This is a genomic window from Ancylomarina salipaludis, assembly GCF_004122035.1.
In the GTDB taxonomy this organism is placed as follows: domain Bacteria; phylum Bacteroidota; class Bacteroidia; order Bacteroidales; family Marinifilaceae; genus Ancylomarina; species Ancylomarina salipaludis.
In genome coordinates this window covers 115,343-173,013 of record NZ_SAXA01000009.1, presented here as the reverse complement: position 1 = coordinate 173,013, position 57,671 = coordinate 115,343, and the positions used below count along the sequence as shown (strand labels likewise).

The 57,671-nt window shown below is 36.3% G+C and carries 50 protein-coding genes (2 of these 50 running past the window's edge); 20 read left to right on the top strand and 30 right to left on the bottom strand.

Annotated features, from left to right (window positions below; genetic code table 11):
• The 8 genes from pdxA to EO244_RS11210 all read right to left on the bottom strand — a co-directional run.
• Positions 1–887, bottom strand: partial view of a 4-hydroxythreonine-4-phosphate dehydrogenase PdxA gene (pdxA, locus tag EO244_RS11245; RefSeq protein ID WP_129254770.1) — the 5' portion only. It extends 193 nt beyond the left edge of the window; the window shows 887 of its 1,080 coding nt (coding positions 1–887); the start codon lies at positions 885–887; its stop codon lies beyond the left edge, outside the window.
• A gap of 203 nt (positions 888–1,090) precedes the next feature.
• The gene (locus EO244_RS11240) at positions 1,091–1,480 is read right to left on the bottom strand and encodes a hypothetical protein (RefSeq protein ID WP_129254769.1); all 390 of its coding nucleotides are present in this window, start codon (positions 1,478–1,480) and stop codon (positions 1,091–1,093) included.
• Between the two features lie 44 nt (positions 1,481–1,524).
• Entirely contained in the window at positions 1,525–2,535 is a 1,011-nt protein-coding gene (locus EO244_RS11235) for a DUF4837 family protein (RefSeq protein WP_129254768.1), read from the bottom strand.
• Positions 2,536–2,594: 59 nt separating this feature from the next.
• Entirely contained in the window at positions 2,595–3,953 is a 1,359-nt protein-coding gene (locus EO244_RS11230; RefSeq protein ID WP_129254767.1) for a lytic transglycosylase domain-containing protein, read from the bottom strand.
• A gap of 190 nt (positions 3,954–4,143) precedes the next feature.
• On the bottom strand, positions 4,144–4,344 hold the full coding sequence (gene tatA, locus EO244_RS11225; protein WP_129254766.1) for a twin-arginine translocase TatA/TatE family subunit: 201 nt from the start codon (positions 4,342–4,344) through the stop codon (positions 4,144–4,146).
• Positions 4,345–4,430: 86 nt separating this feature from the next.
• Entirely contained in the window at positions 4,431–5,774 is a 1,344-nt protein-coding gene (gene rseP / locus EO244_RS11220; protein ID WP_129254765.1) for an RIP metalloprotease RseP, read from the bottom strand.
• A gap of 114 nt (positions 5,775–5,888) precedes the next feature.
• Positions 5,889–7,037, bottom strand: coding sequence for a 1-deoxy-D-xylulose-5-phosphate reductoisomerase (locus EO244_RS11215; RefSeq protein ID WP_129254764.1), 1,149 nt, complete (start codon positions 7,035–7,037; stop codon positions 5,889–5,891).
• Positions 7,038–7,090: 53 nt separating this feature from the next.
• A complete protein-coding gene (locus tag EO244_RS11210) occupies positions 7,091–7,963 on the bottom strand; it encodes a M23 family metallopeptidase (RefSeq protein WP_129254763.1) in 873 nt (290 codons plus the stop codon).
• An 875-nt stretch (positions 7,964–8,838) separates the two neighbouring features.
• Here EO244_RS11210 and EO244_RS11205 point away from each other — a divergent pair.
• Entirely contained in the window at positions 8,839–11,277 is a 2,439-nt protein-coding gene (locus EO244_RS11205; RefSeq protein ID WP_129254762.1) for a TonB-dependent receptor, read from the top strand.
• 154 nt (positions 11,278–11,431) lie between these two features.
• Positions 11,432–12,184, top strand: coding sequence for a DUF4197 domain-containing protein (locus EO244_RS11200; protein ID WP_129254761.1), 753 nt, complete (start codon positions 11,432–11,434; stop codon positions 12,182–12,184).
• 57 nt (positions 12,185–12,241) lie between these two features.
• Here EO244_RS11200 and EO244_RS17020 read toward each other — a convergent pair whose 3' ends face one another.
• Together EO244_RS17020 and EO244_RS11190 are read right to left on the bottom strand one after the other, a co-directional pair.
• Positions 12,242–14,488 carry a hypothetical protein gene (locus EO244_RS17020; protein ID WP_206734544.1) on the bottom strand — a complete coding sequence of 749 codons (2,247 nt, stop codon included), beginning with the start codon at positions 14,486–14,488 and terminating at the stop codon, positions 12,242–12,244.
• 69 nt (positions 14,489–14,557) lie between these two features.
• Complete coding sequence (locus EO244_RS11190) at positions 14,558–17,284, bottom strand: TonB-dependent receptor (protein WP_129254760.1); 2,727 nt, start codon at positions 17,282–17,284, stop codon at positions 14,558–14,560.
• A gap of 594 nt (positions 17,285–17,878) precedes the next feature.
• Between EO244_RS11190 and EO244_RS11185 the strand changes: the two genes are divergently transcribed.
• From EO244_RS11185 to EO244_RS11175, 3 genes are all read left to right on the top strand, one after another.
• On the top strand, positions 17,879–18,250 hold the full coding sequence (locus tag EO244_RS11185) for a carboxypeptidase-like regulatory domain-containing protein (protein ID WP_129254759.1): 372 nt from the start codon (positions 17,879–17,881) through the stop codon (positions 18,248–18,250).
• Between the two features lie 8 nt (positions 18,251–18,258).
• A complete protein-coding gene (locus EO244_RS11180) occupies positions 18,259–18,726 on the top strand; it encodes a toxin-antitoxin system YwqK family antitoxin (RefSeq protein WP_241687974.1) in 468 nt (155 codons plus the stop codon).
• 149 nt (positions 18,727–18,875) lie between these two features.
• A complete protein-coding gene (locus tag EO244_RS11175; RefSeq protein ID WP_129254758.1) occupies positions 18,876–19,763 on the top strand; it encodes a hypothetical protein in 888 nt (295 codons plus the stop codon).
• Positions 19,764–19,852: 89 nt separating this feature from the next.
• On the opposite strand, the gene EO244_RS11170 is transcribed toward EO244_RS11175, so the two are convergent.
• The 5 genes from EO244_RS11170 to EO244_RS11150 form a co-directional block, all read right to left on the bottom strand.
• Positions 19,853–20,557 carry an LrgB family protein gene (locus tag EO244_RS11170; RefSeq protein WP_129254757.1) on the bottom strand — a complete coding sequence of 235 codons (705 nt, stop codon included), beginning with the start codon at positions 20,555–20,557 and terminating at the stop codon, positions 19,853–19,855.
• The gene (locus EO244_RS11165) at positions 20,554–20,892 is read right to left on the bottom strand and encodes a CidA/LrgA family protein (protein ID WP_129254756.1); all 339 of its coding nucleotides are present in this window, start codon (positions 20,890–20,892) and stop codon (positions 20,554–20,556) included. Before EO244_RS11165 ends, EO244_RS11170 begins: the two co-directional genes overlap by 4 nt.
• A gap of 112 nt (positions 20,893–21,004) precedes the next feature.
• On the bottom strand, positions 21,005–21,463 hold the full coding sequence (locus tag EO244_RS11160; RefSeq protein WP_129254755.1) for a hypothetical protein: 459 nt from the start codon (positions 21,461–21,463) through the stop codon (positions 21,005–21,007).
• A gap of 41 nt (positions 21,464–21,504) precedes the next feature.
• Positions 21,505–22,401 (bottom strand): hypothetical protein, encoded by an 897-nt coding sequence (locus tag EO244_RS11155; protein WP_129254754.1) that lies wholly within the window; start codon positions 22,399–22,401, stop codon positions 21,505–21,507.
• Between the two features lie 131 nt (positions 22,402–22,532).
• On the bottom strand, positions 22,533–23,309 hold the full coding sequence (locus tag EO244_RS11150; protein ID WP_129254753.1) for a radical SAM protein: 777 nt from the start codon (positions 23,307–23,309) through the stop codon (positions 22,533–22,535).
• Between the two features lie 335 nt (positions 23,310–23,644).
• On the opposite strand from EO244_RS11150, the gene EO244_RS11145 reads away from it, so the two are divergent.
• Both EO244_RS11145 and gltX read left to right on the top strand, forming a co-directional pair.
• The gene (locus EO244_RS11145; RefSeq protein WP_129254752.1) at positions 23,645–24,601 is read left to right on the top strand and encodes an HU domain-containing protein; all 957 of its coding nucleotides are present in this window, start codon (positions 23,645–23,647) and stop codon (positions 24,599–24,601) included.
• 207 nt (positions 24,602–24,808) lie between these two features.
• Positions 24,809–26,335, top strand: coding sequence for a glutamate--tRNA ligase (gene gltX, locus EO244_RS11140; protein ID WP_129254751.1), 1,527 nt, complete (start codon positions 24,809–24,811; stop codon positions 26,333–26,335).
• A gap of 114 nt (positions 26,336–26,449) precedes the next feature.
• Here the strand turns inward: gltX and EO244_RS11135 are convergent, their stop codons facing one another.
• From EO244_RS11135 to ileS, 4 genes are all read right to left on the bottom strand, one after another.
• Positions 26,450–26,776, bottom strand: a complete 327-nt coding sequence (locus EO244_RS11135) for a BAR domain-containing protein (RefSeq protein ID WP_129254750.1) — start codon at positions 26,774–26,776, stop codon at positions 26,450–26,452.
• Positions 26,777–27,110: 334 nt separating this feature from the next.
• Positions 27,111–27,728, bottom strand: a complete 618-nt coding sequence (locus EO244_RS11130) for a lipoprotein signal peptidase (protein WP_129254749.1) — start codon at positions 27,726–27,728, stop codon at positions 27,111–27,113.
• Positions 27,729–27,915: 187 nt separating this feature from the next.
• On the bottom strand, positions 27,916–28,293 hold the full coding sequence (locus tag EO244_RS11125) for a TraR/DksA family transcriptional regulator (RefSeq protein ID WP_129254748.1): 378 nt from the start codon (positions 28,291–28,293) through the stop codon (positions 27,916–27,918).
• Between the two features lie 37 nt (positions 28,294–28,330).
• A complete protein-coding gene (gene ileS, locus EO244_RS11120) occupies positions 28,331–31,771 on the bottom strand; it encodes an isoleucine--tRNA ligase (RefSeq protein ID WP_129254747.1) in 3,441 nt (1,146 codons plus the stop codon).
• Between the two features lie 360 nt (positions 31,772–32,131).
• On the opposite strand from ileS, the gene EO244_RS11115 reads away from it, so the two are divergent.
• The 3 genes from EO244_RS11115 to EO244_RS11105 all read left to right on the top strand — a co-directional run bounded on the left by EO244_RS11115 (position 32,132) and on the right by EO244_RS11105 (position 34,185).
• Positions 32,132–32,515, top strand: coding sequence for a GxxExxY protein (locus tag EO244_RS11115; protein WP_129254746.1), 384 nt, complete (start codon positions 32,132–32,134; stop codon positions 32,513–32,515).
• A gap of 181 nt (positions 32,516–32,696) precedes the next feature.
• Positions 32,697–33,107, top strand: a complete 411-nt coding sequence (locus EO244_RS11110) for an OsmC family protein (RefSeq protein ID WP_129254745.1) — start codon at positions 32,697–32,699, stop codon at positions 33,105–33,107.
• A 73-nt stretch (positions 33,108–33,180) separates the two neighbouring features.
• The gene (locus EO244_RS11105) at positions 33,181–34,185 is read left to right on the top strand and encodes an NAD-dependent epimerase/dehydratase family protein (RefSeq protein ID WP_129254744.1); all 1,005 of its coding nucleotides are present in this window, start codon (positions 33,181–33,183) and stop codon (positions 34,183–34,185) included.
• A gap of 25 nt (positions 34,186–34,210) precedes the next feature.
• Here EO244_RS11105 and EO244_RS11100 read toward each other — a convergent pair whose 3' ends face one another.
• Positions 34,211–34,525: a helix-turn-helix domain-containing protein gene (locus EO244_RS11100; RefSeq protein ID WP_129254743.1), complete on the bottom strand. Its 315-nt coding sequence runs from the start codon at positions 34,523–34,525 to the stop codon at positions 34,211–34,213.
• A 456-nt stretch (positions 34,526–34,981) separates the two neighbouring features.
• Here EO244_RS11100 and EO244_RS11095 point away from each other — a divergent pair, with 456 nt between their 5' ends.
• From EO244_RS11095 to EO244_RS11085, 3 genes are all read left to right on the top strand, one after another.
• Positions 34,982–36,556 carry a YjjI family glycine radical enzyme gene (locus EO244_RS11095; protein WP_206734543.1) on the top strand — a complete coding sequence of 525 codons (1,575 nt, stop codon included), beginning with the start codon at positions 34,982–34,984 and terminating at the stop codon, positions 36,554–36,556.
• Positions 36,531–37,388 (top strand): YjjW family glycine radical enzyme activase, encoded by an 858-nt coding sequence (locus tag EO244_RS11090; protein WP_164977475.1) that lies wholly within the window; start codon positions 36,531–36,533, stop codon positions 37,386–37,388. The genes EO244_RS11095 and EO244_RS11090 overlap by 26 nt, the downstream gene beginning before the upstream one ends.
• 63 nt (positions 37,389–37,451) lie before the next feature.
• Positions 37,452–37,877, top strand: coding sequence for a hypothetical protein (locus EO244_RS11085; protein ID WP_129254741.1), 426 nt, complete (start codon positions 37,452–37,454; stop codon positions 37,875–37,877).
• 3 nt (positions 37,878–37,880) lie between these two features.
• Here the strand turns inward: EO244_RS11085 and rnhA are convergent, their stop codons facing one another.
• The 6 genes from rnhA to EO244_RS11055 all read right to left on the bottom strand — a co-directional run bounded on the left by rnhA (position 37,881) and on the right by EO244_RS11055 (position 44,583).
• Positions 37,881–38,336 (bottom strand): ribonuclease HI, encoded by a 456-nt coding sequence (gene rnhA, locus EO244_RS11080; RefSeq protein ID WP_129254740.1) that lies wholly within the window; start codon positions 38,334–38,336, stop codon positions 37,881–37,883.
• Positions 38,337–38,480: 144 nt separating this feature from the next.
• Positions 38,481–40,661 carry a S46 family peptidase gene (locus EO244_RS11075; protein WP_129254739.1) on the bottom strand — a complete coding sequence of 727 codons (2,181 nt, stop codon included), beginning with the start codon at positions 40,659–40,661 and terminating at the stop codon, positions 38,481–38,483.
• A 319-nt stretch (positions 40,662–40,980) separates the two neighbouring features.
• The gene (locus EO244_RS11070) at positions 40,981–41,583 is read right to left on the bottom strand and encodes a ribonuclease HII (protein ID WP_129254738.1); all 603 of its coding nucleotides are present in this window, start codon (positions 41,581–41,583) and stop codon (positions 40,981–40,983) included.
• A gap of 90 nt (positions 41,584–41,673) precedes the next feature.
• On the bottom strand, positions 41,674–42,741 hold the full coding sequence (locus EO244_RS11065; RefSeq protein WP_129254737.1) for a hypothetical protein: 1,068 nt from the start codon (positions 42,739–42,741) through the stop codon (positions 41,674–41,676).
• 80 nt (positions 42,742–42,821) lie between these two features.
• Complete coding sequence (locus EO244_RS11060; RefSeq protein WP_129254736.1) at positions 42,822–43,490, bottom strand: DUF4956 domain-containing protein; 669 nt, start codon at positions 43,488–43,490, stop codon at positions 42,822–42,824.
• A 7-nt stretch (positions 43,491–43,497) separates the two neighbouring features.
• Positions 43,498–44,583 carry a metallophosphoesterase gene (locus EO244_RS11055; RefSeq protein ID WP_164977474.1) on the bottom strand — a complete coding sequence of 362 codons (1,086 nt, stop codon included), beginning with the start codon at positions 44,581–44,583 and terminating at the stop codon, positions 43,498–43,500.
• Positions 44,584–44,799: 216 nt separating this feature from the next.
• Between EO244_RS11055 and EO244_RS11050 the strand changes: the two genes are divergently transcribed.
• Entirely contained in the window at positions 44,800–45,252 is a 453-nt protein-coding gene (locus EO244_RS11050; RefSeq protein WP_129254734.1) for a DUF4268 domain-containing protein, read from the top strand.
• Position 45,253: 1 nt separating this feature from the next.
• On the opposite strand, the gene EO244_RS11045 is transcribed toward EO244_RS11050, so the two are convergent.
• Complete coding sequence (locus EO244_RS11045) at positions 45,254–47,029, bottom strand: chloride channel protein (protein WP_129254733.1); 1,776 nt, start codon at positions 47,027–47,029, stop codon at positions 45,254–45,256.
• Between the two features lie 48 nt (positions 47,030–47,077).
• Here EO244_RS11045 and EO244_RS11040 point away from each other — a divergent pair, with 48 nt between their 5' ends.
• The 6 genes from EO244_RS11040 (at position 47,078) to EO244_RS11015 (ending at position 55,777) form a co-directional block, all read left to right on the top strand.
• Positions 47,078–47,719, top strand: coding sequence for a HutD/Ves family protein (locus tag EO244_RS11040; protein WP_129254732.1), 642 nt, complete (start codon positions 47,078–47,080; stop codon positions 47,717–47,719).
• Between the two features lie 230 nt (positions 47,720–47,949).
• Positions 47,950–49,068, top strand: a complete 1,119-nt coding sequence (locus EO244_RS11035) for a DUF4249 domain-containing protein (RefSeq protein ID WP_164977473.1) — start codon at positions 47,950–47,952, stop codon at positions 49,066–49,068.
• Positions 49,069–49,099: 31 nt separating this feature from the next.
• Positions 49,100–50,230 carry a DUF4249 domain-containing protein gene (locus EO244_RS11030; protein WP_129254730.1) on the top strand — a complete coding sequence of 377 codons (1,131 nt, stop codon included), beginning with the start codon at positions 49,100–49,102 and terminating at the stop codon, positions 50,228–50,230.
• An 11-nt stretch (positions 50,231–50,241) separates the two neighbouring features.
• Entirely contained in the window at positions 50,242–50,928 is a 687-nt protein-coding gene (locus tag EO244_RS11025; protein WP_129254729.1) for a hypothetical protein, read from the top strand.
• 5 nt (positions 50,929–50,933) lie between these two features.
• On the top strand, positions 50,934–53,657 hold the full coding sequence (locus EO244_RS11020) for a TonB-dependent receptor (protein WP_129254728.1): 2,724 nt from the start codon (positions 50,934–50,936) through the stop codon (positions 53,655–53,657).
• Between the two features lie 5 nt (positions 53,658–53,662).
• Complete coding sequence (locus EO244_RS11015) at positions 53,663–55,777, top strand: hypothetical protein (protein ID WP_129254727.1); 2,115 nt, start codon at positions 53,663–53,665, stop codon at positions 55,775–55,777.
• Positions 55,778–55,859: 82 nt separating this feature from the next.
• Here the strand turns inward: EO244_RS11015 and EO244_RS11010 are convergent, their stop codons facing one another.
• The 3 genes from EO244_RS11010 to ahr all read right to left on the bottom strand — a co-directional run.
• Positions 55,860–56,252: a carboxymuconolactone decarboxylase family protein gene (locus EO244_RS11010; RefSeq protein WP_164977472.1), complete on the bottom strand. Its 393-nt coding sequence runs from the start codon at positions 56,250–56,252 to the stop codon at positions 55,860–55,862.
• A 312-nt stretch (positions 56,253–56,564) separates the two neighbouring features.
• Positions 56,565–56,897 carry a rhodanese-like domain-containing protein gene (locus EO244_RS11005; protein ID WP_129254725.1) on the bottom strand — a complete coding sequence of 111 codons (333 nt, stop codon included), beginning with the start codon at positions 56,895–56,897 and terminating at the stop codon, positions 56,565–56,567.
• A gap of 222 nt (positions 56,898–57,119) precedes the next feature.
• Positions 57,120–57,671 carry the 3' portion of an NADPH-dependent aldehyde reductase Ahr gene (gene ahr / locus EO244_RS11000; RefSeq protein ID WP_129254724.1) on the bottom strand. Its footprint extends 456 nt past the window's final position, so 552 of the gene's 1,008 nt are visible here — the last part of the coding sequence; the start codon falls outside the window, past its right edge; it ends in the stop codon at positions 57,120–57,122.

Sequence of the window (57,671 nt, the reverse complement as noted above, 5' to 3'; positions counted from 1 at the left end):
GTTCTCACCTTAGATAAACCAGCTGTGAAATTAACCCCGGAATCAAAAGATAAAGCTTTAAAAGCCGTTAGTCCCTGATCATGATACATAGACAGAATGGCATCAAACTTTGAATAATCATTCGACCCAAAAAAACCGTCAGCAGGATATGGCCCCAAAGCCATAATACCACTCTTTCTCGCTTTCTCGATTGCCGGAATAATCACATCTTTTTCCTCAGATCCAATTAAGCCATCGTCACCAGCATGAGGATTCAAACTAAGAACAGCCACCTTAGGTTTACGAATACCAAAGTCCTGAATTAAAGATTTGTTCAGAATATTTAACTTCTCAATAATTTTCTCTTCTGTAATACTTTCTGAAACTTTTGAGATTGGAATATGGCCTGTAACAACACCCACTCTCAGTTTTTCACTAATCAGCAACATTAATGATTTGCCTGAATTAATTCTGGATTCCAAATACTCGGTATGGCCTGGAAAAACAAAATCCTTAGACTGAATATTCTTTTTATTGATTGGTGCAGTTAGTAAAACATCAATATTACCTTCATTTAAATCCTTTACTGCTGCCTCCAAAGAAGCTAAAGCGGCAATTCCGGCACTAGTTGTAGATTTCCCCAGCTCAACTTTAATATTCTCATCCGTGCAGTTAATAATATTTATTCTTTTTGCATGAGCATCCTGAGCTGTTTTAATATTATTCAAACTGAAATCCTCAATATCAAGGGCTTTTTTGTGATAGGCAGCAACCTTAGGCGAACCATAAATAATAGGTGTACATATTTCCAAAATTCGCGCATCCATCAAGGTCTTAATTATCACCTCGTAACCAATCCCATTAATATCACCTTGAGTTATTCCGACTTTTATTTTAGTATCTTTCATTGGTCTGTATATTTATATATATCAATTGGATTGTCAGCCATTATAAAAATGTAAGTTTCTCATCAACGAAACCTCTTCCATACAATCTCTTAATCCAGAATGTAAAAAGCAATCCAAACATGTTTTCACAAAAGTAATAAGATTAAAGAAAAGATCTATTATAATCATCTCGCTCTATTTCATAGCTTAACAAGTTCAGACAATTATAATTTATCCGGATTCTCCTTAAAATAATTTCGGATAAGTACTTTTTTAAGCTCACGCTGAATAATCAATTCGGACAAAAGCTGCTGCTTATCCACATTCGGGTATTTCAACTCATTCTTCAAAATCTCTTTTTCGCTCAAATCAATCTGATACAAAAGCAAAATCAAACGATGATAATCCTGACTAAGCATATAAGCCACGTGCTCAATGATCTGAGAAAAAAGTTCATCATAAGCCTCATCCGGATTTCCTGAAAACCGAACTTCAAACCCAAACTGATAAAAATCTTTTTCAATCTGAGCTGCAACTTGTTTTATGATCCCGACTTTATCGCGATACTTAGAAACCTTAATTTGATTATAATCAGGTAAATTCACTTGATCCATTTTTAGTTATCCCACACAATTCCAACTTCACTGACTCTTAATCCCTACTTAGATTTAGCCTCAGCTTTAATCGATGTGTATGTGTACATAATCGCCTCAAGCTCTCTCAGCAACTCGCGCTTATCATGGTTTGGGCGATACACGTAAGCATCCATACAAATCACACGATTATTAACTGAATCAAGGAATGAGAGATTTACAAAAGGACCGCCCATAAAGTCATTCTCAACTTTCCACAAACCTCTCATTTCAACAGCATAATTCCCCTGAAACTCGAAATGATTAAATGAAATAGGGAAATTGTTCTCGGTTGTCATATAACTTCCTTTTGAAGGTCCGGGAACCAAATCTCTAAGCTTCTGATTTCTCAACATCAAAATTGCATCCTTATCAAAAGCATCTTCAGTAAGGTAATCGTAAGTATAAATAAACATCCCCTGGCTTGTTTCAGGTGTTTCCTTACTTACCCAAAAAAAGTCCGGTTCTGTTTTTCTAATCTTATAACCCGATGGAAATGCTAAAGTAAAATGCTTTTCCTTTTTTAAATAATCAAAAATATCCTGCACAGGAGCTTTTGAGATAATACCAATTTTTCGATTACGCTCACCACGTATAAAGTAAGCCAAAATCTTTGTTCTGTTTTTATCCAAAATCTCCAACATATCGTTAACAGAGGCTGCTTCAACACGCATATAAGCCTGTGTGCGAGCATACATATTATCTTTCACAACCAATCTGGGTTTCTTAACCGATGACGCAACCTTTATTTCTAAAATACTTCTATGTGTTTTAAACATACTGGTAAAAGCCTGCTGATTCAAATGGAACAAATCCATCACAGCCTCATCCTGTGGCATTCCCACCTGAATATCATTAAAAATTGCTTTTATCGAATCGCCAACGACACCTTCCCATAATGCCATACTACTCAAAATTACAATCTCACCCGATTGACCAGTAACTGTTGGCATTAATCCCTTTGTTGTTTTCTTACAAGAACTGATACTTGTAACAAGAACCAAACAAATGATACCAAATTTTATTATCGATTTCATAACTGATATTTTAAATAAATATTCTTGTTTTATTATAATTTACCCCCCTTTAAAACAACTTAATTGGAGAGCATACTGATATGTTTATTCGCCGATTTCAAATCACTGTTATTCTGAATCAATACATTAGGCAGATCAAACATACCTACATCTTTCATCGCATTCGAACTGGTTTCAGATACAGGAACCCACACCTTAAGTCTCTGCCCAATATGAAGGATATCTCCTCTTAAATTGTTCCATGTTTTGATATTATCACTTGTGCATGAGTACTTCATCGCTATTTTATGAAAAAATTCGCCAGCTTGCACCACATGAACAATACACTTTTTCCCTCGGGTAGACGACATGTTTCTTTCTATATCGTGATACAACACTTTTGTTTGGGGTGCGGCATACAATTCTGATTCGTTTTCAACAAATGCCGGCACTTTATCTACAGGTAAAGTCAAACTTGCAGGCAATTCACTTTGAGGGATAAAATCGAGCTTGTAAATTGGATTTAAGCGTCTTAAATCATCAATCGAAATGTCCAATGCTTTTGAAACATTCAACAAGGACAAGGACTTTTTAACTTCAACATCTGAGAGTTTCAGATAAGAAAATTTCAAATGCTCAGGTATAATATTGTGCTCCTGATTGTAATTCATCACGTAGTTAACAGCGATAAAAGCAGGTAAGTATTTTCGGGTTTGTTCGGGCAGGAAGGCTGCGATATCCCAAAAGTTCGTTTTCCCACCTGATGCTTTAATCGCATCACGAACAACTCCCGGTCCTCCGTTATACGCTGCAATTGTCAATTGCCAGTCCCCAAATATGCGATACAAATACTGCAGGTATTTACAAGCCGCATCTGTTGATTTTACCGGATCCATTCTTTCATCAACATAAGAGTTGATTTTCAAATCGAACATGCGGCTGGCATGAAACATGAATTGCCACAAGCCCGTCGCACCTGAACGAGATTTAGCTTTTGGATTCAAAGCTGACTCAATAACGGCAATGTATTTTAATTCGAGGGGTAAACCATATTTATCGAGGTATTCCTCAAAAATCGGAAAGTAAATTTCGCTCAAACCTAAAATCCGGGCTGTTTTATCACGATGACGAACTGAATAGACATCAATATATCGCTTTACGATATCATTAAAATCAAGTTGAATAGGACTCGCTTCATTCAACTTATCAATACGCCAGGCATAATCTTCATTGGAAAAAACAGGGACAAGATTATTGTTACTCGTTTTTCCATTCGGATTTTCCCTATTGGTTTCTTCTGGCTTATAAATAAATTCTACACCATCGGTCTTTGCCAGGCAAGAAGAATTCCCCTTATCTGCAGCCAAACCCGTATAAAAAGAACTTAGTATAACTCCAGTAACTAATAAGGCTTTAAAAGCTGGTATTGTATATCTCATAGGGACTAATCACTTCAATTTTAAGTATGTATTTTTGCGGAATTAAGATAAGCATTTTATCCTTGCATCAAATCAAAAAACATGTAATATTGTGGTAATTATATCTATTCTTAAAAGCCCGTAAAAAGTGACGATTTATACTTTAAAGTCAATGATATAAAAAAGGCAGGTTCTTAAACCTGCCTCTCTATTATTTATCTTTTTTCTCCTTTTCGTCCTTGTCTTTTTCCTTGTCTTCGGATTCGGTAGCCTTCTTAAACTCTTTCATTCCCTGACCAATACCCTTCATTAGCTCCGGGATTTTTCTTCCGCCAAACAAAAGTAATACAACAACAATAATTAATATTATTTGAGGAGCTCCAATCATTCCGGCTATTACAAAAAGATTCATAAGTTTTTTTTTAAGTATTTATGTCACAAATATAACATTTTCGCATAAAGTATCAAGACAGATGTCTGAAATTCATCCCTCTAAAGCTAATTAAATGCCTTCATAATATCATTGGCATTGGCGAAAATAAGCAAACCAAACAAGATAATCATACCCCCAATTTGAGCATACTCCATAAACTTATCCCCGGGCTTACGTCGGGTAATAATTTCGTACAACAAAAACATCACATGCCCTCCATCCAAAGCTGGAATCGGTAAAATATTCATTATTGCCAAAATAATTGATAAGAAGGCTGTCAGGTTCCAAAAGGCATGCCAATCCCAAACACCCGGGAAAATACTCGCAATGGTTCCAAATCCACCAATAGACTTATAACCTTTGGTTTCGGACGAAAAAATCAGCTTGAACTGTTTCAAATATGATTGTAACTTATCAACCCCTTTGTTAATTCCAGCAGGAATTGCTTCCAAAAAGCTATACTCAATTGCTGCAAATTCAAAATGATTGTAAGGTTTCAGTGAGATACCCAACTTGGCCTCGTCGCTTAATTTTGTTGAAATTTCATGAACTTCACCATCGCGCTTAACAGTAAGAACTACTGTTTGACCCTTTAGAGTTTGTAGATATGCCAGATATTCATCAAAAAACTCGATATCCTTTCCATTTACTAAGAGTATTTGATCCCCCTTTTTAATTCCTGCTTCTTTCGCCGCTGATTCCTTGGAAAATCCACCAATCACAAAAGGTTGTAAAGGGAAACGAGGCTCAATCACCGGAGACATTGAAAACCCTTTGCTACTTTGGGAAAGCAGATCCGCCACAAAAGTCTGAGGAATAGCAATATCAATCATCTCACCATCACGTTCAACTTGCATGGTTTTAGGATTATTCAACAGAATATTGGTTAGAATATCCGAATATTTCACCTGTTTTTGATGATCCAATTCAAGAATCTTATCACCATTCTGCAAACCAATACTCTGAGCCAAAGAGTCACATACGTAACCATATTTCACATTCTCAGCAGGAAGATATGCATCTCCCCAGGCAAATAGTACCGAAATATAAATGAAGAAGGCAAGAATAAAATTCACTAAAACGCCACCAACCATAATCAAAAGTCTTTGGTAGGCTGGTTTCGAACGAAATTCGTATGGCTCTGGTGGCAAAGCCATTTGCTCCTTATCCATCGACTCATCAATCATACCTGATATCTTCACATAGCCCCCCAAAGGAATCCATCCAATACCATATTCAGTTTCACCTTTCTTATATTTAAAAAGAGAAAAACCCGGATTAAAAAACATATAGAATTTCTCAACACGTGTTTTAAACATTTTGGCAAATATAAAGTGCCCCATTTCATGGAGAACCACCAAAATAGACAAACTCAGAAGAAACTGAGAAACTTTAATTAATATTTCCATTTAATTACATTTATCAAATTAAGTATCCTGACTAAGAACAGGATCATATCCAAAAATTGAACCTCCTCAATCATTCTTGAGTGTTCAATTAAAAATCACGACAAGGTACGAATTTTATAGCAAAGAGGTAGCTAATTCTCTAACTTCAGCATCACTAGCAACATAATCTTCGTAAACTGGTTGAGCGATAAAACTCGCTTTTTGCATGCAGGTTTCAATAATATCACTCATCTGAAGGAAGCCAACCTGATCTCTCAAAAATGCTTCAACCATGATTTCATTTGCTGCGTTGATAATACAAGGCATATTCCCCCCCTTATTCATCGCTTCATAAGCCAAAGCTAAATTTCGAAATACATGCGTATCAACAGGCTCAAAACTCAAATTGGGATAGTCGAGAAAATTAAAACGTTCAAAGCTTGTTTCCAAACGCTTAGGGTAAGTCAGGGCAAACTGAATCGGGAGTTTCATATCGGGTAATCCCATTTGAGCTTTCATCGATGAATCCTTGAATTGCACCAAAGAATGAACGATGGATTGAGGGTGAACGATCACATCAATTTGCTCAGGTTTCAGATCAAAAAGCCACTTCGCCTCAATCACCTCAAAGCCCTTATTCATCATACTGGCTGAATCAATTGTGATCTTTGCTCCCATATCCCAATTGGGGTGTTTAAGGGCTTGTTTAGACGTAACGCTTTCAAGGAATTTTCGATCCTTTCCACGGAAAGGACCTCCTGAAGCTGTGAGGTATATTTTTTCAACGGGATTCTCGAATTCGCCGATCAAACACTGAAAAATAGCTGAATGTTCCGAATCAACAGGATAAATACTCACTCCGTTTTCCAAAGCCAACTTCTGGATAATTTCACCTGCTACAACAAGCGTTTCCTTATTAGCAAGAGCAATATTCTTTTTTGCCTCAATAGCTTTTATAGTCGGTAGCAAGCCTGAATAGCCCACCATAGCCGTTACCACAATATTCACCGACGACATACCTACAACCTGACAAATTGCATCAATACCAGCATAAACCTTAATGTCCTCATCCTTTAAGGCATCAGACAAATACGAATACTTATCCTCATTGGCAATAACAACAACATCAGGCTGAAATTTCTTTGCTTGGGCAATCAACAAGTCCACATTATTATTGGCTGTTAAAACATCAACAACAAATAAATCCGGATTAGATTCTACTACCTCAAGTGTTTGCGTTCCGATAGAACCTGTCGATCCTAAGATTGCAATATGTTTACTCATTTAGTCCCTTGCTTTTTTTTTGATTTCCCAACAACGAATATCTGTTGTAGAATTTAAAATTTGATATAACTTTCAGGATTCAGTGCCTTCCCATTGTGCCACAATTCGAAATGCAAATGCGGTCCGGAAGTCAATTCGCCAGAATTTCCTAGTATGGCTATTGCTTCACCTGCCCTGACAAATTCACCTGCTTTTTTTAATAATTCCTGATTGTGTTTATAAATAGATACCAGATCCTTACCATGCTGAATTTGTATCACATAACCCGTATTCAATGTCCACTCGGCAAAAATAACGGTACCATCCATAACTGCTGAAATTCTTTCGTTAAGCGGCCCCACCACATCAACACCATAATGGCTTTTTTGTCCATCATAAGGATTGGATACCAATCCTTTCATAGGTGTGAAAAAATGAATGCTTGATATTCCTCGAGCTTTATTTTCACCTGAAAGAGTTAAATTATATTTCTCTTCAGCTTCGTGTTCTTTTCTAAATATTGAGTCGTTCTCCGATTGGGTAAACTGCAAGCCTTTATACTTAGGATCAACAATAGAGTCAGCTTTATCCTGCATTACATTATCAAAATCGTTACCCGAAATCACATTCCGGATACCATTAAAAAAGCGATCTCTTTTCTCAAGTTCTAAACTCAGGGAATCAACCAAGATGGCATTTTGCTCAATATTTCGACGCATTTTTCCATCAGGATAACCGGGAATATATTCTCGTAAAGGTGTAAAAGCAATCAAAACAGTTATAAACGCAATTAAGAATATTGAAAAAACTCCTGCCACAGTAAACACATTCAATCGAGACAATCGAAAAGACAATGCCTCCTCAAAAGTGCTTTCGTTTGAAATGGTTAAACGGTACTTATTTCGGAGTTTCTCTATTATGGCTTTCTTCTCTTTTACTTCACTCATACTTGCGTTATTTAGATCGATTGAAACATCAATAGCATCAGCTAAAACTCGAAAGGCAAAGTTATAAAATTAAACAAATTATAAGGTTTGCTTTATCGAATTTAAAATCATCAAGCAATAAACCCATTAAGCAATCAACAAAACAGAAAATTCAACATTCAAACAAACCCGGAATTCTATGCATATGTTTTTAAACAATTTCAATCAATATCACATGATATAGGTATTGTAGGAAATTTGAAAAGACAATATGTTTGCAATGTCGAAAGATTTAAGAAATATAATGTTTGATGGAATTCTTTAGGAAAATAAAATTTGCTGTGTTGATAGCAGTTATTCCGGCAGTGCTCGCACTGACAGGAAATGCTATATTCAACCTTCATATCCACAAACAAACCGATGGTAAAATCTTTGTGCATGCCCACCCTTTTAATACAAATAACGGTGGTAATTCACACTCCCATACATGTCATGACTGTACCTCGATACAACAATTAACAAATTTCTTTTTTGTTTTTGCGTCGGTCTTTGCGCTCAGTAACATTTTTAGCCGGGTTTATAATCGAATCGAACCTAAATTTGTCGAATCTAATTTTGGATTCACAGCCAATCCCCTTAACAACAGGCCTCCACCTGCTTTCATCTAAATCTCCCGGATTTTGGATGATCTCATCCTTTAAATACGTAATTATTTCTGTCAGACACTCATCATAATGTCAGACAGCTTCATAATTATCAAACTCAGGTATGCGCGTATCTGAGTTCATGACACCAACAAGCCAAAATAAATAATACCAAGACTCTTCTAATTCTGTTAATTGGAATTGTATACAGGTATTCAAACATCAATATTTCACATTCAACACATATAAAAAATGAGAATTATCACAAAACTCTGTCTCAGCTTAATATTAATTGCATCCGTTTCACCCTACTCAATTGCAGAAAATAATACCACAACCATCAAAGGAAAAGTTATTGATATTGCAAGCAATGAACCTGTATCCTTTGCCAATGTTGCTCTTGAAGGCACATCGATTGGAGCAGTCACTAATTTTGAGGGAGAATTCGAAATAATAAATGTGCCCGCCGGAAATTATCAAGTCATCGCAAGTTGCGTGGGATACCGTGCCGACAAACAAGAATTCAATGTCAAATTAGGTCAAGCCAATACGCTTACATTCAAAATGAGTGAAGATTTTATTGGTCTGGATCAGGTTGTTGTTACAGCAGACCGTAATCAAATATCACGTAAAGATGCTCCCGTTGTAGTTAACTCGATTGGAACCAAATTACTTGAAAACACTGCCGCTTCAACCATGGCTGATGGTCTGATGTTTTCACCTGGTTTGCGTGTCGAAAATGATTGTAACAACTGTGGTTTCTCACAGGTTAGAATGAACGGCCTAGAAGGTCCCTATACGCAAATCCTGATTAATTCACGTCCTATATTTAGCGGTCTGGCAGGAGTTTATGGCCTTGAGCACATTCCACCTAGCATGATTCAACGTATTGAGGTTGTACGTGGCGGTGGTTCAGCCCTTTTTGGAGGAAATGCCATAGCGGGAACCATCAATGTCATCACCAAAGATCCTGTTAGCAATTCATTTAAAGTCGGTGCCAAATACAGCAGTGTAGGCACAGGCGTAAAAGCCAGTGATAAACCTGCCGGCGATGTCCTTGTCGATTTTAATGGTTCCATCGTTTCGGAAGATAAACAATCAGGTATTTTTCTATTTGGGATGAAACGCAACAAAGATGCATGGGATGCCAATCAGGATGGATTCTCCGACATTGTAGAACTTAAAAACTTAAGTGCCGGTTTCAATGCCTTCCATCGTTTAAACGACTTGTCAAAATTAAATTTGGAATACCATCTTGTTGATGAATTCCGTAGAGGAGGTGACCAACTGGACTTACCTGCACACATGTCTCTTATTGCCGAACAAGTTGAGCACAATATCAACTCAGGTAGTATCACTCTCGATCAGTATTTCTCAGAAGAGAGAGTGAATAAACTTTCAGTTTATGCATCGGCTCAACATATTGACCGATCATCATATTATGGCGCTGCTCAATTGAAAGATGATGCCGGAGTTGATCTTCCTCAACCCATTTTCGATAACAGTGCCTATGGTGCGACTCAGGATCTGGCCATATCTGCAGGTGTACAATTCTTCAGCCATTCTGACAATTTACTTTTCGCTCCTGCCGATATCACCCTGGGATTTGAGAATGTATATAATAAGCTTAAAGATAAAAAGCTTTCGTATATGGATTACGCCACAAAAACCATTGAACCAACAACCATTATTGCCAACCAAAGTTCTAATACCATAGGTGCTTACGCTCAATCGAAATGGGATTTAGGTTTTGCAAGCTTCCTTTTAGGAGCCCGAATGGATGCATACAAAATCAAAAATAGTGTTGATCATTCTGAAATCAACAACACGGTGATCAGCCCAAGAGCTAATATTCTTTTCAAATTGGATGAGGATATGCAATTGCGTTTGAGCTATGCAAGAGGATTTCGTGCCCCTCAGATTTTTGATGAGGATTTACATATTGAAGCCTCAGCTGCACGTCGTGTGATTCACAAGTTATCAGAAAACTTAAAAGCGGAATCATCAAACTCTTACACCTTATCGTATGATATCGATAAAAGTTTTGGGAAAGTACAAACCTATTTCCTGGCTGAAGGTTTCTATACTGACTTGAACGATTCTTTTGTAAATGAATACAGCACAAATGATGAAAATGGGAATCTGGTTGCGTATCGTAAAAATTCAAAAGGAGCAATCGTAAAAGGAGTTAATTTCGAATTTAAAGTAGCCCCCTCATACAAACTCGATTTCCAAATGGGGATGACTTTGCAATCAAGCGAATATAAAGAAAAGGTTGAACAAGGCGATTTAACCGAAATCAAAACCGATAAAATGATGAGAACGCCCAATCATTACGGCTACTTTGCTATGAATTGGAAACCGCTACACGAATTCACAACGACAATTTCAGGGAACTATTCCGGATCGATGGATCTGATTCACTTCGGGGTAGAAAAAAATGCCAATGGAGTAGCCATAGGTGATCAACTTGTCAAGAGTAGTGAATTTATGGATATAGGTATCAACTTTGCTTACCATTTCGACTTAGGAGGCGATGTAAAACTGGAATTTGATTTAGGTGTAAAAAATATTTTCAATTCGTTCCAGGACGATTTCGACAAAGGCGCTTATCGCGATGCCAGTTGGGTTTATGGGCCGCTTAACCCACGTACCATTCATTTTGGAATAAAGATAGGTAACCTGCTATAAACAACTAGTGATTCTATCGGTTAGAGTCCGGCGGAGTAAAAATGTAAAAGTTTTGCTCCGCTTTTTTTATTCTCCACATCCATCTCTATTTAAAATTAAAAGCCACATATCTTTTATAAATTGCGAGCCATAACAAATCAACTAAATCTAAAAAATGTTAAAAAAATCTATACTCCTTCTATCGGCTCTATACCTTACATCATGTGCCGAATTGCAAACCATCGTTAACGAATATGCCATCGAACAAAACCAACCACTAACTTCATTTGATGTATCGCAAGGCTTAAAAGAAGCCTTGATATTAGGAAGCAAACAGGCATCAAAAGTCCTGTCAACACAAGATGGATTCTATAAGGATGAACTTGTAAAAATCCTATTACCACCAGAAGCTGCAAACATCACCAAACACGTTAAAATGATTCCCGGAGGACAGGATATGATTGATAAAGTTGTCCTCAGACTCAACCGTGCAGCTGAAGATGCCGTCGTTGAAGCCGCTCCAATTTTTGTCTCTGCAATTTCTGAAATGACCATTCAGGATGCTTTTGGTATATTAAAGGGTGATAAAGATGCTGCAACCGTATATTTAAAGAATAAAAGCTACTCAAAACTGAAAGCTCTCTTTAAGCCAAAAATTAAAAATTCACTTGATAAGAAATTAATCGCTAATCTTTCAACCAACGAATCGTGGGAAATGCTAACAGGTACCTACAATCAAGTTGCCGGAAGTTTTGCTGGTAAAATTGCAAACTTTAAAACGGTCAATTCAAAACTGGACGACTATGTAACCACTAAGGCGCTTGATGCCCTCTTCTTAAAAGTTGCAGATGAAGAATTACAAATCAGAAAAGATCCAATGAAGCGTGTGAGCTCTATTTTAAAAAGAGTATTTAGTGAACAAAACTAAAAAACAAAAGGCAGATCTCAAACGGATCTGCCTTTCTCAACTAAACCTAAACCAACCTTAATTTACAATCACTACTCCATTGTAGGCCTTATTCAAAGCATCAGATAACCAGCTTGGTTTTCCAAAACCATTACCAGCTCCCGTTGCATTTGCGTTTTCAGTAAATGATAAACCAGCAACAGCTTTCTCTGTATTCCCTATTCCCATCTGATCAAATTTCACATTAGTGATCACGATATCACCCGCTGCAATTCGATCTGCTGCATCAGTATCACTTGAAGAAACATAGAAATAAGCCTGTGCTTTATTATCAGCTAAACCACCTATCACAATATTATCAATATTCATTTTCCCGGCACCTTCTTTCAAATAAAATGGCTTCTCACCCATTCCAAAAACCGATAAATTTTTCAAAGTTGCATGGGTCATTGGACTTGCTGCCCCGTTATCGCCATTATTAGAACCTTCGATTCCTGATTTGGCAGAGTTAACTGACATCCAATTCGTTCCTGTACCCGACCAGCCGTCAGCAAAATCGATTCCATCATCACCACTTTCGTATGAAAGCAGGTAAGATGCATTCACAGAGCCTCCAAAAAACTCCATGCCATCATCACCTCCTTTATAAGATACCACATATTCAACAACTGTTCCCGAACCTACTCCGAATAAAGAAAGGCCGTTGAACTCTTTTTCATTGGTATATTTATAACCGGTATATTCTAAACGCAGGTAAGAGATTTTTCCGGAATTATCATCTGACACATCACCGCCATAAGATAAACCTGACACTTCAGCACCAGCACTTCCTGCATTCGCTTTATTTGTTGGTGCTTTTCCACACACAACCAAACCGCCCCAGGCTTCAGCTTCAGTTTTTTCACAGGTCATAACAACCGGAGCATCGGCTGTTCCGTTTACAAAAATCTTAGCTCCTTGCTCAACAGCTATATATCGAACCTCAGTATCGTTCGCGCTAACTTCTGAAGCAATAATCACAGTTCCTGCAGGAATCGTTAAACTAGCACCTTCTTTAACAACAACCGCACCATTCAACATATAAATAGTGTTGGCATCAAGTGTCATGTCGCTAGTGATATCACCTTTAAAAGCAACTCGGGCCACAACAGCATCACCAAAAACAGTTTTGTTGGCATCTACCATATTTAAAGCATCCGAAACCCAATCCGGTTTATTAATCCCATTACCAGCTCCTTTAGCCTCAATATTTTCTCCTACAGTTAAAATACTCACGGCTTTAGTCTGCCCCTCTTTCATGTCAACAAAATTGGCGTTGCTTACAACAACATCACCCGCAGCAATTCGCGCTGCAGCATCTGCATCATCTGAGGAAGCATAAAAAATAGCTTGTGTTTTATCTGCGTTCAAACCACCAATTACAATGTTGTCAATATTCATCATTCCTGCACCTTCTTTCAAAAAGAAAGGCTTTTCACCCATACCATAAACAGTAATGTTTCTAAGTGTTGCATCAGTCATAGGTGTTGCTGCACCGTTGTCACCATTATTCGAGCCTTCGATACCTGATTTTGCCGAGTTTAAAGAGAACCAATATTCGCCCACTCCTGACCAACCATCAGCAAAGTCAATTCCATCATCACCACTATCAACTGATACCAGGTGAGACGCATTTACAGTTCCTCCGAAAAACTCCATTCCATCATCGCCCCCTTTGTATGAAACCACATAGTCAACAACTGTGCCCGAGCCTACTCCAAACATAGAAAGACCATTAAATTCCTTTTCATTAGTATACTTATAACCGGTGTATTCCAATCGCAAATATTCAATAGAACCTGAGCTATCATTAGGTTGATCGCCCCCATAAGCCAAACCCGATACTTCGGCGCCAGCACTACCGGCATCGGCTTTATTGGTTGGCGCATAACCGCAAACAACCAAACCTCCCCAGGCTTCAGCTTCTTTCACTTCCGCAGTCATAACAACCGGAGCTGATGCTGTTCCTTTGATATAAATTTTTGCTCCCTGCTCAACAGCAATATAACGCACATCAACATCGTTTGCCGATGTCGCACTAGCTACAATTCGGGTTCCTGCAGGAATCGTCAAACTCCCACCTTTTTTCACGATTAAAGCTCCCGATAACATATAGGTTTTTGAAGCATCTAATGTGATTGCTTCGCCATCCATGACTTCGCCTTTAAAATTTTCCACATCAAATTTCACCTCAGGATTTGGTGTTGGCTGAGGATCATCATCGTCTGAACAACTTGAAAAACCAAGTACAGAAACTGCCAATAAGGCTAAAAATAATTTTTTCATTTTCTTTTTAATTAGATTATAAAATGGATATAATATTTACAATTGATTAAGCTCTGAAGCTTCTTTTATTTAAAATGTATAGGATAAACCCACACTTAATTTCACTCCTTTATTATATGATTTCACGATCCAGTCACGGCTCGCATTTTCTTGTTTTCTCTCTATATCCTGATTCAGAATATTCTTTGCTGACAGGCTCAATGCCCATTGTTTAATTTTCGATCTCATCACAAAATCAAGAGTCTGTCTGGCCTTGTCAACCTGATTTCCCAAACTGGAATACCCTATCAAACTCAATCGATCAGATACATAGGTATAGATCAAACTGGATGTCACTGATTTTTTACCCCCAGCCCAGGAATATTTATAGGTCATATTAGCATTGCCAATCAGCGGTGCTGCACCTTGCAGTTTTTCCTCATTTTTATTGAAATTGGCATTAAACTGCCCTTTGGTCTGTTCTATAATTTTATCCTGATCCAATTCCTGCTTGCTGTCCATCAATGTCAGGTTCGCTGACAGATACAACTTCTTGGTCGAATGATCAGAGCTTAAGGTTAGGATATCCTTTTTTGCTTCGAGCTCCACCCCGTAGATATAAGCCCAATCGCCTGTGTTAGCGTAAGTAAATTCATTACCAGCCGATGCACGTACAAATTTGTTGATCGGATCGACAATGTATTTTCCGAATGCTGCGACTGAAATCAACTCGCTTGGTTTGGGAAAAAATTCCCATTTAATCTCACCATTATAATTCGTTGAAGGCGTGAGATAGGGATTCCCCACTATCACATCCGTAATCCCTTCGAAAAGGAATAAAGCTGACTCTTTAAACTGCGGAAGGGTATAAGTGATCCCCGAAGCAAATCTTAAATTCGATTTTTCATTCAAGGCGTACTTTAAAGACAGACTGGGCAACACGTTCAATTCATTAAAATCTTCTTTACCCTCGCCCAACGCTGTTTTATATTCAATTTTCTGAAACACATGCTCAATGCGAACACCAATTAAAGCCAGTAAACGTGGACTCAGATTATATTCCAGGCTAGCAAATCCAGCATTTATCACCTGTTCGCCATCATAAGTCGAAAGAATCACAAAATCGCTTGATAAAACCTTAAGATCGAATAGCCCTTTTTGCAAATTATCGTTATTGAAATACGAATCTATATCACCCACATTCACCAAACGATTTTCCTTAATTTTATGATTGAATTGTGTGGCTTCAAAAGCTCGCGTTTTATATTTACCAGAGTAAGCTAAAGTCAATTTCCCTTTGTAATCTTCATCTGCAAACCCTTCACCAAACTGATAATCGACACTTAAATTTGCGGCGAATTCATCTTCAGTTAAGTCATGGAAATAACGATTGTTGTTAGCCTGGTCATTGGTTGCAAAATATTTTTCGGAATCAGTCCCATTTTCCATGGTATTGTGTTTCCTGTCCGGAACAATATTATTCACCTTATTAAAAGCGATTCCCCAATTCAAATCCATCTTTTCTTTCAACTCATGCTTCCCTAAAAGCTGATTCACCCAAACCGTGTTTCTTTCATATTCTGAACGACGAACCAAGGCACCTACTTCTGCCAAATCAAAAAGAGTTCCTCTCACTTCTCTCAGCATCTGATCGGAAGTGTTTAGCAAAATCGTATTGAAAAAGAATTTATTCTTTTTCCAATTGTAGTTCAGATTCAACATGCCTGTTGACTGAGTTGTGTAATTATATTTCTCACCTCTCACATCAGCTCTCACATAATCACTACCATTTACCTTACGCTCAAGGTAATCGCTATAACTGTATTCATTATCGAAGGATAAACTTGCAAACGCATTTAGTTCTGAATTCTCAAATTTATAAGTCTTACCCCCCGACAGTTTTAATTCTATATTGGGATAAACCGTTTTTTCTTCAGGATTCCAATTGGTCTCAAAATCGTAAGTACTCAAATCCTGAGGGTAATCGAAATTGTCAAAACCCAAAGCTCCCGGACCATCACCTAAATAGAATTTATCGGCATCTGCCAAATTGAGATTATATCCGGTTTTTAAACCCAGTTTCAAATAACTTTTCCCGGAATGTACCTTTGAAACAATATTGATATTTGCACCCGCAAAGTCGCCATACAAATTGGCCGTTGGGACTTTTTCAACATCGATAAATTCGATGATATCAGTTGAGAACAAACCCAGTTCGATGTTTTTATACTCGGCATTATTCGAAGGTAATGGCAAACCATTTAAGCTACTTGTATTGTAACGGTCGCCCAAGCCACGAACACTTAAACCCTTATTCCCTTCCTGTTTGGAAACACCTGTTATCTTACTTGCTGCTGATGCGGCATCAGAAATTCCCTGAGTGGCTAATTGTTGTGCGCCAATAGATTGTTTCATCACAGCTGATTTCTTCTGATCCATCAATAAAACAAGTGCCGATTCTCGCTTAGCTTTTGCTATCACCACCACATCATTCAGTTCGACTGAAGAAGTTCCCATCTCGAAATTTATAACCGGAATATCCCCTTCACTTAGTGTGATGTTTTTCTTTGTAACAGTTTCGTATGAAATAAATGAGCATTTTAAATTAATTGTGCCAACCGGAATGTTTTTTAAAGTGTAATTCCCATCAAAATCAGTAACGGTTCCAATTGTTGTCCCCTCCACATAAATCGAAGCGCCAATTAAGGTCTCTCCAATCTTTACATCTTTCACATTTCCGGTAATACTTGTCTGTTGTGCAAACAGCCCTAAAAAAGATATATTCAATAATAAAACTAAGAATACTTGCTTTGTCATTTCTTTAATAATAAGTCTATACGTGCTTTCTATTTTTCATTCACTATGCGATTTTAGACAAGAAAGGCGACAAGCATGTTAAATATGTTTTAAACGAAAATCAACAAAACTGAAATATCATGTTAAGTAAATATTAGGGAAAGATGGTTTGTTAAGTAAAGCTAAAATTCAGATTAACTGACGAAATCAAAAACTGAATCTAAAACGCTCTTGACGATCAGATAACCCGCGACTTACAGAAATTTTCTGAATGTAAATTCATCCTATCATCATTTAATTGATGAAAAAATTAAACTTTGATTTTTGAGCTTATTAAATCATAAATCTCAAAAAAACAAAGCTACCACAACCTCACACAAATCCTGTAAACAAAGGCCATTCGTTTATTCCAACTCCAATTAGAAGACCTAAAAACAGCGACTTAATTATTCCTTAACCTATTGGTAAGTTTCTTTTAATCGTTCCAAATAAAGCATCCTTTATTTTTGGTCATGAAAACAAAGTGCAGTAATACTAAAGCAATTAAAGCATCGTAAAAATCAACCATGCCCGAACAAAACCGGCATTATATACAAAACTTTAAATACACAAATCATGAAAAAAATTGTATTTCTAATCGCAGCATTCCTTATTACAGGACTAAGCAGCCAAGCTGTAAATGTGATAACACCTAAGGGAGACAAGAACATTGAAACGACTGAAATCTCAACACTAACAACAACCAGCCTTTCAGGCATTGTTTTAGATAACGAAACCGGCGAAGCTCTAGCTGGTGTTGCGATTCGTTTCGAAGGCTCAAACGAAACTTTTTACACCGACTTTGATGGCAATTTTAAGATTAACAATGTAGTTCCCGGTAAATACAATATTTTATCGAACTACATCTCGTACTCAGATAACAAATTGAAAAATGTGAATGTGAGTGGTCCTAAAAATGTTATTCGTTTGGTACTTAAAAAAGACTAAGACTGAAGATGAAAAATAGATTAGGCTTAATTCTGTGTTTCTGTATTTGTATGCTTTGCATGCAATCATTCTCACAGTCGATAAAAGAAATTGAAGGCTTGTATTACAGCGTTGAGGGCGATCTTTATACGGGAACCTATACCGAATTTTACGAAAATGGGAACAAGCGAATAGAAATGAATCTGACTGAAGGGAAACGAGATGGAAAAATCACTCTCTTCTTTCAGGATGAACAAATTCAGGAAGTTCGTTCCTACGTAAAAGGTCTGATGGATGGCACATGGGTAACCTGGAATAATCAATCCGTAAAAATTGCCGAAGCACGATACAAAAAAAACAAGAAACATGGCAAATGGTACATCTGGGATGCCAATGGCGTGAAAAGATATGAAATGGAATATAATGAAGGAGAAAAATCAGGCACATGGCTAATTTGGGATGAAGAAGGAAAGCTCATAAAAGAACGCACATTTTAATTTCATTATATAGTTGGGGTTTTAGTAGTACTCCAAAGTCGCTTGATCAAAGATTGGGCGGCTTTTTCTGTTTTTAAAACACTTCCTTTGCATTAAAAGAGTAAAAACCATTAAATTTGATGCCATCATAAACGATTAAAATAATTTAGATGAGCACAGATTTGCAGACAGCCAAGAAAGACAAGATTTATAAAATCGTTCTAATCTCATTGGGAGTTATCCTACTGACCGTTTCTATCTTATTCTTGAAAACATATAGAGAGAATAGACAATACATAGCTGAAATTAAAATTGAAAAAATCGATTTAGAGAATGAATTAAAGACACTTTCTCAAAATTACGACTCTTTGCAAACCTCCAATGATACCTTAAATCAATTATTGGTAACCGAAAAGGGGAAAATTGATGAATTATTGGAAAGAATGCGTGTATTCAGAAATAATTCATACTTCGAAATCAACAAATACAAAAAAGAAATTGGTACGCTTAAGGGTGTGCTTCGTAGCTATGTGATTCAGATTGATTCTTTGAATAGTAAAAATAAGGAACTCAATGCTGAGAATATTCGTGTCAAAAAACAAATTTCGTGGGTAAAAGAACGCAACGAAAAATTGGAAAGTACAACGAAAAATATGAAAGAGCTTATTTCTAAAGCTTCAGCTCTCGATGCGACTCAAATTACATGTGAACCAATCAATAAAAAAGGTAGATCAATTAAAAAGATATCTAAGACTGACAAACTTAAAACAAGCTTTACCTTAAGAAAAAACATCACGATAACACCAGGGTTAAAAACAATTTACCTTAGAATCTCTCGTCCTGATGAGGTGATCCTAAGTAATCCTGAAAACCTATTGTTTGAATATGAGAATACACAAATGGCCTATTCTGCTAAACGTGATATCGAATATGAAGGCAACGAACTTGAAGTCTCGATTTTCTGGGATAATGATGGCAGCTTGGTTAAAGGTGAATATACATTAGATCTCTTTTCGGAAGGTGTTCATATTGGAAATGCATCCTTCAGTTTAAAATAAACAAAAGACAGAAGCAAACTAAGTAAAAATGCCATACCTCCGGACTCAGAATCCGGAGATATGGCATTCTTATTTCTACATGTTTCCGATCAATAAAGTACGAGCAGTAATAATTTAATAGCCCAGGGTGCTAATATAGCTGTCAATACCCCATTCAGAGCCATACCTAAACCGCCAAAAGCACTAAAATCGGGTCCTTGTTCACTAATACTGGCTGTTCCCAAAGCATGAGCCGTAGCACCTAAACTTAAACCAACTGACTTTGGATCCTTAACACCCAATAGCTTCAGATACATTTGACCAAATATGGCTCCAAATATACCGACTGCAATTACAAATGCAACGGTTAATGAAGGGATACCTCCCATTTGTTTCGAAACCTCAATTGCAATTGGAGTCGTTACTGATTTTGGCGCTAAAGAAATGAGTGTTGCCTTTGAGGCGCCTAAAAAATAAGCCATCATACATACTGACACTATGCCCGTCAAACTCCCTGCTAACATTGAAGCAATTATCTTCTTAAAATCAGCCTTTATTTCTTCCAGATAACTATATAAAGCATAGCCTAAAGCAATAACAGAAGGAGCCAGCCAAAAACTGATCACTTGCGTATTCCTCTCATAATCCTGATAGTCAACCTCAGTAAAAAGAAGGAAAGCAATCACCACCGCAATAGTGAGTAAAATTGGATTCAATAGCGGAGATTTGTATCTCAACTGCATCTTTTTAGAAAAGATATAAACCGCAAGCGTCAAGCTCACATGCACGAGAGGAGAATTCAATAGCTCTTTCATCGGATTCGTTTTTTCATGATTAACCCGACAACTGTAAGAACCAGTAGAGCACTTATAACTATGGCCCCTGAAATAGACAGCCACTCCTGTTTCAAAATCTGATAATGGCACATAATGCCTACACCCGCAGGAATAAAAAACATGGCCATATTATTGAGTAGAAAATTGGCCACAACTTTAATATCCTCAGTTTTAATCAGCTTTAATTCCATGCCAATCACAAGTAATAACATGCCAATTATACTCCCCGAAAGAGGCAAATGACCATAGTAGGATATCAATTCGCCTAAAAGCCATAAGCCTAAAAATATTGCAATCTGTTTTATTAAAATCATTCACAAAAGTAGTCATATCTATATTTACAAAGTTCTTTAAATAGAAAAATCCACCCCTAAAAGGTGGATTCTTCAAATGTAAAAAACCGCTTAATTTACTATAGTTTCATTCTTATTTAAAAAGCGTTCGGGAACCAAAAGCCCTAAATCCGATTAACATGGAAACACAACCGCTTTCAGTATCTTCAGGGTTCATATTCTGATCAACCATAACCCTAACTATAAAATCATCAGTACTCTCTACTGAAAAATCCCATAGCTTAGTAAAGTCTTCATCTTTATTGTCATATAAAACATTGTATTCCACATCCAATAATTGAAATCTGATCTGACCTAACTGATCTTCACCCGCTACCAGAATCCGATATTCCTGATCAGCATAAAAGGTAAGTTGCAGTTCTGCTGTTTCTCCTTCTGACAAAACTGTATTATTAAGTTGTCCGTTAAAAGTGTACGGACTTAACAAAGGAATACAATCTTTCTTGGTAAATTCATTGCACTGCGAGAAGGCAAAACTCGAAACACAAGTTAATGCTATTATTAAAATTATATATCTGTAAATTTTACTCATCCTTAAGAATATTATTTATCATTAAGACTCATTAAACAACACTACAATTCTGTAATTCGAGTTCGAATTCTATCATTAATAGTCTTCACATCTTTCAATATATGGGGAGGCAGGTTAAGTTTCACCTTATTACCTATTACAGCCTTTCCCTTTTTTGAAACCAATTTCGCTTTACCAGACTTGACCTGACCAATTTCCTTGAATTTTTCATTCAATAATATCAAATCAGGTAGAAAATCCTGAACGCGCTTTTCGTCCGAAAACTGCTTCATAAGAGCCAGTAAATTTTTAACGGAATAACGTTGTTCAACGATCAATTTCGTCATTTCATCCTGAGGCGAATTCATATCAATAATATTAGTGGCCAGATATAAGGTTTCAATCCAACCACCAAAAATGATAAGGGCTGCAGTACTTCCTCTACGATTTTCTTTCAGATAACTATCCGAATCGGTGAAAGTCTCAGTAATAATATTCAATAAAGAATCCTGATTCTGTATATTTTTCTCCAGACGTTTAGCAATAACTCGTTCACCTTCTTCCGGGATGCCCAGTTGACGGGTAAACTTTTTAACAACCACCAAAAATCTTGCTGCATCCTGGTATTGTTCGTAAATACGAATATAACTTAAGTCCGCACCATAAACCCCCATATTCAAAGCTTTATTAGCCTGAGTTAAATAGTTTTCTGAATTTGTACTGGGATTCAATAAATCGGGATAGTAAGGAAGATTCATTTTCTGTATAATGTTGGTTACCTCAACTGGTGATGGTACATTATAGAAAATATTCTTGACCTTCTTTAAACTTTGGGTATTTACTACTAATTCCTGTACGTTAGGAGTACCCGTTTTCGTTTTATTTTGACTAGCCGTCGAAACAAAATTAAAACTTAAAAATATTAGTAAATACGACAATCGAATGCTTAATCTGAGCATAGTAGAATAATTTATTGGCTTCGTAATTTCAATCCAATAAAACTAAGCCATTTATATCAATTTTTCAATTCCTTATCTGTATTTTTTAGCGATTGGTAAAAAATACAGAATGATTCTAATCGTTAAACAACTTAGCCACTGATTTGTGTAGGAAATCCGGCCTGTTCAACCAAGTTTGCAATTCTCTCTAATTCTGCAAGATCAACCTTCTGAAGTGTTTCAACAGGTGTATCTCGGGATATGGTATAGATCATGACTTCACGGGGCCGAATTTTTTTCAAATGCTGCAACCATAAATCAATCTCTTCCTGCGAAGTATTATCAATCGACTTACCATTATATTCACCTTTTATAAATAAAGTCTGAATTGTAAGATTACCTCTAAATTTTGATAACAGATCAACTGTTTTCTCCAAGTTAAAAGTTCCTACTGGTTGGTCTAAATTGATAATGGTTTGTTCTTTTCCTCCATCTAATTTTAAAATATTATCCTCAACCTTATTCAATGCTGCAAAAACATCAGGTTTATGAATCATTGTGGAATTGGATAGAACGGCAATTCTTGCCTTAGGAAATATTGCATTTCGAAGCTCAATGGTATCATCAATAATTCCGGCAAATTCAGGATGCATGCAGGGTTCTCCGTTTCCGGCAAACGTGATTACATCCGGCGTTTCGCCTTGCTTTATCATTTCATTAAGCTTTTGTTCAAGCTTTTCTTTTACAAGATGCCGGGGGTGAAAATCAACCTTATGTGTTTTCTTCGGATTCCAACCACACTCGCAATAAATGCAATTGAAACTGCACAACTTACAATCGGTAGGCAATAGGTTTATTCCCAAAGAAACACCCAAACGCCTGCTCTTTACCGGCCCAAAAACGATTTTGTCAAAAAGAAAAGTTGCCATATACCTTGAATTTTAGAGAGACAAAGCTATAGAAATATTACTATATGACAAGTCTCATAACAGATTTTAAACAATAACTTTTCCTATTAATTCTATTCTTATATCAACTAAGTGTCTGTAAGGTATACTCCAATAAGATCTCTAAACAAAAATAAACACGCCACTTCTCTGAAAATGAAATGATCAGAACCACCAACAGAAAATTCGAATTAAACTTATGTATCAAACTATCCGAAAAAAAACTTTCATTTTTTTACTTTTGATTACTAAGCTTTTAGTATATTTCTGTTGGCATTCAATTTTAATTAGAGTCTAGAATTTTTATCTTTGTTTTTATGCTAGAAATATCAAGATATATAAAGGATTTATTATTCATCCATGACTGTGTGATTCTTCCAGGTTTAGGCGGCTTTGTAGCTAACTATTGTCCGGCTCAGGAAAACCGACTCACCAATGAAATGCTTCCTCCATCAAAGGCTGTTAGTTTTAATCGAAATCTAAAACAGAATGATGGATTACTTATAAATTGTTTAGCTGAAGAAGAAAGATTAACATATTCTGAAGCTAAAAAATCTGTTGAGCTTTATATCGAAGATATTAGCGTCCGTTTACGCAGAAACGAAAGAGTCAACTTTAGTGAATTAGGCGAATTGTTTTACAACAAACGTCATAAATTACAATTCGAACCGGCTAAGAACATCAACTTTCTTGCTGATTTGTTCGGTATGGAAAGCTTTGAACTTCCTGATCAAATCATTCAGGAAAACCCTCAGGTCCGCTCCCTTATTATTAAAGAAAATTTCTGGGGACGAGTTAGTCTAAAACGTAAGGTTTATGCTGCCGTTACAATTCCTTTCTTTTTAGGTTTGGCACTTATTCCTGTTAATCTGAATAACAGTCAACACCAGGCTTCAGCTTCCTTCAGTATGATGGAGAGTACGCCAGACGTTCAGAAAACAACATTAGTTAAGCAGAGTGATAGAATCTCACCCGAAAATGAGTTGGTTAGTTTTGAGCCCCGAATCATTTATGCAAAACCTAAGGCTGCCATCAAAAACAAATCGATTAAGGGTAAATATTACTTAATCGCAGGCAGTTTCTCTAATATCGAGAATGCTAAAATTCTGAAAACAGTGATTGAAGCCAACTCGTATCCTGCAACTATCATTAAGAATAAAAACCTTTACGCCGTTGCTCTAGACAAGTTCAACTCAAAAAAAGAAGCCGATCGATTCCGTAGAAAAGTCTTACAAAAGAATCCCAATGCATCGTGTTGGGTTCTACAAAAATAACGCCGATCGATTTTAAAATATTTCTAAGGAGTTTCCATAAAAGGGAGCTCCTTTTTTATTTCCACAAAACCGAAGTCAAATATTTCTTTAGTAGAACATTCAAGCCCTATATTAGCGAACACAGATGATACAATAATTGTTATCTTTGTCGAAATTTGAATTATCAAACCTGGTCGTCAGGAATTAAAATATTTTAAGGATAAAATCATGAGCGATAATAAAGTCAGAGTTCGATTTGCCCCTAGCCCAACAGGACCATTGCATATGGGAGGTGTGAGAACAGCCCTTTTCAACTATCTGTTTGCCCGTAAACATGGTGGCAAATTCCTATTACGAATTGAAGATACCGATCAAACCCGTTATGTTCCTGGTGCTGAAGATTATATTGTTGAAGCCCTAAAATGGTGTGGCATTACAATTGATGAAGGTGCTACTGTAGGAGGAGAATATGGTCCATACCGTCAGTCTGAGAGAAAACCCATGTATCGCGAGTATGCTGAAAAATTGATCGCTTCAGGGGATGCCTATTACGCTTTCGATACAGCTGAAGAATTGGACGCTATTCGTAATGAATATGAAGCCGAAAAGAAAACATTCACCTACAATTCTGAAACCCGTGATCAGTTGAACAACTCTTTAGCCTTAAGTGCTGAAGAAGTTCAGGCAAAACTTGAATCGGGAGAGGCTTATGTGGTTCGTTTTAAAATGCCGGTAAACGAAGAGCTTCATCTTGAAGATGAAATCAGAAAACAAGTTGTATTCAACACGTCTGCTCTTGATGATAAGGTTCTTTTTAAATCGGATGGCATGCCGACTTATCATTTGGCTAATGTGGTTGATGATTATTTGATGAAGATTTCTCACGTGATTCGTGGCGAAGAGTGGTTACCCTCTATGCCTCTTCACGTTTTATTATACAAAAAATTGGGTTGGGAAGCTGCGATGCCAAAATTTGCTCACCTGCCACTAATTCTAAAACCTGTAGGTAAAGGAAAGCTTAGCAAACGCGATGGCGACAAATTAGGCTTCCCTGTTTTTCCGTTGCTTTGGAAAGACCCCAAAACACAGGATATTTCATCGGGTTACCGTGAAGATGGTTATTTCCCTGAAGCCTTTATTAATATGCTTGCCTTTTTAGGTTGGAATCCGGGAACAGAGAAAGAAATCTTCTCTATGGAAGAATTATCACAGGTATTCTCATTGGAACGTGTGGGTAAATCAGGCTCAAAATTCGATCCTGAGAAAACAAAATGGTTCAATCGCCAATACTTAATGGCTAAATCGGACAATGAAATTGGTCAGCTTTTCACTCAGGAAGTCCTTGCAAAAAAAGGAATTGAAGCCGACCAGGACAAAGTAAACCGTATATGTGCTATGGTAAAAGATCGTGTTGACTTCATCGCTGAGCTTTGGGATCATGTGAATTTCTTTTTCGAAGCACCGCAGGAATTCGATGCTAAAACTGCTAAGAAATCGTGGAAAGATGATGCTCCCGAATTAATGCAGGAACTTAAAACAGTGCTTAATGGTATTTCTGATTTCACATCAGCTAATACCGAGGCCATCGTTAAAGAATGGATCACAGCTAAAGAAATTGGCTTTGGTAAAATCATGAACCCATTCCGCTTAGCTATGGTAGGCGCAGGGAAAGGACCACATATGTTCGATATTATCGAGCTATTGGGTAAAGAGGAAACGCTATCCCGTATCGATTTTGCTTGCGAAACACTATAAGACACACGAAATAAAAAAGCACTCTAAATAACTAATATTTAGAGTGTTTTTTTATATCAAAGTTTAAGCTTAACTGATAGAAGTTAAAAAAGTTATTTCATTTCTAATTTGGCACTACTTATTTAACAATACCGTGCTATAATAATGCTTTTTATGAATACACCTTAATTCTTTATTCTCAATTCTATTATAATACTCAATAACCTTCTTGGGTTTCTGATTAAGTATCTTTTTAGGTAATGGATTTACCAAAATGTAATCTCTCATGAAACAGGATACGGCTATAGAATCATTTTTAAACTCTGAATTTAATAGATTTAAAACCGTGCAGCAATTGCCCTCAATTATAAGAAGATCCGATCTGAAACGGTCTTTCTGAGCAAAACTGCTGGCGCTGCCTACAGCAAATAATAACAATAATAGAATACTAAAGTTTCTCATAATTTTCAGGTGTTTGTACTAAAATATCTACGATAACAAATACCATCTTCCCACCATTGTACATAAAATCAACTCAACCTTTCTAAATAAAATTATATTATTTCACTGACAATAACTATCCATAATCATATTTTTATTTAATCTAATTTACAATGTGTGATTCTATAAATAATCGGATAGAATTTTATACCCACTCTTAAAATTATATGGCTTTCCTAAATATACTGTTGCACTGAAGGTCATTTTCAAAACTTTAAGAGTTAAGCTGCCTAACGCAAAAATAGCCTTGGAGATTCCAAGGCTATTTTTGTATATGCTTATCAGAAAATTCTGTTTATTTCTTAGATATTTCCTGTACAAAGTATTTCTTGTGAAAGAGAAGGATTAAAGCGACCCCAATCGTAATATAGGAATCTGCAATATTAAATACAGGACGGAAAAAAACGAAATGATCGCCTCCCCAGAATGGAACCCATGATGGGAAATTACCATCGATCAAAGGAAAATAAAGCATATCAACAACCTTACCATGAAGGAATGACGAATAACCACCGGCATCAGGTAAGAAACTAGCTACCTGATAATAGCTATCGTTAAAAATCATACCATAAAAGGCACTGTCAATAATATTACCCATTGCTCCGGCAAAAATTAATCCAATAGATAAAATCAAACCTCTGGGCGCTTTCTTCTTACAAATATCATTCAAATACCAGCCAATACCACAGATTGCCACAATTCGAAACAAACTCAAAAGAATTTTACCCATCTTACCTTCCAGCTCCATTCCAAAGGCCATTCCATTATTCTCAATAAAATGAATGATAAACCAATCACCGAATACTGGAAACTCTTCACCAAGCATCATGTGGGTTTTAATCCATATTTTAAAAACCTGGTCGAGTATTAAAAGCACCACAATAAAGAGTGCCGATTTTTTTATTAATGACATGCTATTGTTTTAATGTTAATATTTCAGCGATACAACTGATTAGTAGTCGCTCCGGACATCTGAAAAGACAAAATCGCTATTTACAAACCAGAAGCCTGTTTTCAGTTATACAACTTACAGCCCCGAATATAAACAAAAATGATTGGAAGACTTCTCTCCCAATCATTTTCTGTATATTAAAATGTTATTAGACTTGCTTGTTCTTCGCAGCTATACTTAAGGTAGCATGAGGAACAGCACGCAATCTTTCTTTAGAAATCAAATTACCAGTCTCACGACAAATACCATAGTTCTTATTCTCTATTCTAATTAGAGCAGCTTCCAAATGACTAATGAACTTGGCTTGACGTTGTGCCAATCTTCCAGCCTCTTCTTTCGACAAAACTGAAGCTCCTTCTTCAAGAACTTTAAAAGTAGGAGAAGTATCTTCAATATCGTTTCCTGAGCTATTAGAAATAACAGCCTTCAAGGTTTCATAGTCTTTTTTAGCTTTTGCGAGTTTCTGAGAAATCAATTCTTTAAACTCCTGCAATTCTTCGTCTGTATAGCGTTTTTTTTCAGTCATAATTTTGGATTTGATCCTAAAGATAACAAAAAAAGTATTACACACTAAGCTTTTTAATTCGAATATATGTTTCGATTCCAGCCTCTATTTCTACTTCTTTTGCATCAGTTCCGTCAATTTCTTCAACTAAACTCACTGTTTCAGCAAGAGTTTGACTTCCTATATAATCTTTATGAGTTAAAACAGCATCATTTATCGCATCGTGCTTTACAATTTCCAATGAAATTTTATCAGTCACATCAAAATCACTCTCCTTACGCAGATTTTGAATTCTATTGATAAACTCACGAGCAATACCCTCCTGACGTAAGTCTTCAGTGATATTCACGTCAAGTGCAACTGTTAGCTTACCTTCATTCGCAACCAACCAGCCTGGAATATCTTCCGAAATGATTTCAACATCCTGAAGCGTCAAAACAACAGTCTCATCATTCACAACAATAGTAAATTCAGCAGCCTTTTCGAAATTCACGATATCATCCTGAGTCATTTTGGCAATTTCACCAGCAATTTGCTTCATGATTTTGCCATGCTTAGGTCCAAGAGTCTTGAAATTAGGCTTGATTTTCTTAATCAATACACCTGATGTATCGGTGATAAATTCCATCTCTTTCACATTAATCTCAGAAAGAATAATGCCTTTTACAGCTTCCAACTGAGGGATCATGCTTTCGTCAAGAATAGGCACCATAATCTTACTTAATGGCTGACGCACACGAATTTTCACCTTACGGCGAAGACCCAATACCATAGACGAAATCTTCTGAGCCATATCCTGTCTTTCCTCCAACGACTTGTCAATAACTGACTCATCTGCAGTTGGGAAGTCTACCAAATGAACTGAGTTTTCAGTGTAACGTTTGGTCACTGAATTCAAGTCTAAGAATAAACGATCCATAAAGAATGGTGCAATAGGTGATCCCAAAATAGAAATCGTCTCAAGACACTTATAAAGTGTTTGGTAAGCCGAAATCTTATCTGTAGAATAATCACCACCCCAATAACGCTTACGACATAAACGAACGTACCAGTTTGACAGGTTTTCATTCACAAAATCCTGAATAGCACGACCCGCACGAGTTGGTTCGTAAGACTCATAACATTCTTCAACTTCTTTCACTAATGAGTTAAGAAGAGAAAGAATCCAACGGTCAATCTCAGGACGTTTTTCCATTGGCACATCAGCTTCTGAATAGGTAAATCCATCCACATTAGCATACAATTGGAAGAAACTGTAAGTATTGTAAAGTGTTCCGAAGAATTTACGACGAACTTCTTCAACACCATTTAAATCAAATTTCAAGTTATCCCATGGCTGAGCATTGGTAATCATATACCAACGTAATGGATCAGAACCATACTTCTCGATTGTAGAGAATGGATCAACCGCATTGCCTAAACGTTTCGACATTTTATTTCCTGTCGCATCAAGTACCAATCCGTTTGAAATGATATTCTCGAAAGCCACACTATCAAAACACATGGTTGCAATGGCGTGAAGCGTAAAGAACCATCCACGAGTTTGGTCTACCCCTTCAGCAATAAATTGGGCAGGGAATTTCTTGTCGAAATCCTCTTTGTTTTCAAACGGATAATGTTGCTGTGCATATGGCATCGCACCCGAATCAAACCAAACATCTATAAGATCAAGCTCACGGAAAAGTTTCTGCCCTGATTCACTTACCAATACAATATCGTCAACATACGGACGGTGAAGATCGAACTTCTCGTAGTTCTCTTTTGTGTTGTCACCATCAACATATTTCTCAAGCATGTTTTCGCTCATGTATCCTTTTTCGATTGACTTAACAATCTCAGCTTTAAGCTCAGATACAGAACCAATACATTTCATCTCGCTGCGGTCTTCACTAACCCAGATAGGCAGAGGTGTACCCCAGTAACGAGAACGGGATAGATTCCAATCCTGTAAGTTCTCTAACCACTTACCAAAACGACCTTCACCTGTTGATTTCGGTTTCCAGTTGATGGTTTTGTTGAGTTCGATCATACGATCGCGAACAGCAGTGGTCTTGATAAACCATGAATCCAATGGATAATACAAGACAGGCTTATCCGTTCTCCAACAATGTGGGTAGTTGTGAACGTGCTTTTCAACCTTAAATGCCTGACTGCTCTTTTTCAGCTCTACTGAGATGTCAACATCCAAAGTAGGATCTTTCTCAGTTAAAGTAGAATCGAAAGCATTCTTCACATAACGACCAGCATAAGGTGCGTAAAGCTCAACATTCACATGGTTCTTTACGAACTCCTCATCCAATTCATCAAGTTTAAAGAATTTACCTGTACGGTCAACCATAGGTTGCATCTTGCCTTCCTTATCGCGGAAAATAAGTGGTGAAATACCAGCAGCCTTAGCTACACGATCATCATCCGCACCAAAAGTAGGTGCAATATGAACGATACCTGTACCATCTTCAATCGTAACAAAATCACCTAAGATCACACGGAAAGCATCACCTTCAGGCTTCACCCATGGCAATAATTGCTCATAACGGATACCTTCAAGATCTGTACCGGCACACTCAGAAAGTGGCTTGTAAGGGATTTTCTTATCCCCGATTTTATATTCGCTTAATTCAACATCCTTCAAATTGGTATCGAAGAAGTTGTTAAATAAATCTTTAGCTAAAACAACAACACAATCCTTACCTGTGTATGGATTGAACGTACGCACACGCACATAAGTGATCTTAGGACCAACAGCCAATGCCGTATTCGATGGTAAAGTCCAGGGCGTAGTTGTCCAGGCCATGAAATAAGCATCACAGTCGATTCCCTCGAAAAGGAAATCACTCTTAGCATCTTTTTCAATCTTAAACAGACCAACTGCCGTTGTATCTTTTACATCTTTATAACAGCCAGGTTGGTTCAACTCGTGAGTTGACAATCCGGTTCCGGCTGCTGGTGAAAATGGCTGAATGGTATAGCCCTTATACAAGAATCCCTTCTCAAATAATTGCTTTAACAACCACCATAAAGTTTCAATATAACGGTTATCGTAAGTGATATATGGCTCATCCATATTCACCCAGTAACCCATTTTCGAGGTCAAATCTTCCCACTCACGTGTATATTTCATCACGTTTGTTCTACAAGCTTCGTTATATTCGTCAACAGAAATTTTCTTCCCAATATCCTCTTTGGTAATACCCAATTCCTTCTCAACACCCAACTCAACCGGAAGTCCGTGGGTATCCCAACCTGCTTTACGGTCTACTTTGAAACCCTTAAGCGTTTTATAACGACATACAATATCTTTCAATGCACGGGCCATCACGTGGTGAATACCAGGCATCCCGTTTGCTGATGGGGGTCCCTCGTAGAAAACAAAAGATGGATTTCCTTCACGAGTTTCTAAACTCCTGTCGAAAGTCTTGTTTTCTTCCCATTCTTTTAAGACATCTTTATTGATCTGTGAAAGATCTAAGTTCTTGTAATCTGGAAATTTTGTGCTCATATTTTAATTTTGATACTTGACAAATCATCCCGTAAATCAACGGGTTAAGAAAAAATATTCAGTTGATTCTATACAAATTAAAGCCTAAACTAAATAAGGGCCAAAATTTGACAGACATCAATCTGAATAGGATACTTCTTCTCAAAAGTTCACAAATATAGAAAAAATACAAGACATGATAACGATACTCAACACTTAATCAAATGAATAAGAGCATGCAAATGAGCTGGCTAAAGGACAAATTTTAAGCTCAAAGCGAAAAATACTTATAATCCGAAATTAATAAATATATTTAGCTTTGGATTCGTTAATAAACCCTAAAGTTTTGATGTCCACAAATTTCTCAAATTAACCCAAATTATGGAACTAAATAAAAACTACATTTATAAAGATGAATGTTATGAGATTATTGGTTGCTGCATGTATGTTCACTCGGAATTGGGACCTGGCTTTCTTGAAGCAATATATCAAGAAGCTCTGGAAATTGAATTTGATCGAGAATCTCTTCCTTTCAAAAGAGAAGTCGAAATTGATGTAAGTTATCGTGGACAAAAACTTAAAAAGAAATATATTGCTGACTTTATCTGTTATGGTGAAATAATCATAGAACTTAAAGCAGTTAAAACATTGGAAGACTCACACTACGCACAACTTTTAAATTATTTAAAAGCCACAGATATGAAGATCGGTTTACTTATTAATTTTGGATCAAAGAGCTTGCAATACAAACGAGTCATTCTATAAAATAGATTTGTGATAATTTATGTCGTTCGTAATTATCTACTTTTAGAATTAAAATCCACAAATTTCACAGATTCTCTCAAATTCAAATTATTCTATAAAATTTGTGTTAATTTGAGAAATTCGTGGACAGACTATATTTGTGGATAATTATAAGATTTGACAACTATTAATTTTAATCAATATGACAACAGTAAAAACAACCTACTTAGGCGATCTAAGAACTGAAAATATTCACTTGCAATCGGGAAATAAAATTTACACCGATGCGCCCGTTGACAATCAGGGCAAAGGCGAAGCTTTTTCGCCAACCGATTTGATGGCAACCTCATTCGGATCGTGCATTATGACCATCATGGGCATTGTGGCTCGCGATAACAATATCGACATTGTTGGAACAGAGCTAAACATCACCAAAATAATGGCAGCTGATCCTCGTCGTGTTGATGAAGTGGTTGCGGAATTTATTTTCCCTGACAAAGCTTATACTGACGAAGAAAAGAAAATCATCGAATCAGTTGCCGGAACCAGCCCGGTTCCACTAAGTGTGAGTCCAAACATGAAACAAAGCATTAAAATGATTTGGCCTAAATAGTGAATGAATTTTGAGTTAGTGAGTTCATTTCGGCTCATTAACTCTACTCTCGTTTTCTCATTAATTTTACAAGATGATTCTAGTTACTGGCGGTACCGGTTTGGTCGGTTCACATTTACTTTTCGATTTGGCAAAAAAAGGCGAAAACATTCGTGCCCTAAAAAGAGCAAACAGCTCTTTGCAGCACGTGCGTGAGTGCTTCTCCTACTATTCTGATTCTGCTGACGAACTCTTTGATAAGATTGAATGGGTAGATGGCGATATGCTGGACATCGAGTCTTTGGAAGATGCCTTTGAAGGGGTTACAAAAGTCTATCATTGTGCCGCTATTGTCTCATTCAAAAAAGCTGACAAGGCGAAAATAAAACGAATTAATGTAGAAGGGACGCGCAATCTCGTTAATACCTGTTTGGATCATAAGATTCAAAAACTCTGCTTTGTTAGTTCGGTTGCAGCACTGGGTACCCCCGAGGAAAAAGGGGAAATGGTATGCGAAACAACCCCCTGGAGTCCTGAGGATAAACGTTCAGACTATTCGATGAGTAAATTCAATTCAGAACTTGAGGTTTGGCGGGGTATCGAAGAAGGACTGGATGCTGTTATAGTCAACCCCTCTATTATATTAGGGCCAGGTCATTGGCACAAAGGATCGTCACAGCTATTCACAACCGTGGCTAAAGGTCTGAAATATTTCACCCGTGGCATAACGGGTTATGTCGATGTGAGAGATGTCAGCAAAGCCATGGTTCTGCTTATGGATTCTGATATTAAAAACCAGCGTTTTTTACTGAACTCTGATAATTACAGTTACGAATTCATCTTCAAAACCATTGCAAAAGCATTGAACCTACCGGAGCCAAACAAATATGCTTCACCCTTTTTAACAGGAATTGCCTGGAGACTGGCTTATTTGAAAAAGATTTTCCTGTTTAAAGAACCGGGCTTAACACGTGCCACTGCCCGATCATCGCACAACTGCACCTATTACTCCAATCAGAAAATTAAGGAGGCTTTGGATTTTAAATTTATCAGTGTGGAAGATAGTATCAGAGATGCGGCAAAGCAGTATCCTCTGTAAGTGGAAGCAGGTTTGATTTCATGTACTAACTACCGCTGCCCAACAACTTGATCACCTCTTTCAGGGTTTTGTTTTCAGCTTTTAAGGCTTCCTTTTCCTCATCCACAGGGCGCCCATCCGAATTCTCAATTTGTAACTGATTCGATAAAATCTGAAAGAAATTAATTTGTAAAACTTCACATATTTCCCAAAGCCTGTCGATTTGAATGCTTGATCGGCTTAAGAGATAATAGGTCGACGAATTACTCAGGTGTAATCTTTGGGCTAAATCAATGGTATTGAGCCCTTGCTTCTTCATTTCGAACAGAATTAACTCATTTACAGGTGCATATTTTTTCATATCTCAGGATTTGATTACAGTAATAATCCACAGGCATACTAAATTTACAAAATCTTTATAGATAAAAATCCAAATAAATACGAATTGTCATGATAATATACTGACAAACTCATACAATAAACAGCACAAATACTTTAATTTAAGATATTGTTATGAGTAGTAAAAGGATTGTTGAGGTTATATTTCTAAATATTGATATTCAAACACCTGTTGTATTCATTATAAATTGAATTACTGATAATTTATTTTTAATTCTTAACAAGAACCCAAGAATAAATAAAAATAGATTACGAATTAATAGCAATCTAAGTTTTACATATCCGCTATAAAACGATAGTAGCCTGTAAAATTTGTTTTTATGTGCGACTGTGGCATCTCCATATTTAAGGGCATCTTATAACAAGAAAATTAGTTATCCAAAGCTTTTCGTATAGAGCTGCCTTTTAACTATTTTTGATGACGAATATTGAGCGAAAGGAAAACCAGATTATGGAAGAAATTAAGAATAGAGTTCGCACCATTTTAACAGACGGGAGCTTAGATTACAAACAGAAAAAACACCACCTGGCCTATATTGCCGAAAGCACGCAAAGCTATCCTGAGGTGTCGGCTGAAGCCATGACAGCTTTAAATGAAAAGGTGATTTGTGACCTGTTCGAAGGATCAGCCCCTTATCGCCCCCGCTACATTCTGCCGGATTATAAACTGGCTTTAAAAAAAGGCGTGAAATATCTTGAGCTTGATCCTCCAACCGATTTGGATGAAGCCATCAATTTTCTTTCCATTCTTTATGCTCATGTGCCTTCAATAACAGGGTATTCGGTTTATCTGGGGAATATCGATCAGCTACTCCTTCCCTTCACAGGCGATCTGTCTGAGGAAGCCATCACCAAAAAATTAAAACTCTTTTGGCGATATATCGACAGAACCCTACCTGACGCTTTTGTGCATGCCAACATTGGCCCAGAGGATAATGTGATTGCCCGAACCATATTGAGGATTGAGCGCGAACTTAAACAGGTGGTTCCGAATCTGACATTAAAATACGACACAGATATAACGTCTGACGACCTTCTGATTGAAGCTGCCCAAACAGTTTTTGAAGTTGCAAAGCCTCATATTGCCAACCACAAAATGACTGCTGCCGATTTTAAATCTGATTATGGTGTTGTCAGCTGTTATAATTCCCTACCCCAAGGAGGAGGCTCGCATACGCTGATTCGTCTGAACCTGAAAAAAATTACGGATAGTCACCAGGGAAATGCTGAAGCTTTCATTTCAGAAACGCTTCCTAAATATTGTCAGATCACTCTCGATATTATCGAAGCCAGAATTAAGTATTTGGTTGAAACAGTAAACTATTTTCAGAATGATTTCCTGGCACAAGAAGGCATTATATCACTTGAAAACTTCTCGGCTATGTTTGGTTTCTATGGGCTAGCCGAGTGTGTGAATCAATTGATGGCGTCTAGTGGTCACAACTACTGCTATGGTAAACATGAAGAAGCCAATCAACTGGCACATCGAATCCTTGAGGAAATGAAGAAGCAGGTTGATTCAAGACCATTGCCCTATTGCGAGGCCAACAATGGCAAAGCTTTCTTTCATGCACAGTCTGGTATTGATATCGATATTGAGGAGACAGCCGGGGCCAGAATTCCCATCGGTGAAGAGCCTGATATTTACGCACACATCAACACGGTCGCCCCGCATCATCACCTGTTTAATGGTGGCATTAGCGACATATTCCACTTTGATGAAACCATCAAAAGAAACCCTTCTGCCATTTTAGATATCATCAAAGGGGCTTTTAAAAAGGGAATGCGAATGTTCACCTTTAATCTGTCGGATAGTGAATTTATTCGAATCACAGGCTATTTGGTTCGCCGAAGTGACCTGAAAGATTTTAGAGAAGAAGGTTCGAGATATGGGAGCGCTCTGTTTGCTGCCAATTCGATGGACAATGCCGATGTCGACAAACGTATTGCAAAAAGAATCGATTCACATGAGCGAACTGCAGGCCAATATTAGTGGCATCATCAAATCGAGTGTGATTGATGGTCCCGGAAACCGAATGGTTATTTTCTTTCAGGCCTGTAACCTCAATTGCCTGTATTGTCACAATTCGCATACCATCGGATTGTGCAATTTGTGCGGGCTTTGTGTACAAAACTGCCCGACGCAAAGTTTAAAAATTGATGCCTCGAACAAACAGATCATTCACAACGCAAGTACCTGTACGCATTGCGACAACTGTCTAAAAAATTGCCCTGAAAACAGCAGCCCTTTCTATAAAAAAATGACTGTTGAGCATCTGATTTCTGAGATTGAGGAAGTGAAAGATTTTATCTCGGGAATTACGGTTTCAGGAGGCGAAGTGATGTTACAAAGCGAATTCTTAAAGCAATTATTCATTTCGATTAAAACACATCCGGAACTCAATCATTTATCAATTCTAGTCGATTCCAACGGAAATATTGATGAAAACAGATGGAATCAAGTGCTCGATTGGGTCGATGGTTTTATGCTCGATATCAAGGCCTATTCGTCGGATGTGCACAAAAAAATCACTGGGCATACCAATGAAAAAATCCTGAACTCAATTCGATATCTCGATAGTAAAAACAAATTAAGCGAACTCCGCCTTGTGCTTGTTCCCGGCTATAATAACAGCAAAGAGGAAATTGAAACAATCTCGGGTTTTATGCAGAGTCTTTCACCTGAAGTCAGGAAAGTATTAATCAAATTACGCAAGCATGGGATCAGAGAAAAATACCATTACCTATCAGAACCTACTCAGCTGGACATTGCACAAGCAGTCGAAATACTTGAATCTGACAAACATAAACTCCTTGTCATCTAATTTGACACCCTCTTTTTCTCACCAAAAATTTGTAACTTAAAGGATGTGTTAAATTCCTTCGTTATGAAAGAAACTACAGATTTTAAGGCTATTTGTATCGATGAGCAATCAAAAGACTATCTCAGAGAAATCGCAAAATGGGGTAAATTCCTGGCCATTTTAGGTTTTATCAAGTTTGGCTTTTTGTTGCTTTATACCATTGTTTTCCCTTTGGTGGCTGCCAACATCGAGTGCCATATCAATTACAAACTACCCAGACTGGCAATCACTCTCTTCTTTTTAGCAATGGCCATATTGGTGTATTTCCCATCGAATTACCTCTACCTTTTTGCCAGATATACCCGAAGGGCCTTAAATCAAAACGATCAGGATGTATTGAGACATGCTTTTCAGGAACTGAAAGCCTATTACCGCTATATTGGTATATTGATGATTATTCTTCTTTGCTTATACCCTCTGACAATTACCTGTCTAATTTTAATATGCTAGCAATTAAGCTTTATAGCCAACATCTTCAGGTAAATTCGGTTTTTGAGATGCCATGACTGCCAGTTTATCAGCCAATTCGTTACCGGGGATGTTGGCATGCCCCTTCACCCAAATAAATTTAACCTGATGTTTGCGATAGATTTTTAAAAAGCGTAGCCAGAGATCGGGGTTCTTCTTGTCTTTAAAACGTTTTTTTTCCCAACCAAAAACCCACTTCTTCTCAACCGCATCCACAACATACTTCGAATCAGAATAAATCGTGACCTCACAGCCCTCTTCCTTCAGGGCTTCCAAGCCAACAATAACTGCAAGAAGCTCCATTCGATTATTGGTTGTTAATTTGTATCCTTCGGCTAAATCTTTGCGATGTTTACCCGATATCAGGACTGTTCCATAGCCTCCGGGGCCCGGATTGCCACTACATGCGCCATCGGTATACATGGTAATTTTTCTTCCCATTCAAGTTGCGATTTAATCGAGATACAGATATGATATTTTGCCCAAATTTAGTGGATATTAAGATAACAAAAAAGGATGTCCGATCAATCGAACATCCTTTTATTTTGTAGAGTCAGTTTTAAACTGATAATATCGTAAGTGAGATTATTTTACAATCGTCATCTCGTCGATTAGGTTTTTAGCACCTGCGTATTTCTCAATGATGAAAAGTGTGTAACGAACATCAAGGTTAATACATCTTTGAAGGTTATCTTCAAAATCGATATCACCTGACATGGCTTCAGAGTTACCGTCAAAAGCAGTACCAATTAATTCACCATTACCATTAATTACAGGAGAACCCGAATTACCACCAGTGATATCACTGTTAGTCAAGAAGCAAGTGTGAAGTCTTCCATCCTGATCTGCATATTGACCGAAATCTTTATTGCTATATAATTCTTTCAATTTAGCAGGAACAACAAACTCTGGATTGGTAGCATCTTCCTTCTCCATCACACCCTTAAGGGTTGTGAAATGTTTGTAATAAACAGCATCCTTAGGAGAATATCCACCTACAGTACCATAAGTTAAACGCAAAGTAGAGTTTGCATCCGGAGCCATATTCTTCTTCTTGTTCATTTGTAACAAACCGTCAACAAATAAACGCTTACCTTTCTGAAGTTGCTCAGCACCCTCGCTCATTTCACCGGCAATCGCTCTATAAGTATCAATTATCGAATTTCCTACTTTGAAAGCCATGTCGTTAGAAATTGCCTCTGCAGTTGGATTCTCGATAAATTTATCAAAGGATTCCTGAGTTGCGAAAACTGATTTTGAATAAACGTCTTCTGCGAATTTTCCAAAATCATTGTTATATTCTTCAGCAATAACCTTAAAGATCTCCGGACGTTTTTCCAACTCAATATTTTCAGCATACTTAGCGAAAAGAGCAACCATTAGCTTCTGGTCAGTTGACATATTGTAGTCCTTATAAAAAGCTGTCGCAGCTCCTTTAAGACCTTCAATAGTTTTAGCGATAGCGTCTTTATCTTGCTCCTCAGCTGATAATTGCTTCATTAAACCTGTAGATTTAATTGCAAACATATACATTTCAGGACCTTGTAAAAGCGCCTCTCCAAGATATGATAGAGCATTACGAGTCTCCTTACGATCAGCATAAGCTTTTTCGATCATATTTAAAGCATCGCCATATTTGGCAACTCTTTTGTCTTTTTTATTAACCCAAGCTAAATAATTGGCTTCAATTTCTTTCTTAGCAGCCATTGTATTCAAGCTCTTTAAAGCTTTGTTCTGCTCGTTTGAATATTTCCAATAGTTAGCCGAACCTGCATATTTTGATGCATACTGAATACGAATCTTCTGATCTGCTGCCATATCTTCTTTAAGTGTATTCAACTTAACAGTTCTGATATCGTAACGATTCTGATTCGTAATTTTCATTGTTTCCTCTAAACCAAAAGAAGTTAGGTAACGGTTTGTTGTACCCGGGAAACCCATAATCATTGCAAAATCTTTTTCCTGAACTCCTTTAATTGAAACTGGTAAGTGATGCTTAGGTTTCAATGGTACATTATCAGGAGAGTATGTAGCTGATTTTCCGTTAGCATCGGTATAAATACGGAACATAGAGAAATCTGCAGTATGACGTGGCCACATCCAGTTGTCAGTATCGCCACCAAATTTACCCATTGATGATGGAGGAGCACCTACCAAACGAACATCCTGATAAATTTCATAAACAAACAGAAAATACTGATTGCCTTCGAACATGCTTTTAACGCTAGCCTTGTATTCTGAATCTTTCTCAGTTTCAGTTTCAATTTCTTTAGCAACTTTGTCGATTGCAGCATAACGCTCATCTTCTGTCATCTCATCATTTACAGTCGACAAAACTCTCTTAGTTACGTCTTCCATACGAACCAAGATAGAAGCTGTTAGGCCTTCATTTGTTAATTCTTCGCTCTTGTCGTAAGCCCAGAAACCATCAGCAAGATAGTCGTGCTCAGTCGTAGAGTGAGATTGAATAGATGGGAAACCACAATGATGATTGGTTAGGAATAATCCTTGATCAGAGATAATTTCACCTGTACAGAAATGACGGAAAGGTCTTCCTGCTTTTCCTAAACCAACAATCGCATCTTTCAAGCAGTTGTTGTTAATGTCATAAATATCCTGGGCAGTTAATTTAAAGCCCATTTTCTGCATTTCTGCTACATTCTGTTTCTTAAGTAATGATAAAAGCCACATTCCTTCGTCAGCTTTAGCAGGGCTAAAACTCAACAAAAGGCTTAAAACCAAAACCAATGATGCTAATTTTCTCATTTTGTTTTAATTTAAAATCTATTTTGAAGTTCTTACTTTCAATCGGTAAGTAACTCCACTATTAATGAATGTTGATTATAAGTATACCAAAGAACACAAAGTTAATATTATTCCTGAATTTGGAAATAACAAAGCCGGGAGACAGAGAATATGACAATTTACAAATGGTTATATAACAGATATTTACGCACAGAGGCCTTGAGCTAATTTAGATTAACTTGCAGATTTTCTCGATGTATACAGTGTCACATTCAACTCATTTATTGAATAAATCGAACATAATACACTGATTAACACCCTAATTATACCTTAAACTTGTTTACAAATCAAGGCATAATTGGTCAGGCTGTATACCAAAGGTTTTGCGGTGGTGCGGCGTGATGCCAAATTCACGAATGGCTAATCGGTGTTTTTTTGTAGGATAGCCTTTATTACTATCCCAATCATAAACAGGAAACTCACTATGCATTTCCAACATCAGATCATCACGATAGGTTTTTGCTAAAACAGATGCTGCAGCAATAGCCAGATATTTACCATCGCCTTTTATAATACAATGGTGCGGTGTATTGGGATAAGGATTAAAACGATTCCCATCGATTAAGAGTTGTTCCGGTTTAACTCCAAGCTGATCAACAGCTCTGTGCATGGCTAAAAAAGAAGCGTTTAAAATATTAATCTTATCAATCTCCTCAGGACTAACAATTCCTACAGCCCAGGCTAAGGCTTCCTTTTCAATAATATCTCTGAGGGCGTAACGTTTTTTCTCGCTTAATTTCTTTGAATCATCAAGAACAGTATTCTTAAACTTTGGAGGGAGAATTACAGCAGCTGCCACAACCGGTCCGGCTAAACAACCACGACCAGCTTCGTCGCAACCAGCCTCAATTTTATCTTTATCAAATGCTAAAAGTAATCCCATTTTTATCGATATCTAATGCTTCTTAATTTTGAGGGTACAAAGAAAAGCTTTTTAAAAATTGATGGAAATAAAAATAGCACTATTATCAGATCATTTATATTTCAACTGACGAGCATTATCAATAAAGAACCGTTGAACTTGCTTGGGATCATCAATGATTTTGTAAAATTCGTCGAAATAATCTATAACACGTTTTTTTTCTTTTTCAGTCAATAAATCATTGTTTTGGTAAAGCGAATAAATCGAATCCTTCTTCATTCTGAACTCCTTAAACACAAACTCCAGCTCCTCAGGTGTTCGCTTATAACCTCTATATAGCCTTTGGTGAATATTATCAACATCCAATTTTTCATTTGGAACAGCATAAGGTGCATTCACCAAACTAGACCAGTCAAAATCATAAGGAATAGTCACAGGCCGGGATGTAGGCGTACTTGCAATCAGTTTTATATTATGAAGTGTTGGCACTCCCCAATCGGTATTACCCACCATAAATTGAAAGACAGCCATTCTAGTCATCTCAAATACCATCGTGTGTTCCTGATGTATCCGTTCATTATAAATTGGTATTTTACCATTCCGTTTGGCCATTTTTTCGAAATCTTCAATAAAAAAGACATATTCGGTTATAGGCTTCATCTCATTAGCACTGTCCTTGTAAGTCACCCTTGCCAGACGAACTCTGAAACTTTCCGGACTTAAAATTTGGTAAGCCTTATAAATCAGATATTCTTGAAAAACCATTTGCTGAAACCGGGGGCTATTGCTGCGACAATGTCCCACAATTTTTAATTTATCCTGATCGTGAAAAAGAGTGTAGCTGGCACTCGCTTGGTTAAATTTAATGCGTAGAGGAGGGAAAGAACAAATATTCTTATTTTTTCGGTAACGCCCTCTTGTTTTTAAATCAACCGGCATACTAATAATAGAATCACCTTGATGATAAGATAAACGTGCCTGATGGTATTTGCTATTCTTTCCGGTATCCTTTATGAGTTCTTTAAGATTTGTCGTTATAGATAACTCTATTAATGTATCGGATTCAAATAAATTAGGTGCAACATATTGTTTTTCCAATTCCTCATTTTGAGCACTTAAGCCTAAGGACGAAAACAGGAAAAATACGATTGGAACTAATGTTTTAGATAACAATTTCATCTGGAGCTTACAATTAAATTTAAGTCTGAAGATTCAATACTATAAAAGTTGTCATACCTTGAAAAATAGAGGAATTGAACTTATTCATAATCCTTCTCAGACATTTCCGGATCTGAAAGAACATTGGGTGTACTTTCCTCTTTATAGAAAATAGTTAACCGAACATTGGCCTTCGACAGGTCGATTTGTCCCAATTTAAATCTGATGACCTCAATACCTGTCCTTCCATAAATATCATCAATTAGTTCTTGCTTTTTATCCGGATGAATCAAATCCATACGGTCGTATATCAAACTTCTTCGTGCCAAATGCCGTTTCATCCAGACTCTTTCCATCAACCAGGTGGTTGCCATCAGAATCAGGTTCGTAAATAAAACAGTACTTAAACTAACCTCTATACTAGCTAAAGAATTTATGACAGAAAGGGTAATCACCAAAAAAAGATAGGTCATCTCCTTAATTGGAATGGTATCGGTTCGATAACGAATAATGCCAAATATGGCGAATAAACCTAAAGCGAATCCCAATTGCAGATCAATACTACCCAAAAGGAAACACAGAAAAAATATGGTTGTAGAAATTAAAATGTAGGTAAACACATAAGACCGTTTACCTGTTGCTTTAAAATATACAAAGATGATAACAAAAATGGTTGCAATTAGATTAATTCCAAAACGTAAGACCAAATCAATAAAATTGCCTCCTAGTATTTCTGTGGGTATATCGGGTGAGTTTAAAAGTAGATCCATAGTTTATCTATTTTATTCGTTCTTTCTCCTTGTGTGCAAAGATACGGTAATACATCTGATTATCTATTAACAGGCCTTGATCGACATAATTCGGATCGCCAATAGGGACATCCATTGCAATCAGTTTAAATGAATAGAAAGGATAAATCCTTGCAACGGGCGTATGTCCAAATATAATGACAATGGCATTATAAAAATCTAAAGTTTGAATCACCTCACTCAGGCTTATTCTCGAATACTGCTCAGTTTTGGAAAGATAGCCTCTATACCACAAAGGACTCTCTGAATATAAGAATAAATCTACCATTGACGTATCTGCGAGTTCTGTATAATTATTGATGTGATAGCGCATTCCCTCATTAATTTTCTGAATACTCATCTTCCTCTCCATAAATTTAGGTGAAAGACCAGCATGAACAAACATAAGCTTATTGATGCGAATTACAGTATTTCGCGCTCTCAACCATTTACCTAAGATAGTATGTTTTCCAAAAAAATGAGAATATTGGTAGTTGTAAGCATGGGCAGCATGAAGGTACTTATCATCGACATAACGATTATCAAATAAAAGAGCCATCATTTCGTGATTCCCTAAAAGCATATGAACATCTCCCCCACATTTTTGAGCTTGTAATTCCAGTCGGAAAATGAGCCAAAGACATTCAGTAACCTTATCGCCACGATCTAAAACGTCTCCTGTAAACACAAGTTGTCCATCTCCCCAAATCCAATTGTTATAATCGTCAATAATTTTATTGTAACGCAACATCGCTATTAAAGATTCATACTCCCCATGTATATCTCCAAAAACAGCAATCTTTCCATCAGATTTAACCAATCCTGACTGAGGTTTTATATCCCGGGGAATAATGTAGTCTGCTCTATCTGTCCCTGCAAAGCCTTTAAAACGAACCGTATCGTTTTTATATTTAAAAAATCTACTAATAATTTTGGTCTTGTTTTTCAAACTATCGTGTTTGATATAAAAAGCCTCAACCCGATTGGGCGCACTGTATTTCACATGAGGTCCCTCAATATAACTAGGCACCCTAAGCGAATCAATATTAGTCGAATCTGGATCAAAATAAGCCATACTTTTAACTGAAACTAAAAGTAAAAGTGGGCACAGGTATTTTAATATATTATATCGAGACATTAATATTCTAAATGTTTGAAACCTAAAGATAATATTATTTTTTATCCTTATCCAAGACCTATAATCTTAAGTAATCCGTAATTTTGCAGTTCATAAAGCAAGTTGAAGCAATATGAAACCGCTTATATTAGTTTATTTATAATAGGAGACAAGATGTATACAAAAGAAGAAGCTAAAGCTATAAAAATTGGATTTTGGGATGGATTTAAGCGTTACTCAAAAAAAAGGGGACGTAAAATGACTTCCTGGGTGCTGAAGGGAACACAAATAAAAGAAGTTCAGCTCAAATTCGATTTAAATGAACAGGGTGCTTTTGTCATGCTTCAGGTTGATAGCAAACTGGATGCTAACCGATTATCTGTATTCGAAAGTTTTGAAAAATACAAACCAGTAATTGATGAAACCTGCGGACAAGAATTAGTTTGGAACAAACACTACTTTATCAAAGATTTTAAAGAAGTAAGTGTGATGTACTATCATCTTCCCGATGTTTCGATTTTTAATAAAGAAGACTGGGAAAAATGTTATGACTTTTTCTTTAAACATATGACCATACTTGAGGAAGCATTCCTTGATGTGAAAGAAGTTGTGATGTATCGTGCCTAAGCTATTGGGCTGTAATTTTAACCAACAATTTACGATAAGCAGAAAATAACTTAGCTTTCGAAACAAAACCAACATACTTTCCATTATCTAATACAGGTAAATTCCAAACTCCGGTTTCTGTAAATTTTCTCAAAACTGTTTCCATTGAATCTTCAAAAGAGATCGAAGCCGGAGGCATAATCATCAAGTTACTGATAGGCGTAGTATACATCTCTTTATTAAACATGATATCCCGAACCTGATCGAGAAGAACAACGCCTATTAAGAACCCCTCTTCGGTAAGTACCGGATAAATATTTCTTTTCGATTTGGATATCACATGAATCAAGTCGCCCAAGTTTGCATCTTCATCGATACTTAACAGATCTGTTTCGATTACCATTGACAGCTGCATAAATCGAAGAACAGCCTGGTCCTTATCGTGTGTAATCAACTCGCCCTTTTGAGCAAGCTGTATAGTAATTATCGACTCTTTTTGAAAACTCTTTACTGTAATAAAAGAGATCGTCGTCGACAGCATTAAGGGAACAATCAATTCATAACCACTGGTAATCTCCGCAATCAGAAAAATACCGGTTAGCGGAGCATGTAAAACGCCTCCAAGAACACTAGCCATACCAACCAAAGTAAAATTACTTGCTGAAAGTGACTCTGCCAATTGAAAATGATTGATGATATACACAAAAAGAAAACCAAGCATGGCACCTGTAAAAACTGAGGGTGCAAAAATACCTCCAATACCACCAGCTCCTATTGTAATAGATGTTGCAATCACCTTCAGAAAAACCATAGCCCCAATAAAAATCACAACCATATAACCAACATGGGTATAATTCTCAAAAAGGCTTGAGTGAAATACCTCCTCTAGATTCCCAACTATTAAAGCCTTAACCATATTGTAACCCTCACCGTAAAGAGCAGGAAAATAAAAAATAAGCACACCTAAACTCAATCCGCCAATTAGCATTCTATTTTTAAGTAAGCGAATCTGTCCAAAACGCCTTTCAATCCAAAGAAACATTCTGGTAAAATACACGGATATCAAACCAGATAAAATACCTAAGAGAATATAGAATGGGATATCTTTTATCTCAAAAGGGTGCGTAATCGTGAATTCAATTAAAATACTTTCATCAAGAAATAACTTGGTTGTGATCGCCCCACTAACCGATGCCATCAAAAGAGGAATTAGGGAAAATCGGGATAAATCAATCAACAAAACTTCCAATGCAAAAACAATAGCTGCAATGGGGGTATTAAAAATAGCTGCAATCGCACCTGAGGCTCCGCAAGCTAACATGATGGTCACCTCTTTATAATTTAGATGAAAGTTTCGAGCCATATTGGACCCTATCGCGGCTCCCGAAGATATGATGGGTGATTCAAGCCCTATACTTCCACCAAAACCTGCCGTTATAATCGATCCTATAACTGAGGAATAAGTCTTATGCAACTTGACAATACTGTTACGTTTTGATATAGCATGCAAAAGAGAGCTTATATTATGCTTCACAAAGTCGCGGATGATATACTTCTTAAAAAACAGGGTCAAGCCCACTCCTATCATAGGATAAAGAAAAAACAGGTAGTTTTGATAACTCCAGTTTATACCCTCCAAAAGAAATTCCCGCCCTCTGTATACAGCCGTTTTTAACACAAGAGCTGTCATGCCGGAAGTAATCCCTACCAAAACGCTAAGTATTAAAATAAAAGTCCGGTTGTTGATGTGACGGAGTCTCCATATCAGAAAGCGCCGCCATCGAGTTGTTTTCGCCATGAAATTTATTTGGAGTTGTTACCTTCTAATTTACCAAATAGAATGTGAATGGAAAAACAAATTATTAAGTTTGAACACAATTATTATAAACTAAGAGTTAAAAATCCTATGGCATTTTCAATCATACCCGCAAAAGATTTTAAGACCATAAACTGGTCGGGTGGAACCAGTACCCAACTATACATTTACCCAGAAACAGCGAAATATGAGTTGAGAGATTTCGATTTCAGATTAAGTACAGCTAAAGTCGAAGTCGAACAATCAGACTTTACCTCACTACCTGGAGTCTCAAGAAAAATTATGGTTCTTGATGGCCAAATAGAAATTTCACACAAGAACCTTTATAATAAAATACTACACGAGCTTGATGTTGATGCATTCGAAGGTGATTGGCAAACCTCATCAATAGGCCTGTGTACGGATTTTAATTTAATGACTAAAGGGAAAACCAAAGGAGAATTAAGTTCGTTATCTATTCTACAAGGACAAACAACTGATTACCCAATTCCCTCAATGCATACAATGATATTTATCTACCTCTATACAGGAGAAATAGGTTTAGATATTGAACAAAACGATCTAATATTAAATCAAGGCGAATTATTAATTCTTGATAATCTGAATACCAATAATCTTAATCTCACGGCTTATAAGGACAGTCAATTAATTATCTCAGAAGTATCATTATGATTTATTTTAATCACTCATAAAGTGAAATTCGTCAAAAAAATATTGTTTTGATAAAATCCATCAGAATTCATACTTATCAAAAGAAACATAGCCATCTCATAAAAAAGAGATGGCTTTTTTATTATAAATTAAATTCAGAAGCCATGAAAATGAACAACATCATATTTATATGTAAATTAATTTATTATTTTTAGGCAAACCCTAACCTCTTATACCCAATGCCCCTAAAAGTGAAACTGTTTTATTTTTCGATATTATTAATATCAATAAGTTCTTGTACGGAAAAATTTTATCCAGACATTGATGAAGATGTATCAATCCTTGTTGTGGATGGAAAAATCACCAATGAATTAGGATCATGTGAAGTCCGATTATTTAGAACAGTTAAGTTTTATGAAGATTTTTCATTAAAACCCGAACGAGATGCAATGATTATTCTCCATAATGATAAAGGAGAAACCGAAGTCCTTAAAGAAAGCGAACCGGGTATTTATCACAATTCTACAAATCTTATTCAAGGAGAAATAGGACAGACCTATTGGATTGAAATACAAACATTAAATGGTGAAAGCTACGAATCGATTCCTGAATTAATGCATTCTCCTTTCGAAATCAGCTCGATATACGGAGATGAACTAGAGGTAATAAAGGAGGATGGTTCAAAAGAAAATGCTGTTGGTATATTCTTTGATGCCAAGAATCATGATAACACGAGCACTTATCTAAGATGGGAATACCGGGAAAGTTACGAATGGCACTCTCCCTTTAAACTTCAATCAAAACTTTCAGACACCCCAACCGAGATTTGTTATCCAGCTAATGACTTTAACTTAATTAATCTTTTTGATCTTTCAGGTTTCTCAGTAAAGGAAGCCAATCACCTCCTAACATCAAAAATTCTTCAACATGAAGTTAAATTAGAATACCAATATCTTTTAAATATGAATCTATACTCTATATCCCAGGAAAATTATGAATTCTGGGAAAGTATGAAAGCTATTCATCAATCTAATGGTAATCTCTATGATGTTTTGCCTGCCAATATAAGAGGGAATCTTTCATCTTGTAAAGATGATTGTGAAGTATTAGGTTACTTTGAAGCATCCTCAATTCGAACAAAAAACGAACTATTTTCCAAAAGTGAATTCTCACTTAATTTTTCAGATTTCCCCGATGAATGCAAGACAATAACCATGCAATTCGAACTAGGTCAATTTCCTGACCCGACAAAATTCTATATTTTAAAAGAATATTCAATAGGAAATACAGCATTTTTTATAGTAAGGAGGGTACATTGTTTTGAGTGCAATCTAAAATACCCTATAAAAAAACCTTCCTTTTGGCCATAACCTGTCTATCCTATATTAATCCTAACGTACAATGACAACTCTAAGATTAATCATCATATTATCCTTATTGATATCTTCTTTTTCATGCACAGAAGAATTCTATCCTGAAATCGATGACAATGCATCTATACTTGTCGTAGATGGAAAAATCACCAATGAATTAGGATCATGCGAAGTTCGATTATTTAGAACAGTTAAGTTTATTGAAGATTTTTCATTAAAACCCGAACGAGATGCAATAGTTATTCTGCATAATGATAAAGGAGAAACCGAAGTCCTTAAAGAAAGTGAACCTGGTATTTATCACAATTCCACAAATCTTATTCAAGGAGAAATAGGACAGACCTACTGGATTGAAATACAAACACTAAATGGTGAAAACTACGAATCAATTCCTGAATTAATGCATTCTCCTTTCGATATCAGCTCGATATATGGAGAAGAACTGGAGGTGATAAAGGAGGATGGATCAAAAGAAAATGCCGTTGGTATATTCTTTGATGCAAAAAATCCTGATAACACGAGCAAGTATCTAAGATGGGAATACCGGGAAAGTTACGAATGGCATTCTCCCTTTAAAGTTCAAACAAAACTATCAGATACCCCAACTGAGATTTGTTATCCAACTAATGACTTCAACTTAATTAATGTTTTTGATCTTTCGGATTTCACAATAAAAGAAACCAATCACCTCCTAACATCAAAAATTCTTCAACATGAAATAAAATTAGAACACCAATATCTTCTGGATATGAGTCTTTACTCCATAACTCAGGGAAATTATGAATTTTGGGAAAACATGAAAGCTATTCATCAATCTAATGGCAATCTCTATGATGTTTTACCTGCAAATATCAAAGGGAATATTTCATCTTGTAGTGACAATTGTGAGGTATTAGGCTACTTTGAAGCATCCTCGGTACAAACTAAAAACAAGTTATTTTCTAAAAACGAATTCACTGTAGATTTCTCTGACTTTCCTGAGGAATGCAAAAAAATAACCATTCGAGTAAAAGACCCAAAAAACAGACCAGACCCTACAAAATTCTATATTTTAGAAGAATATGTAGTAGGTGTAACCCTTATCTTTATTGTAAGACGAGTACATTGCTATGAGTGCAATCTAAAATACCCTATAAAAAAACCTTCCTTTTGGCCCTAATCCTAAAACATATGAAAACAAAATTTATTTACATTAATTTATTAATCCTAATATTTATTGGATCTAATCATTGTCTCTTGGGACAACCCCTTTCAAAAGGCAATATAAAAACAATCATTAATGGTAGAACTTGGGTCCCTAAAACATCAATCGCTTTAGGAGAACAATTTTTTCTTGAAAGGTTGGACCTCAAGGGAAGTTTACTGTTTAAAGGAACTCAATTTGACAATATCATCTTTGCCTATGACATCTTAACAGAGGAAATTATTACTGCCATAGAAACTTCAGACAAAACAAAAAGGAACATTATTATAAACCCCTGCTTCCTCGAAGGATTTAGTGTGGCAGATACCCCCTATGAATTTAATTTTCTTAGAGGTGATTTATTACATCCGAAATTAAATCCTGACAACTACTATCAGTTTGTGAAATTTCCTAATCTTCGATATGTCATCAAACGAAAGAAATACAAAGTATTAAAGTCTGATCAATCTGGAAAATTTAAATATGCTGTTGCTAACAGCTTATTTTTAATTAAAAATAATGAGCTAATTCCTCTAAGTCGGAAAGGTGATATTTTAAAAATTTTCCCTCATAAGAAAAAAGAAATGAAACGCTTTATCAGAAGTAATAAATTAAAAATTGGAGCAAAAACGCCAATGGATGCAGTTGTTCTTCTATCAAAATTTGATTTGTAAAAGCTATGAAAAAAACACTCATCCTACTCATCAGTCTTTTTCTGATCAATTCCATTTCAGCTCAGAATAAAATGGAATTAAATATTGGATATGAAGGAATGTCATTTATCGAATTGACTCTTGAACTTGAAAGTAAATATCAAATTCAGACCTTTTATTATGAATCCTGGGTTAAAGATATTAAGCTGAAAAAAAACTACTCAAATATTGATCTTCAGAGTCTAATAACGGACGTTTTATCTGGAACGAAAATTCAATTTTTAATTAAGGGGAATAGTCTAATTTTAACACAATTTGAAAATTTAAATCACGAATTTAACTTTCAAAGAAAAATTAACGACGTGCAACCTCAGGTTGTGGAAAATGAAATATTAGAGAATGATCTTTCAATCCTCCAACAACAAGAATATGTTATTCATGAAATTGGAGTTGCTCTAGGGCATAAAAAAGTCAAAGTTTTCGGAAATATCACTCTGTTTGAGACTGGCCAGCCCCTCAAGGGTGTTGAGGTTTATCTACCCAATATGAGAAAAGGTGTTACCTCTGACAAAGACGGTTACTTTGGACTTGAACTGACACAAGGATCCTATGTTTTAAATTTTAAACATATGGGATTAAAGAAAACCGTACGAAAAATAAACCTTCGTGGTGATGGTCGATTAAATGTGCAAATGATTAAGGAAGCGCAAGCCATAAAAGAAGTCAAGGTTTTTGCAAAGGACAACAATGTTAAGCGAACAGCTATGGGCATAGAACACTTTGTATCTAAGGATATTGAAAGTTTGCCCTCAGCACTTGGAGAGCCTGATATTATAAAAAGTACAACTATGCTTCCTGGTGTTGAAAGTGCTGGAGAAGGTGCTATTGGATTTAATGTAAGAGGAGGTTCTGCTGATCAGAACTTAATCCTAATTGATAATGCTCCGATCTACTACCCTGCTCACTTTTTTGGTTTCTTCTCAGCCTTTAATAACGATATGATTCAGGATGCGAGTCTTTATAAATCAAGTATCCCTATTCAGTTTGGAGGGCGTATTTCGTCTACTTATGACATTCATTCTTCAGAAAATATAGCAGATGAGATCAATGGCAAAGTAGGTGTTAGTCCTATCACATCCAAAGCCTATCTTAATCTTCCATTATTGAAGAAAAAGCTTTCAATAATGAACTCATTCAGATTCACTTATTCAGATTGGATAATCAAAAAGATCGACTCAAAAGAATTGGTAGATTCGAAATCAAATTTCTATGATTTACATGGTAAAATTCTATATAAACCAAACTTTAACAACCAAATAGAACTCAGTTACTACAATAGTAAAGACGAATTTCAACTACATTCCGATACGGTTTACAATTTCAATAATTTTGTCAGTTCAATTAACTGGAGATATCGCTTCAGCGAAAAATTGAAAATGAAAAATAGTGCCCATTTCACAAGTTTCTCATACGATATGGCTTCAAATGACATTCCTAGTAGTGCATTCAAACTAACACATCAAGTAAAAGATATTGGGTTTAAATCGCACCTAACATATGAAAAAAATGTTTTTACGAAATTTGACTTTGGAGCTGCTGCAAAATATTATGAAATCAGCCCAGGGGAATTAAAGCCCAACTCCAAATCTTCACTCGTCACAACGAATAAAATTGATATTGAAAAAGGCTTGGAAACAGCAATATTTGCAGGTGCTAAATTTGACCTGTTTGGATTCATTAATGCTGAGGCTGGTTTTCGCTATTCTCTATATGGAAATTTGGGAAAAAGAAAAGAAGCTCTATATGAAGGAGGTATACCTAACAGTCTCAATAGAACAGAAATCCAAAATACGTCAGGAGGATTAAACAATATTTATCATGGCCCTGAAGTAAGATTTTCAATTAACTATGCCATGAATAATAACAATTCGTTTAAAGCCAGTTACAACAGAACACGCCAATACATCCATTTATTATCTAACACGACATCGATATCACCAACCGACACGTGGAAACTTAGCGATCGTTACCTTAAACCTCAAATTGGTGATCAATTTTCAATGGGATATTACCGCAGCATTTTGGGTTCTCTAGCAGAATTATCGGTTGAGGCCTATACGAAGCGTGTGAAAAATGCCAAAGATTATAAAGATGGTGCAGAACTCTATTTAAATAAATTTACTGAAACAGAGGTTTTAAATGCAGATGGCAAAAACTATGGGGTAGAGTTCTTATTACGCAAAAAATCCGGACGATTCAATGGCATGGTCAGCTACTCCTACTCGAGAAGTTACTTAAAATCAAAAGATCAAACTGGTGCGTTTGCCGTGAACGATGGGGAATGGTACCGAGCTCCTTATGACAAACCCCACAATCTTAAGGCATTCTTAAGTTTTAAGCTTTCAAGACGATTCATTTTTTCAACCAATTTGGTTTATCATACTGGACGTCCAGCAACTTACCCTACAGCTAAATATCAAATCCAGAATATACCAATAGTATATTACTCTAAAAGAAATGAATACAGACTTCCCAATTATTTTAGATCTGATATCACTTTATTGGTAGAAGGAAATCTGAAAAAGCACAAGAATTATCACACATCATGGTCTTTTGGCATTTATAATCTTACTGGCCAAAGAAATACATATTCATCATATTTCCGTATCGAAGATAGTAATGTGGTGGGATACAAACTGTCAGTTTTTGGAGAAGCTATACCAACGATTACATATAATATTGAATTCTAAGTACTATGAAAAATAAGATCTTCAAGCATATCAGCCTTATTCTAGTCGTAAATTTAACTTCGATTTTAGGTTGTTTTGCTCAAAAACTAACTACGGAACGATTACATGTGCATCTCCAAAAAAATATTTATATGGCAGGCGAAGCGATCCACTTTAAGCTCTACTGTATAAATACAGAAACTCAAAAACTAACGACAAACAGTAAGGTCGCATATGTTGAGTTGATTGGAGAAAATGGTTTCCCTGTAGCCCAAACGGATATCATCCTAGAACATGGAATGGGTGTAGGAGGAATTGTAATTTCACCCCAGCTCCCCACTGGTAATTATGCGATTAATGCTTACTCTCATTGGATGAAAACAAGTTCTGAAAATTTAACAAACGTCACTTCTCTCTTTGTCTTCAACAATCAGAATACGAGTAATGATAGCAACAATAATTTAAAGAAATTAAGTGGAACATTCAGAGATTTAAACAATAACGATTTAACACTCTTAAAGTCTAACAATGATAAAGAAGATGTGTCAATTCACACAAAAATTGAAGATCTTAATAGAATCCTAAAAATCTCACTAACATCGAATAATCCAAAAATTAACGAAACTTATAAATTTCAGCTATTATCCAAAGAAGGTAAAATATTAGAAAAAGAATTTCAATTTAGTCAAAAAAACACGGATTTTTTTCTAAAACTAAATGACTTAAAATCGACTAATTATAATCTTTGTGTAAAAAATAATAAAGAGCAGATTATTAAAACTGCTGTGATACACCTTGCAAAATCACATCGTGGTCTTTTTATTGAAAGACCTAGGATTACGAATTCTAAAAGAAAAAAAATAAGACTTAATCTTCACTTAGAAGATCTTTCTCATGATGCTGATAGTTTATTCCTATCTGCAAGTATTAAACTAAAAGAACCAAGTAACTCATCAATAAATATTATCGATTACCTTAATCTCTATTCGGATTTTGGTGCAGACATGTTACCATATTTTGAAAAGTTTGCTCAAATCAAGAATAAAAGTTGGATCGTAGAAAATGGACCTGAAACACTTTGGTTAAGAGATTCCAGCTCGTATAAAGTAAATGCCAATCGATACGCCGAGACTGAAGCTTATATTTTAGAAGGGACAATAAAGAATAGAAAAACACAAAAGCCATTTGCTAAAGAAAATGTTTTTCTTTCGAAAATTGGATCTTATGCTGATATCAATACATTTTGTACAAATGATCAAGGACAATTTTACTTTAATCTGCCTTTAAAAAAAGGTCTTCATGATATCTCTATTCAAGTCCCACATAGAAATGATTTAGACCTGGGTATTCAACTAAAAAATAAATACAACACAGAAGGATTCGCTCCCATGCCATGGCATCAGCAACAATTCAAAGACGAACAATTAGCCTTTATAAAGCAACTTTTTGATAATCAAAGAATCCGAGATATTTATAACCAGAAGTCATTCTATGAGACGAAAGATACTTGTCTGCATAGAGGACAAGAGAATTTCTATGGTAAAGCCAAATTTTCTATAAAAACAGATGACTATATCAAATTAGATTCTTTGGAAGAATATTTTCATGAATTCATTTCAACAGTTAAAATTAAGTACAAAAAAAAGAAGCCTCACATGTATGTTTATAGCCCAGATGTAGCTCGTGTTTTTAAACAAGATCCTCTAATCCTTTACGATGGACTTATTTTATCTGACGCTTCCAAAATACTGAATAAAAACTCAAAAATGATTGATAAAATAGAGGTAGTTCCATATGAATACTATTATGGTTCATCACACTTATATGGGATCATAAGTGTTACATCAAAACAAAAAGATTGTCAATTATCTGAACTACCAAAAAATACTGAACGCTATTATTTACCCTTATTTACTAAGAGTGTTGAATATCTAAGAACAAATGAAAATCAACAACAAAGACATCATGCCGATTTCAGAACCGATCTGCTTTGGGAGCCCAATATAAAACTGACTCGTGATAAGGACTTCAACTTGGAATTTATAAGTAGCGATGTAGAAGGAGAATACGAGTTGACTGTAGAAGGGATTTCAGAAAAAGGAGAACCAATAGTTATAAAACAAAGCATTCTGGTAGAATAATTTTAAAAAAAGGTGATCAGAATTTGATCACCTTTTTTTTAACTCTTTCAACACAAACATATCAGAAAAACGAGACTCCCTCTCAATTTTGCATGTTCATTTCTCTAACATGAGCACAAACAGCATCAATTTCTTTGGTAAACTCTTCAAAATCTAACTGCATACCATTAACGTAAGCACTCCAACCAGCTGTTGCTTTAGCATAGTGAATCGCTTCCTGAATTTCATCATCAGTTGCCCCATTTAATTTTGCCATTACTGTATGAAAATAAACACAATAACGACATTTCGTTACAGCTGAAATCCCCAATCCGATAAGTTCCCGCTGTTTGCCATCGAGACTTCCTCCTTCGAGCTGTATCGTTTTAAATAAACTCCATTCCAACTCCAAACTCGCATCGGGAATTGATTTAAACATACTGGGAACAAGTCCGAGCATTTGTTCCATCTCCTCATAAATCTTACTTCTCTCCATAATATCCTCCCACATTTAAATAGAACAAAGTTACGGCATATGTTTGCCTAAGTCAATATGTAGATTTACTCTAAATAGCAATCCACACAGCTACTTATCAGGTAATTATATCCATGGAGACATGAAAACTATTATTCTATTTACCAACTTACAGAATTCATTTACAAAAGACTAAATGTGGGAAAAAGCCTGATGATAATGATGAGAATTTTACTCAATAATAACTCTTATTTAGAATGAACAACTAGAATGAAAAAGCTCAACAAAATGAATTGCTGAGCTTCCAGATAAAATTGATAAAGGCTTATTCTATTAAACATTCGCTTCGCGATGCCAACGATTAATGCCTCCTTTTAAATGTGCTGTTCTGTAAAAACCACTCTTTTGTAAGTAATTTCTCACCTGCTTGCTTCTGAAACCTAAATGGCAAAACACAACCAAATCCTTATCTCTTGGCAGGGTGCCCATCTTCTCGGGAATTTGCCCCATAGGAATATGAATGGCATTTTCGATGCCACCCTGAGCCAGCTCATGCGATTCGCGAATATCGATCAATAGAATATCATCTCGCTTTTCCATTTCGCTGATTAATTCCTGTGGTGTATAACTTGTTTTGGGAGCATTATTGTTTGAGAAAAATAACATAGTCTATAATTTTAAATGAAACACTTTTCAAGCCTCTACAGTTCCTTTCAACATCTTTCCGGCTTGTTCTAACAAATATAAAAAAATAAGCGTGCCTTAAGTCTTATTTTTAAAAGAAAACTACGCCTCTTGATCCGTTGGCAAATCAGATCACCCCCTTTGTAAAGAAAACTCCGTATATCATTAAAAAAACGAGCTTAGCCAAAGCTCGTTTTTTATAAATTAAACCTTCAAGACAATACGATATCGAGCCTTCCCTTCTTCCAAATGTCTCATGGCCTCGTTCACCTCAGACAAAGGAAATTCTTCCACCATAGGGTAAATATCGTGGCGAACACAAAACTCCAACATTTTAAGTGTGAGTGCCGGACTTCCCAATGGACTACCTGCAACCGATTTCTCACCCATAATCAGCGAAAAAGCCGGTATAGCCATAGGTTCTAAAACAGCACCTACCGTATGCAATCTCCCCTTAGGACTAAGAGCTGATAAATAGGCATTCCAATCTAAACTCACATTAGCGGTGTTCAAGATAAAATCCAAACTGCCCGCAATGCTTTCTAATTCATCAGGATTTCGGGAATCAATCACTTTGCTTGCCCCCATGGAGAGTATCTGCCTTTTTTTATCCGGATTTGAGCTAAAAGCAATCACCTCACAGCCCCACTTGTTCAGGAATTTTAAAGCCATATGCCCCAGTCCACCAATTCCGATTACACCCACTTTGTCAGTCGCTTTTACATCCGCTAAAAAAATCGGATTAAACACCGTAAT

Excerpts from the sequence above, each read along its gene's own strand:
- EO244_RS11005 (WP_129254725.1), bottom strand. The coding sequence starts at position 56,897 with ATGTTATTTTTCTCAAACAATAATGCTCCCAAAACAAGTTATACACCA.
- EO244_RS11010 (WP_164977472.1), bottom strand. The coding sequence starts at position 56,252 with ATGGAGAGAAGTAAGATTTATGAGGAGATGGAACAAATGCTCGGACTT.
- EO244_RS11110 (WP_129254745.1), top strand. The coding sequence starts at position 32,697 with ATGACAACAGTAAAAACAACCTACTTAGGCGATCTAAGAACTGAAAAT.
- EO244_RS11085 (WP_129254741.1), top strand. The coding sequence starts at position 37,452 with ATGAAAGAAACTACAGATTTTAAGGCTATTTGTATCGATGAGCAATCA.
- EO244_RS11115 (WP_129254746.1), top strand. The coding sequence starts at position 32,132 with ATGGAACTAAATAAAAACTACATTTATAAAGATGAATGTTATGAGATT.
- EO244_RS17020 (WP_206734544.1), bottom strand. The coding sequence starts at position 14,488 with ATGAAAAAATTATTTTTAGCCTTATTGGCAGTTTCTGTACTTGGTTTT.
- EO244_RS11230 (WP_129254767.1), bottom strand. The coding sequence starts at position 3,953 with ATGAGATATACAATACCAGCTTTTAAAGCCTTATTAGTTACTGGAGTT.
- EO244_RS11150 (WP_129254753.1), bottom strand. The coding sequence starts at position 23,309 with ATGGCAACTTTTCTTTTTGACAAAATCGTTTTTGGGCCGGTAAAGAGC.
- EO244_RS11145 (WP_129254752.1), top strand. The coding sequence starts at position 23,645 with ATGCTAGAAATATCAAGATATATAAAGGATTTATTATTCATCCATGAC.
- EO244_RS11135 (WP_129254750.1), bottom strand. The coding sequence starts at position 26,776 with ATGAGAAACTTTAGTATTCTATTATTGTTATTATTTGCTGTAGGCAGC.
- EO244_RS11130 (WP_129254749.1), bottom strand. The coding sequence starts at position 27,728 with ATGTCATTAATAAAAAAATCGGCACTCTTTATTGTGGTGCTTTTAATA.
- EO244_RS11210 (WP_129254763.1), bottom strand. The coding sequence starts at position 7,963 with ATGAGTGAAGTAAAAGAGAAGAAAGCCATAATAGAGAAACTCCGAAAT.
- EO244_RS11050 (WP_129254734.1), top strand. The coding sequence starts at position 44,800 with ATGTATACAAAAGAAGAAGCTAAAGCTATAAAAATTGGATTTTGGGAT.
- EO244_RS11165 (WP_129254756.1), bottom strand. The coding sequence starts at position 20,892 with ATGATTTTAATAAAACAGATTGCAATATTTTTAGGCTTATGGCTTTTA.
- EO244_RS11200 (WP_129254761.1), top strand. The coding sequence starts at position 11,432 with ATGTTAAAAAAATCTATACTCCTTCTATCGGCTCTATACCTTACATCA.
- EO244_RS11125 (WP_129254748.1), bottom strand. The coding sequence starts at position 28,293 with ATGACTGAAAAAAAACGCTATACAGACGAAGAATTGCAGGAGTTTAAA.
- gltX (WP_129254751.1), top strand. The coding sequence starts at position 24,809 with ATGAGCGATAATAAAGTCAGAGTTCGATTTGCCCCTAGCCCAACAGGA.
- EO244_RS11060 (WP_129254736.1), bottom strand. The coding sequence starts at position 43,490 with ATGGATCTACTTTTAAACTCACCCGATATACCCACAGAAATACTAGGA.
- EO244_RS11170 (WP_129254757.1), bottom strand. The coding sequence starts at position 20,557 with ATGAAAGAGCTATTGAATTCTCCTCTCGTGCATGTGAGCTTGACGCTT.
- EO244_RS11235 (WP_129254768.1), bottom strand. The coding sequence starts at position 2,535 with ATGAAATCGATAATAAAATTTGGTATCATTTGTTTGGTTCTTGTTACA.
- EO244_RS11030 (WP_129254730.1), top strand. The coding sequence starts at position 49,100 with ATGACAACTCTAAGATTAATCATCATATTATCCTTATTGATATCTTCT.
- EO244_RS11240 (WP_129254769.1), bottom strand. The coding sequence starts at position 1,480 with ATGGATCAAGTGAATTTACCTGATTATAATCAAATTAAGGTTTCTAAG.
- EO244_RS11215 (WP_129254764.1), bottom strand. The coding sequence starts at position 7,037 with ATGAGTAAACATATTGCAATCTTAGGATCGACAGGTTCTATCGGAACG.
- EO244_RS11020 (WP_129254728.1), top strand. The coding sequence starts at position 50,934 with ATGAAAAAAACACTCATCCTACTCATCAGTCTTTTTCTGATCAATTCC.
- EO244_RS11040 (WP_129254732.1), top strand. The coding sequence starts at position 47,078 with ATGGAAAAACAAATTATTAAGTTTGAACACAATTATTATAAACTAAGA.
- rseP (WP_129254765.1), bottom strand. The coding sequence starts at position 5,774 with ATGGAAATATTAATTAAAGTTTCTCAGTTTCTTCTGAGTTTGTCTATT.
- EO244_RS11065 (WP_129254737.1), bottom strand. The coding sequence starts at position 42,741 with ATGAAATTGTTATCTAAAACATTAGTTCCAATCGTATTTTTCCTGTTT.
- EO244_RS11185 (WP_129254759.1), top strand. The coding sequence starts at position 17,879 with ATGAAAAAAATTGTATTTCTAATCGCAGCATTCCTTATTACAGGACTA.
- EO244_RS11015 (WP_129254727.1), top strand. The coding sequence starts at position 53,663 with ATGAAAAATAAGATCTTCAAGCATATCAGCCTTATTCTAGTCGTAAAT.
- rnhA (WP_129254740.1), bottom strand. The coding sequence starts at position 38,336 with ATGGGAAGAAAAATTACCATGTATACCGATGGCGCATGTAGTGGCAAT.
- ileS (WP_129254747.1), bottom strand. The coding sequence starts at position 31,771 with ATGAGCACAAAATTTCCAGATTACAAGAACTTAGATCTTTCACAGATC.
- EO244_RS11175 (WP_129254758.1), top strand. The coding sequence starts at position 18,876 with ATGAGCACAGATTTGCAGACAGCCAAGAAAGACAAGATTTATAAAATC.
- EO244_RS11160 (WP_129254755.1), bottom strand. The coding sequence starts at position 21,463 with ATGAGTAAAATTTACAGATATATAATTTTAATAATAGCATTAACTTGT.
- EO244_RS11095 (WP_206734543.1), top strand. The coding sequence starts at position 34,982 with ATGACGAATATTGAGCGAAAGGAAAACCAGATTATGGAAGAAATTAAG.
- EO244_RS11190 (WP_129254760.1), bottom strand. The coding sequence starts at position 17,284 with ATGACAAAGCAAGTATTCTTAGTTTTATTATTGAATATATCTTTTTTA.
- EO244_RS11180 (WP_241687974.1), top strand. The coding sequence starts at position 18,259 with ATGAAAAATAGATTAGGCTTAATTCTGTGTTTCTGTATTTGTATGCTT.
- EO244_RS11205 (WP_129254762.1), top strand. The coding sequence starts at position 8,839 with ATGAGAATTATCACAAAACTCTGTCTCAGCTTAATATTAATTGCATCC.
- EO244_RS11100 (WP_129254743.1), bottom strand. The coding sequence starts at position 34,525 with ATGAAAAAATATGCACCTGTAAATGAGTTAATTCTGTTCGAAATGAAG.
- EO244_RS11055 (WP_164977474.1), bottom strand. The coding sequence starts at position 44,583 with ATGGCTTATTTTGATCCAGATTCGACTAATATTGATTCGCTTAGGGTG.
- EO244_RS11070 (WP_129254738.1), bottom strand. The coding sequence starts at position 41,583 with ATGGGATTACTTTTAGCATTTGATAAAGATAAAATTGAGGCTGGTTGC.
- EO244_RS11075 (WP_129254739.1), bottom strand. The coding sequence starts at position 40,661 with ATGAGAAAATTAGCATCATTGGTTTTGGTTTTAAGCCTTTTGTTGAGT.
- EO244_RS11105 (WP_129254744.1), top strand. The coding sequence starts at position 33,181 with ATGATTCTAGTTACTGGCGGTACCGGTTTGGTCGGTTCACATTTACTT.
- EO244_RS11025 (WP_129254729.1), top strand. The coding sequence starts at position 50,242 with ATGAAAACAAAATTTATTTACATTAATTTATTAATCCTAATATTTATT.
- EO244_RS11155 (WP_129254754.1), bottom strand. The coding sequence starts at position 22,401 with ATGCTCAGATTAAGCATTCGATTGTCGTATTTACTAATATTTTTAAGT.
- EO244_RS11045 (WP_129254733.1), bottom strand. The coding sequence starts at position 47,029 with ATGGCGAAAACAACTCGATGGCGGCGCTTTCTGATATGGAGACTCCGT.
- tatA (WP_129254766.1), bottom strand. The coding sequence starts at position 4,344 with ATGAATCTTTTTGTAATAGCCGGAATGATTGGAGCTCCTCAAATAATA.
- EO244_RS11090 (WP_164977475.1), top strand. The coding sequence starts at position 36,531 with ATGAGCGAACTGCAGGCCAATATTAGTGGCATCATCAAATCGAGTGTG.